The organism is Streptomyces rubrogriseus (assembly GCF_027947575.1).
In the GTDB taxonomy this organism is placed as follows: domain Bacteria; phylum Actinomycetota; class Actinomycetes; order Streptomycetales; family Streptomycetaceae; genus Streptomyces; species Streptomyces rubrogriseus.
Genome location: NZ_CP116256.1, coordinates 6,603,287 through 6,660,510 on the forward strand (window position 1 = coordinate 6,603,287; position 57,224 = coordinate 6,660,510).

Annotated in this window: 48 protein-coding genes (2 of these 48 running past the window's edge); 19 read left to right on the plus strand and 29 right to left on the minus strand. The window is 72.5% G+C overall.

Features of this window, described 5'->3' with window-relative positions; translation table 11 throughout:
* Positions 1-705, minus strand: the 5' portion of a protein-coding gene (locus Sru02f_RS29585) for an acyl-CoA dehydrogenase family protein (protein ID WP_109035944.1). Its footprint begins 1,308 nt before the window's first position; 705 of the gene's 2,013 nt are visible here — the first part of the coding sequence; it begins with the start codon at positions 703-705; its stop codon lies beyond the left edge, outside the window.
* Positions 706-997: 292 nt separating this feature from the next.
* Between Sru02f_RS29585 and Sru02f_RS29590 the strand changes: the two genes are divergently transcribed.
* On the plus strand, positions 998-2,011 hold the full coding sequence (locus Sru02f_RS29590) for a LacI family DNA-binding transcriptional regulator (protein ID WP_109035946.1): 1,014 nt from the start codon (positions 998-1,000) through the stop codon (positions 2,009-2,011).
* A gap of 71 nt (positions 2,012-2,082) precedes the next feature.
* Here the strand turns inward: Sru02f_RS29590 and Sru02f_RS29595 are convergent, their stop codons facing one another.
* From Sru02f_RS29595 to Sru02f_RS29620, 6 genes are read right to left on the minus strand one after another with little or no spacing between them, the layout of a single operon-like run.
* On the minus strand, positions 2,083-2,817 hold the full coding sequence (locus Sru02f_RS29595) for a glycoside hydrolase family 12 protein (RefSeq protein ID WP_109035948.1): 735 nt from the start codon (positions 2,815-2,817) through the stop codon (positions 2,083-2,085).
* A gap of 38 nt (positions 2,818-2,855) precedes the next feature.
* Positions 2,856-5,081 (minus strand): glycosyl hydrolase family 95 catalytic domain-containing protein, encoded by a 2,226-nt coding sequence (locus tag Sru02f_RS29600; RefSeq protein WP_109035950.1) that lies wholly within the window; start codon positions 5,079-5,081, stop codon positions 2,856-2,858.
* Positions 5,078-7,048, minus strand: coding sequence for a beta-galactosidase (locus Sru02f_RS29605; RefSeq protein ID WP_109035952.1), 1,971 nt, complete (start codon positions 7,046-7,048; stop codon positions 5,078-5,080). Before Sru02f_RS29605 ends, Sru02f_RS29600 begins: the two co-directional genes overlap by 4 nt.
* Positions 7,048-8,019: a carbohydrate ABC transporter permease gene (locus tag Sru02f_RS29610; RefSeq protein WP_109035954.1), complete on the minus strand. Its 972-nt coding sequence runs from the start codon at positions 8,017-8,019 to the stop codon at positions 7,048-7,050. The genes Sru02f_RS29605 and Sru02f_RS29610 overlap by 1 nt, the downstream gene beginning before the upstream one ends.
* The gene (locus Sru02f_RS29615) at positions 8,016-9,053 is read right to left on the minus strand and encodes an ABC transporter permease (RefSeq protein ID WP_109035956.1); all 1,038 of its coding nucleotides are present in this window, start codon (positions 9,051-9,053) and stop codon (positions 8,016-8,018) included. The genes Sru02f_RS29610 and Sru02f_RS29615 overlap by 4 nt, the downstream gene beginning before the upstream one ends.
* 27 nt (positions 9,054-9,080) lie before the next feature.
* Positions 9,081-10,766 (minus strand): extracellular solute-binding protein, encoded by a 1,686-nt coding sequence (locus tag Sru02f_RS29620; RefSeq protein ID WP_109035958.1) that lies wholly within the window; start codon positions 10,764-10,766, stop codon positions 9,081-9,083.
* Between the two features lie 249 nt (positions 10,767-11,015).
* On the opposite strand from Sru02f_RS29620, the gene Sru02f_RS29625 reads away from it, so the two are divergent.
* The gene (locus Sru02f_RS29625; RefSeq protein ID WP_109035960.1) at positions 11,016-13,871 is read left to right on the plus strand and encodes a glycoside hydrolase family 3 C-terminal domain-containing protein; all 2,856 of its coding nucleotides are present in this window, start codon (positions 11,016-11,018) and stop codon (positions 13,869-13,871) included.
* Positions 13,872-13,916: 45 nt separating this feature from the next.
* Here Sru02f_RS29625 and Sru02f_RS29630 read toward each other — a convergent pair whose 3' ends face one another.
* Entirely contained in the window at positions 13,917-14,627 is a 711-nt protein-coding gene (locus Sru02f_RS29630; RefSeq protein WP_109036326.1) for a response regulator transcription factor, read from the minus strand.
* Complete coding sequence (locus Sru02f_RS29635) at positions 14,624-15,832, minus strand: sensor histidine kinase (protein WP_109035962.1); 1,209 nt, start codon at positions 15,830-15,832, stop codon at positions 14,624-14,626. Before Sru02f_RS29635 ends, Sru02f_RS29630 begins: the two co-directional genes overlap by 4 nt.
* A 445-nt stretch (positions 15,833-16,277) precedes the next feature.
* Here Sru02f_RS29635 and Sru02f_RS29640 point away from each other — a divergent pair, with 445 nt between their 5' ends.
* Genes Sru02f_RS29640 through Sru02f_RS29655 form a run of 4 tightly spaced genes read left to right on the plus strand, consistent with a single transcriptional unit; the run spans position 16,278 to position 18,881 of the window.
* Entirely contained in the window at positions 16,278-16,754 is a 477-nt protein-coding gene (locus Sru02f_RS29640) for a hypothetical protein (protein WP_373103604.1), read from the plus strand.
* A 21-nt stretch (positions 16,755-16,775) separates the two neighbouring features.
* The gene (locus Sru02f_RS29645) at positions 16,776-17,192 is read left to right on the plus strand and encodes a hypothetical protein (RefSeq protein WP_373103607.1); all 417 of its coding nucleotides are present in this window, start codon (positions 16,776-16,778) and stop codon (positions 17,190-17,192) included.
* A gap of 32 nt (positions 17,193-17,224) precedes the next feature.
* A complete protein-coding gene (locus Sru02f_RS29650) occupies positions 17,225-18,454 on the plus strand; it encodes a glycosyltransferase family 4 protein (protein WP_109035966.1) in 1,230 nt (409 codons plus the stop codon).
* A 13-nt stretch (positions 18,455-18,467) separates the two neighbouring features.
* Complete coding sequence (locus tag Sru02f_RS29655) at positions 18,468-18,881, plus strand: cytidine/deoxycytidylate deaminase family protein (RefSeq protein ID WP_109035968.1); 414 nt, start codon at positions 18,468-18,470, stop codon at positions 18,879-18,881.
* A gap of 9 nt (positions 18,882-18,890) precedes the next feature.
* On the opposite strand, the gene Sru02f_RS29660 is transcribed toward Sru02f_RS29655, so the two are convergent.
* The 3 genes from Sru02f_RS29660 to Sru02f_RS29670 form a co-directional block, all read right to left on the minus strand.
* Positions 18,891-20,336: an aldehyde dehydrogenase family protein gene (locus Sru02f_RS29660; protein WP_109035970.1), complete on the minus strand. Its 1,446-nt coding sequence runs from the start codon at positions 20,334-20,336 to the stop codon at positions 18,891-18,893.
* Positions 20,337-20,479: 143 nt separating this feature from the next.
* Complete coding sequence (locus tag Sru02f_RS29665; protein WP_109035973.1) at positions 20,480-22,129, minus strand: PucR family transcriptional regulator; 1,650 nt, start codon at positions 22,127-22,129, stop codon at positions 20,480-20,482.
* Between the two features lie 162 nt (positions 22,130-22,291).
* Positions 22,292-24,721 (minus strand): type IV secretory system conjugative DNA transfer family protein, encoded by a 2,430-nt coding sequence (locus Sru02f_RS29670; RefSeq protein WP_109035975.1) that lies wholly within the window; start codon positions 24,719-24,721, stop codon positions 22,292-22,294.
* Between the two features lie 253 nt (positions 24,722-24,974).
* On the opposite strand from Sru02f_RS29670, the gene gabT reads away from it, so the two are divergent.
* Entirely contained in the window at positions 24,975-26,309 is a 1,335-nt protein-coding gene (gabT, locus tag Sru02f_RS29675) for a 4-aminobutyrate--2-oxoglutarate transaminase (protein ID WP_109035977.1), read from the plus strand.
* Between the two features lie 398 nt (positions 26,310-26,707).
* Here the strand turns inward: gabT and Sru02f_RS29680 are convergent, their stop codons facing one another.
* A complete protein-coding gene (locus Sru02f_RS29680; RefSeq protein ID WP_244941943.1) occupies positions 26,708-27,559 on the minus strand; it encodes a tetratricopeptide repeat protein in 852 nt (283 codons plus the stop codon).
* Between the two features lie 44 nt (positions 27,560-27,603).
* Between Sru02f_RS29680 and Sru02f_RS29685 the strand changes: the two genes are divergently transcribed.
* Positions 27,604-28,308 carry a phosphatase PAP2 family protein gene (locus tag Sru02f_RS29685; RefSeq protein ID WP_164272047.1) on the plus strand — a complete coding sequence of 235 codons (705 nt, stop codon included), beginning with the start codon at positions 27,604-27,606 and terminating at the stop codon, positions 28,306-28,308.
* On the opposite strand, the gene Sru02f_RS29690 is transcribed toward Sru02f_RS29685, so the two are convergent.
* The 8 genes from Sru02f_RS29690 to Sru02f_RS29725 all read right to left on the minus strand — a co-directional run bounded on the left by Sru02f_RS29690 (position 28,247) and on the right by Sru02f_RS29725 (position 38,012).
* A complete protein-coding gene (locus Sru02f_RS29690) occupies positions 28,247-30,064 on the minus strand; it encodes a chitinase (protein ID WP_174855224.1) in 1,818 nt (605 codons plus the stop codon). The genes Sru02f_RS29685 and Sru02f_RS29690 overlap by 62 nt on opposite strands.
* A gap of 134 nt (positions 30,065-30,198) precedes the next feature.
* Complete coding sequence (locus Sru02f_RS29695) at positions 30,199-30,657, minus strand: hypothetical protein (protein WP_109035987.1); 459 nt, start codon at positions 30,655-30,657, stop codon at positions 30,199-30,201.
* 123 nt (positions 30,658-30,780) lie between these two features.
* Positions 30,781-32,208, minus strand: coding sequence for an NAD(P)/FAD-dependent oxidoreductase (locus Sru02f_RS29700; protein WP_109035989.1), 1,428 nt, complete (start codon positions 32,206-32,208; stop codon positions 30,781-30,783).
* A 35-nt stretch (positions 32,209-32,243) separates the two neighbouring features.
* Positions 32,244-33,044 carry an ABC transporter permease gene (locus Sru02f_RS29705; protein WP_109035991.1) on the minus strand — a complete coding sequence of 267 codons (801 nt, stop codon included), beginning with the start codon at positions 33,042-33,044 and terminating at the stop codon, positions 32,244-32,246.
* Entirely contained in the window at positions 33,045-33,974 is a 930-nt protein-coding gene (locus Sru02f_RS29710) for an ABC transporter permease (RefSeq protein ID WP_109035993.1), read from the minus strand.
* On the minus strand, positions 33,974-35,158 hold the full coding sequence (locus tag Sru02f_RS29715; RefSeq protein WP_109036328.1) for an ABC transporter ATP-binding protein: 1,185 nt from the start codon (positions 35,156-35,158) through the stop codon (positions 33,974-33,976). Before Sru02f_RS29715 ends, Sru02f_RS29710 begins: the two co-directional genes overlap by 1 nt.
* A 5-nt stretch (positions 35,159-35,163) precedes the next feature.
* Positions 35,164-36,411, minus strand: a complete 1,248-nt coding sequence (locus Sru02f_RS29720) for a polyamine ABC transporter substrate-binding protein (protein WP_109035995.1) — start codon at positions 36,409-36,411, stop codon at positions 35,164-35,166.
* 65 nt (positions 36,412-36,476) lie between these two features.
* A complete protein-coding gene (locus tag Sru02f_RS29725) occupies positions 36,477-38,012 on the minus strand; it encodes a gamma-aminobutyraldehyde dehydrogenase (RefSeq protein ID WP_109035997.1) in 1,536 nt (511 codons plus the stop codon).
* Positions 38,013-38,184: 172 nt separating this feature from the next.
* On the opposite strand from Sru02f_RS29725, the gene Sru02f_RS29730 reads away from it, so the two are divergent.
* On the plus strand, positions 38,185-38,832 hold the full coding sequence (locus Sru02f_RS29730) for an NADAR family protein (protein ID WP_167469820.1): 648 nt from the start codon (positions 38,185-38,187) through the stop codon (positions 38,830-38,832).
* Between the two features lie 66 nt (positions 38,833-38,898).
* On the opposite strand, the gene Sru02f_RS29735 is transcribed toward Sru02f_RS29730, so the two are convergent.
* The gene (locus Sru02f_RS29735; RefSeq protein ID WP_109036001.1) at positions 38,899-39,348 is read right to left on the minus strand and encodes a DUF4190 domain-containing protein; all 450 of its coding nucleotides are present in this window, start codon (positions 39,346-39,348) and stop codon (positions 38,899-38,901) included.
* A 58-nt stretch (positions 39,349-39,406) separates the two neighbouring features.
* The gene (locus tag Sru02f_RS29740) at positions 39,407-40,087 is read right to left on the minus strand and encodes a DUF4190 domain-containing protein (protein ID WP_109036003.1); all 681 of its coding nucleotides are present in this window, start codon (positions 40,085-40,087) and stop codon (positions 39,407-39,409) included.
* Positions 40,088-40,143: 56 nt separating this feature from the next.
* On the opposite strand from Sru02f_RS29740, the gene Sru02f_RS29745 reads away from it, so the two are divergent.
* The 3 genes from Sru02f_RS29745 (at position 40,144) to Sru02f_RS29755 (ending at position 43,365) form a co-directional block, all read left to right on the plus strand.
* On the plus strand, positions 40,144-41,307 hold the full coding sequence (locus Sru02f_RS29745) for an adenosine deaminase (RefSeq protein ID WP_109036005.1): 1,164 nt from the start codon (positions 40,144-40,146) through the stop codon (positions 41,305-41,307).
* 30 nt (positions 41,308-41,337) lie between these two features.
* Positions 41,338-42,051, plus strand: a complete 714-nt coding sequence (locus Sru02f_RS29750) for a glycerophosphodiester phosphodiesterase (protein ID WP_109036008.1) — start codon at positions 41,338-41,340, stop codon at positions 42,049-42,051.
* 153 nt (positions 42,052-42,204) lie between these two features.
* On the plus strand, positions 42,205-43,365 hold the full coding sequence (locus Sru02f_RS29755; protein ID WP_109036010.1) for a serine hydrolase domain-containing protein: 1,161 nt from the start codon (positions 42,205-42,207) through the stop codon (positions 43,363-43,365).
* Positions 43,366-43,381: 16 nt separating this feature from the next.
* On the opposite strand, the gene Sru02f_RS29760 is transcribed toward Sru02f_RS29755, so the two are convergent.
* From Sru02f_RS29760 to Sru02f_RS29770, 3 genes are all read right to left on the minus strand, one after another.
* Entirely contained in the window at positions 43,382-43,921 is a 540-nt protein-coding gene (locus Sru02f_RS29760; protein ID WP_109036012.1) for an HXXEE domain-containing protein, read from the minus strand.
* A gap of 12 nt (positions 43,922-43,933) precedes the next feature.
* Positions 43,934-45,124: an extracellular solute-binding protein gene (locus Sru02f_RS29765; RefSeq protein ID WP_109036014.1), complete on the minus strand. Its 1,191-nt coding sequence runs from the start codon at positions 45,122-45,124 to the stop codon at positions 43,934-43,936.
* 173 nt (positions 45,125-45,297) lie between these two features.
* Entirely contained in the window at positions 45,298-46,737 is a 1,440-nt protein-coding gene (locus Sru02f_RS29770) for a gamma-aminobutyraldehyde dehydrogenase (RefSeq protein WP_109036016.1), read from the minus strand.
* Positions 46,738-46,902: 165 nt separating this feature from the next.
* Here Sru02f_RS29770 and Sru02f_RS29775 point away from each other — a divergent pair, with 165 nt between their 5' ends.
* The 7 genes from Sru02f_RS29775 to Sru02f_RS29805 all read left to right on the plus strand — a co-directional run bounded on the left by Sru02f_RS29775 (position 46,903) and on the right by Sru02f_RS29805 (position 53,765).
* The gene (locus Sru02f_RS29775; RefSeq protein ID WP_007444925.1) at positions 46,903-47,418 is read left to right on the plus strand and encodes an Lrp/AsnC family transcriptional regulator; all 516 of its coding nucleotides are present in this window, start codon (positions 46,903-46,905) and stop codon (positions 47,416-47,418) included.
* A 2-nt stretch (positions 47,419-47,420) separates the two neighbouring features.
* A complete protein-coding gene (locus Sru02f_RS29780; protein WP_109036018.1) occupies positions 47,421-48,794 on the plus strand; it encodes an aspartate aminotransferase family protein in 1,374 nt (457 codons plus the stop codon).
* A 205-nt stretch (positions 48,795-48,999) separates the two neighbouring features.
* Positions 49,000-49,776, plus strand: a complete 777-nt coding sequence (locus Sru02f_RS29785; RefSeq protein ID WP_109036020.1) for an ABC transporter ATP-binding protein — start codon at positions 49,000-49,002, stop codon at positions 49,774-49,776.
* Positions 49,758-51,179: a hypothetical protein gene (locus Sru02f_RS29790; RefSeq protein WP_109036022.1), complete on the plus strand. Its 1,422-nt coding sequence runs from the start codon at positions 49,758-49,760 to the stop codon at positions 51,177-51,179. The genes Sru02f_RS29785 and Sru02f_RS29790 overlap by 19 nt, the downstream gene beginning before the upstream one ends.
* A gap of 106 nt (positions 51,180-51,285) precedes the next feature.
* Positions 51,286-51,693, plus strand: a complete 408-nt coding sequence (locus tag Sru02f_RS29795; RefSeq protein ID WP_109036024.1) for a VOC family protein — start codon at positions 51,286-51,288, stop codon at positions 51,691-51,693.
* Positions 51,694-51,719: 26 nt separating this feature from the next.
* Entirely contained in the window at positions 51,720-52,904 is a 1,185-nt protein-coding gene (locus Sru02f_RS29800) for an LOG family protein (protein WP_109036026.1), read from the plus strand.
* A gap of 156 nt (positions 52,905-53,060) precedes the next feature.
* Positions 53,061-53,765 (plus strand): LAETG motif-containing sortase-dependent surface protein, encoded by a 705-nt coding sequence (locus tag Sru02f_RS29805; protein ID WP_109036028.1) that lies wholly within the window; start codon positions 53,061-53,063, stop codon positions 53,763-53,765.
* A 61-nt stretch (positions 53,766-53,826) separates the two neighbouring features.
* On the opposite strand, the gene Sru02f_RS29810 is transcribed toward Sru02f_RS29805, so the two are convergent.
* The 3 genes in view from Sru02f_RS29810 to Sru02f_RS29820 are tightly spaced (at most 24 nt apart) and all read right to left on the minus strand, a layout consistent with a single transcriptional unit that may run on beyond the window.
* A complete protein-coding gene (locus Sru02f_RS29810) occupies positions 53,827-54,627 on the minus strand; it encodes a maleylpyruvate isomerase N-terminal domain-containing protein (RefSeq protein ID WP_109036030.1) in 801 nt (266 codons plus the stop codon).
* A 24-nt stretch (positions 54,628-54,651) separates the two neighbouring features.
* The gene (locus Sru02f_RS29815; RefSeq protein WP_109036032.1) at positions 54,652-55,698 is read right to left on the minus strand and encodes an ABC transporter ATP-binding protein; all 1,047 of its coding nucleotides are present in this window, start codon (positions 55,696-55,698) and stop codon (positions 54,652-54,654) included.
* A gap of 2 nt (positions 55,699-55,700) precedes the next feature.
* Positions 55,701-57,224, minus strand: partial view of an ABC transporter permease gene (locus tag Sru02f_RS29820; RefSeq protein WP_373103610.1) — the 3' portion only. Its footprint extends 183 nt past the window's final position; 1,524 of the gene's 1,707 nt are visible here — the last part of the coding sequence; its start codon lies beyond the right edge, outside the window; its stop codon occupies positions 55,701-55,703.

Genomic DNA, 57,224 nt, shown 5'->3' on the forward strand with positions numbered 1-57,224 from the left:
CTGCGGCTTCGGGACGCGGGCCATGACGACGAGCAGGTCGGCGACCACGCCGTTGGTGGTCCACAGTTTCACGCCGTCCAGGACGTAGTCGTCGCCGTCCCGGACGGCCGTGGTGGCCAGGCGGGCCGGGTCGGAGCCGACGTCCGGCTCGGTGAGCAGGAAGGCCGAGATGTCGGTGCGGGCGCAGCGGGGCAGGAAGGTGTCCTTCTGCTCCTGGGTGCCGAACATCTTCAGCGGCTGCGGCACGCCGATCGACTGGTGGGCGGAGAGCAGCGCGCCGATCGCGGGGTTCGCGGATCCGACCAGGGCGAGGGCCTTGTTGTAGTAGACCTGGGTCAGGCCGAGGCCGCCGTACTTGGTGTCGATCTTCATGCCGAAGGCGCCCAGCTCCTTCAGCCCGGTGATCACGTCGTCGGGGATCCGCGCGTCGCGCTCGATCACCGCCCCGTCGATCTTCGTCTCGCAGAAGTCGCGCAGCTTGGCGAGGAACTCCTCGCCGCGCTGTACGTCCTGGTCGGCCGGGAGCGGGTGGGGGTGGAGGAGGTCGAGACGGAAGCGGCCGAGGAACAGCTCCTTGGCGAAGCTGGGCTTGCGCCAGTCCTGTTCCCGGGCCGCCTCCGCGACCTGGCGGGCCTCACGTTCGGTGACGGTGGGTCGGGAGGAGGGAGAAGCAGAGGAAGAGGAGGGGGTGGGTGGTGCGGACATGAGGCTCACCTCGCCACGATTCGTCCTGCACGAACTTGCGGACGTACGTTACTAGTCGGTGCTACCCGATCGTATGTACCCGATCCGGGGCGACCCAGCCACCCTTCGTGCGGCCGTTCGGCCGATACTGCGGGGGGAGACCGGGAGACGGGAACGCGGAGGACGAGCGAGTCGAAGCGCTTCGACGGACTATGGACACCCACCCACACTGCGGCTACTGTCGAACCACCCTCGCCCCACTCCTACTGGTCCCGCGCGCTGTCGAAGCGCTTCACAAAACTTGGAGAGCCGGATGGTCACCCTCGCCGAGGTCGCCCAGCACGCCGGAGTCTCGGCGAGCACGGTGAGCTATGTCCTCAGCGGCAAGCGGTCCATCTCCACCACCACCCGGCAGCGGGTCGAGGAGAGCATCCGGAAGCTCGGCTACCACCCGAACGCCGGTGCCCGCGCACTGGCCAGCAGCAGGTCGAACATCATCGCCCTCATGATCCCGCTGCGCACCGACATGTACGTACCGGTGATGATGGAGATCGCCATCGCGGTCGCGGCCGGTGCGCGCACCCACGGGTACGACATCCTGCTGCTCACCGGCGAGGAGGGCCCCGACGCGGTGCGCCGGGTCACCGGCAGCGGGCTCGCCGACGCGATGATCCTCATGGACGTCGAGCTCGACGACGAGCGGCTCCCCCTGCTGCGAGGCACCGACCAGCCGTCCGTCCTGATCGGACTCCCCGCCGACACGGAGGGCCTCACCTGCGTCGACTTGGACTTCCGGGCGACCGGCGCGCTGTGCGTGGAGCACCTGGCGCAGCTGGGGCACCGCGACATCGCCGTCATAGGCGAGGCCGCCGCCGTCTACGAACGGCACACCGGATTCGCCGAGCGCACCCTCGACGGGCTGCGCACCCGCGCCCGCGAGCTGGGTCTGCGGCTGCTGCACCGGCCCTGCGAGGGCGGGTACGACGCGATGGCCGCGACGTTGGCCCGCGTCTTCGACGAACGCCCGGACACCACGGGGTTCGTCGTCCAGAACGAGGCGGCCGTCGAGCCGCTGCTCGCCCTGCTGCGCCAGCAGGGGCGGGCCGTGCCGGAGGACGTGTCGGTGGTCGCGGTCTGCCCCGAGCAGGTCGCCACCCAGGCCTCGGTGCGGCTCACCTCGGTCGCGGTGCCCGCGCAGGAGATGGGGCGGCGGGCCGTGGAACAGCTGGTCGCCAAGCTCGACGGCCGGGGCAGCGACGAGGTCGTGCTGCTCGCGCCGGAGCTGACCGTCCGGGCCAGCTCCGGACCGGCACCCGTCGGGCCCTAGGGGTGTGAATTGCCGAGCGCGGGGGCCGGTCCCGGGACCGGCCCCCGCGCCGTGGCGCGCGGGTGCCGTGGTCAGCCGCCGCTGACCGTCAGGTTGTTGGTGCGGAAGTCGAGGCCGCCGGCGGACGAGGTGATCTCGTAGCCGAACTGCACGTCGCCGATGGTCTCGTTGCCCATCCAGCCCTTGGTGTCCTTGATCCATTTCAGGATCGGGAGGATGTTCACGGTGCCGGAGTTCGAGTCCGAGGTGCGCAGGAACGAGAAGACCTCGTTGGCACCGTTGTTCCCCTTGTAGACGTCCCAGGTGTGGCCGCCGAGGCTGACGGACCCCTGCGAGGTGCCGAGGGGGCCGACGGCGCCGTTGTGGTTGACCCAGAGCATGATCTCGTAGTCGTAGTCCGTGTCCCAGATGTCGTACGAGGTGTTGTACGCGCCGGACGACGGAACCGTGACGTTGTAGCTGCTGGTGAGCGCGGAGAGGGAGGTGATCGGCTTGTTGATCACCTTCTTGGCGTTCGGGTAGGACTTGATGCCACCGGTGTTCGGGTGGTCGGCCCAGACGCCCCAGTTGGTACCGGAGTTGGCCCAGACGCACTGGCTGCCTGCGCCGGATCCCCAGATGTTGTTGTAGAGGGTGTAGCCGTTCAGGCTCGTGTTGCCCCACTGGTCGCAGGAGTTCCAGACGGCGGCCTGGGCGGGGGCGGCGGCGAGTCCGACGGTGGCGCCGAGCGCGAGGGCCGGGGCGAGGAGGGCGGTCAGGGTGCGCGTGCGGGCGCGGGTACGGGTGGGGCGCGTGCGTGGTGCCATGGCGTTTCCTTCCATGGGTGAGGGGACGTGCGCTGGTGCTACCGCGCCGGGACGCTGATGACGCGGTCCTCCCCGGCGGTGAGGTCGAGCGGTTCGGCGCCGGAGGGGGTCCGGAGTTCGATGCGGCGGGTGCGGGCGGGGCGCAGGACGGCCGTCGCGCCGCCGTCGGGCCTCCAGGTGAGGTCGAGTACGGCACCGAACCGGGTGCGTACGCCCCTGAGTTCGCCCTGCGGGCAGGAGGCGGGGAGCGCCGGGAGCAGGACCAGCCGGCCGGGGGTGGACTGCACGAGCATCTCGACGAGCACGGCGGGCAGGGCGTGCGCGGCGTCCGCGTTGTAGACGTCGCGGCGGGGGTAGTGCGCGCTCATCAGGGACGCGTGGAAGTAGTCGCCGCCGAGCACCTGCCCCAGCGCGTGCCCGACCCCGGCTCCGTCCCGGAGGCGGGCCGCGACCAGGGCGTGGTGGAGGTGGCCGTGGGCGGAGTCGTTCTCGGCGCCGCGCAGGGTCAGTGCGCGGTGGGCCGCCCGGGCGAGGCCGGGGGTGTCGTACGGGTTGATCTCGTCCAGCGGCCAGACGCCGTAGAGGTGGCTGAGGTGGCGGTGGTCGTAGGTGTCCGCCAGGCCGGGCCACGCCCACTCCGCGAGGGCGCCGTCGGCGTTGACCCGGTGCGCCGGGAGGCGGTCGGCGAGGGCGCGCCAGCGGTCGGCGTGCTCGGGGTGGCGGTCGGCGGCGGTCAGCAGGGCGTGCCGGGCGGCGGAGAGGTCCATGGCCGCGTTCAGGGCGCCCCAACTCGCGCCCGCGGGACGGTTCTCGGGCGAGTAGGAGGGGACGACGACCAGGTGGCCGTGCTCGTCGGCGCGGTGGAGGAAGTCCTCGTAGAAGAGCGCGACTTCGGCCAGGGCGGCGGTGGTGCGCGGATCGTGGACACCTCGGGTCTCGTCGTGGTCGACGAGGGGCTTGAGCAGCCAGTCGGCGCCCGCGGTCCACAGGTGCAGCGGGTACTCGCGGCTGAAGTGGTACGTGTGGCCGCACTCGCCGTCGGTGTGCGAGGGCGCGACCACACCCCGGGCGCCGAAGATCTCGCGGGCGTTGTCCCGCCAGTCGGGCAGTTGCCGGTGGACCAGCGCGGCGTGGGCCTCGGTGACCTCGGGGAGGGCGGCGGCCGCGGCGGAGGCGGTCTGGAGGTTGAGGTTGGCGTTGGTGGTGAAGGCGCCGGACCAGGCGGTGTTCCAGTCGCCGGTCCACAGGCCGGTGAGGCGGGGCGGGAGCAGGCCGCTCGCCGACAGCAGGTGGTAGCGGCCGGCGGCGAAGAGCCGCTCCAGCAGGGCGGGGCCGCCGGGCCGGGCGAGCAGTGCCGAGCCGGGCAGGGCGCGTTCGGCGGGGTCGGCGGCGAGGTCGAGGGTGACTCGGTCGTACGCGGTGCGGTGCCTGGTCAGGTGCCGGGCGAGGAGGTCGTCGTACGGTGCCGCGTACGGGGCGCCGTCCAGCAGGTCGCGCAGGGCGCGGCTCTCGACGACCGTGTCCAGCTCGCCGGTGTGGCGGCGCACCCGGGTGAGGAGCAGCACCTCGGTGGCGCCCTCGACGAGGACGCCCGGCGGGGCCAGCTTCACGGTGCCGCCGGTGACGGCGGCGAGGGTGACGCCGGTGTAGGCGAGGTCGCTGCCGGGGTAGCGGGCGCGCAGGGTGAGCAGGGCGCCCTCGGGGGCGAGGACGGCGCCGTGGCCGATGCGGAGTCCGGCGGGGGCGCCGGGCAGGCGGGGGTCGAGGGAGAGGTAGAGGGCGAGGTGCGGGGCGGTGACGCGCTGGACGATCACGTCGTCGGCGCGGGAGACGAAGACGCGGCTGGTCCAGTCGCCGCGGGTGGCCGTGGTCTCGCCGGTGGTGAAGTCGACGGCGCGGTGGTAGGGGGCGCGGGTGCCGTGGGTGTCGTCCTCCGGTGGCCGGTTCAGGCGCAGTTGGAAGGCCGGGTGGAAGGGGCGCACCCACTGCAGCGGACGGCCGTCGGTGAAGTCCTCGGCGGCGGTGGCGTCCCCGGCCAGCAGCCGGTCCTGGAGGGCGCCGAGTCCGGCGGCGAGCGCGGGCGGGCGGCGGTGTCCGTCGTCCCCGTCGGGGCGGACGAGGGTGTGGTGGGTGACGATCACCCGGTCGGCGTCCGGATCGCCGGACACGAGGACGCCGTGGTGGCCGTTGCCGCTCAGGAAGGCGTCCTCCCAGCGGGCGGCGGGTTCCGGCTCCCAGGTGCCGTGGACGGGCGTGGCGCTCATGGCTTCAGCACCGCCGCGCCGTAGCGGCCGAGGGTGATCCGGTCGGTTGCCGTCGTCCGCGTCAGCAGGTCGTGGTGGGTGCCCGGGAGGTCGACGGTGACCGGTTCGCGGCCGTGGTTGAGCAGGAACAGCAGGTCACCGCGCCGGACCGCCTCGACGCCGTCCGGCAGCCCGTCGAGCACCGGCCGGACGCCCGCGTCGGCGGCGGCGCGAGCCAGCAGCGCGCGCAGCCGGTCCGGCTCGGGGAGCGTGGAGAGGTACCAGGCGCGGCCCTTGCGCAGGACGGCCGGCAGTCCGTCGAGTTCCCCGCCCCGGTAGGCGATCGTCTCGTCCGCGGTGCCGTCGGGCTCGAGTTCCTCGGACCACAGGGTGCCGCGCAGGCCGCCCTCGCACTCGGCTTCCTCGCCCGGCCGGAGCGGCCACCACTCGTGCAGGGTGCGGATGCCGAACAGCTCGCGCAGCCGGACGTCCATGGCACCGGGCCGTATCCGGTCGTCCTGGTCGGCGACACCGGTCAGGAAGCCGCAGACGAGGGTGGCGCCGCCACGCACGTGGGCGACGAGGTTGTCGACGGCCGCGTCGGTGAGGAGGTAGAGCTGCGGGACGACCACGAGCCGGTAGCCGGTCAGGTCGTGGTCGGGGCGGGCGAAGTCGGTGGTGAGACCGGCCTGCCAGAGCGCGCGGTGCCAGGCCCTCAGGACGTCCGGGTAGTCGAACTCGCGGGAGGGCCGGGCCTCCTGGTCGCCCGCCCACCAGGAGTGCCAGTCGTGCAGGACGGCCACCTCGGCGGCGACCGCGCCGCCGGTGACGTGCGGGGCGATCCGGGCCAGGTCCGCGCCGAGCCGCTCGACCTCCTGGTAGGTACGCCCCCGCTCCCCCGCGTGGGAGACCATCCCGGAGTGGAACTTCTCGGCGCCCTGCCGCGACTGGCGCCACTGGAAGTAGCAGACGGCGTCCGCGCCGCGGGCCACCGCCTGGAGCGACCAGAGGCGGTTGAGGCCGCGCGGCTTGGGGTGGTTCACGCCCCGCCAGTTGACGGCGCCGGCCGCCTGCTCCATGAGCATCCACGGGCCGCGGGCCTGGGAGCGGGTCATGTCCTGGACCAGGGCACCCTCCTGGGCGCCGAACGGGTCGCGCGGGTCGGGATAGAGGTCGACGGAGACGACGTCCTCCTCCTCGGCCCAGCGCCAGGCGTCCTGGCCGGACCACAGCGGCATGAAGTTGGTGGTGACCGGGATGTGCGGGGTGTGGCGGCGGACGATGTCGCGCTCGGCGGTGTAACACTCCAGGAGCATGTCGGAGGTGAAGCGCCGGAAGTCCAGCACCTGGCTGGGGTTCCTCAGGTAGTGGGCGCGGCGGGGCGGGGCGACCTCGGCCCAGTCGCCGTAGCCCTGGCTCCAGAAGGCGGTGCCCCAGGCGGTGTTGAGGGCGTCGAGGGTGCGGTAGCGGTCCTGGAGCCAGCGGCGGAAGCGGGTGGCGGCCTCGTCGCCGTGGTCGTAGGTGCAGTACTCGTTGTTGATGTGCCACAGGGTGAGCGCGGGATGGCCCCCGTACCGCGCGGCCAGTGCCTCGGTGATGGCGGCGGCGTGTCGGCGGTAGACGGTGCTGGAGTGCGAGAAGTGCTGCCGGCCGCCCCACCACTCGGTGCGGCCGTCGGCGTCGCGGGGCAGGGTGTCGGGGTGCAGGTGCCCCAGCCAGGGCGGGGGCGAAGCGGTGGGGGTGGCGAGGACGACGCCGATACCGGCCTCGTGCAGCAGGTCCATGAGCCGGTCCAGCCAGCCGAAGTCGTGGACGCCCGGGCGTGGTTCGAGCTTCGACCAGGAGAAGACGCCGAGCGTGACGGAGTTGACGCCGGCTGCCTTCATCAGGCGTACGTCCTCGGGCCAGGTCTCCTCGGGCCACTGCTCGGGGTTGTAGTCGCCGCCGAAGAGGATGCGCCGGCGGGTGGCGTCGGACAGGTCCGGCATCAGCCCTTCACCGCCCCGGTGAGCATGCCCTTCCTGAAGTGGCGCTGGACGAAGGGCGACAGGACGGCCACCGGCAGCAGGGCCATGACCATCACGGCCATCTGCACGGCCAGTCCGGACAGTTCACCGGTCTTGATCGCCTGGCCGAGGCCGACCGGTGCCTCCTGCTTCTGCACCAGCTGGATCATGACGTTCTGCAGGGGCAGCATGTCCTGGTCGTTCAGGTAGAGGGAGGCGTTGAACCAGGCGCTCCAGTAGCCGACGGCGTAGAAGAGGGTGATCACCGCGACGACCGCGCGGGACAGCGGCAGGACGATCCGCCACAGGATGCGCAGGTCCCCGGCGCCGTCGATGCGGGCGCTGTCGATCAGTTCCTGGGAGATGCCCATGAAGAAGCCGCGCAGCACCAGGATGTTGAAGACGCTGATCGCGCTGGGCAGGATCAGCGCGAGGTAGCTGTCGGTCAGGCCCAGGGACTGCACCAGCAGATAGGTGGGGATGAGACCGGCGCTGAAGAACATCGTGGCGAGCAGCACCATGAGGATCCAGCGGTGTCCCAGCGAGCCGCTGCGGGAGAGCCCGTAGGCGCACAGCACGGACACCGCCATGGAGAACAGGGTGCCGACGAGTGTGACGCCGATGCTGACGAGGGCGGCGCGGGTGACCTGGCCGCCGCTGAGCAGCTCCTGGTAGGCGACGAAGGTGATGTCCTTGGGGATCATCACCAGGCCGCCCGCCTCGTCGATGGACCTGCGGCTGGAGAGGCTGGTGACGACGACGATCCACAGCGGGAAGAGGATGCCCAGGCAGGCCAGGAGCAGCACGAGTCCCTTGCCGGCGAGTCCGGCCCGGCTGGGCCTCTCCTCCCACACGGGGCGGGGCGGGGCCGCCCACGGGCGGGGCCGGCGGGCGGGTGTGCCGCTCGCGGCGGTCGTGTCCCGTACGGCTGTCGCTTCGGGTACGGCGGTCACTTCTTGTACACCCCCTGCTCGCCCATGAGGTGGGCCACCTTGTTGGCCACCAGCACCAGGCCGAGGCTGATGACGCCCTTGACGAGCCCCGCGGCGGCCGCGTAGCCGAAGTCCTGGTTGCGCACGCCGTTCCACCACACGAAGGTGTCGAGGACCTCGGCCGCGCCCGGTCCCACGGCGTCGCGTTGCAGCAGGATCTGTTCGAAGCCCACCGTCAGGGCGTCCCCGACGCGCAGCACCAGCAGCAGGGCGATCACCGGACGCAGCGCGGGCAGCGTGACGTGCCACATGCGGCGCCAGCGGTTCGCGCCGTCCATCGCGGCGGCCTCGTACAGGTCGGGACTGACCGAGGCGAGGGCGGCGAGGAAGACGATGATCCCCCAGCCTGCGTCCTTCCACACGCTCTGCGCGGTGACCAGGAACTTGAAGGTGTCCGGGTCGGTCATGACGCTCAGCCCGTCGTACCCGTGGTCGCGCAGCAGCTGGGACAGCAGCCCGGCGCCGCCGAGCAGCTGCTGGAAGACGGCGATGACCAGCACCCAGGAGAAGAAGTGCGGCAGGTAGAGGATGGCCTGCGAGATCGCCCGCACCCGGGGCCTGACCACGCTGTTGATGAGCAGCGCGAGGGCGATGGGGATCGGGAAGTACAGCACGAGCTGGAGCGCGAAGAGCACGAGCGTGTTGCGCACCGAGTTCCAGAAGGCGGAGTCCTCGAAGATCCGCTGGAAGTTCTCCAGGCCCACCCAGGGGCTGTGCAGGATGGAGACGACCCCGTTGTCGCTGAGGTAGGGGTCGTACTCCTGGAAGGCGACGACGTTGCCGAGGATCGGCACGTAGTTGAAGAGCAGTACCAGCAGCACGGCCGGCAGTGTCATCAGCAGCAGTACGCGGTCGCGGCGGAACCGCAGCCGCAGGCTCGGCTTCCCCGGCTGCCGCTTCCCGCCGTCGGGGCCGGTGGCGTCGCCGGACGCCACCGGGGTCTTCTTCGTCGCATCGGCCTCGGCCCTGGTCCGAGGCACCGTGCTGTGGGACACGGTGGTTCTCCTTGCCTCGGTACCCGGTCAGCCGGCCGCCGGACCGTTCTCGTCGAGGATCTTCTGGTACCAGTCGCGCAGCTTGTCCCCGCCCTTGTTCTTCCAGTCGGAGACGGCCTGCTGCATGTCGCCGATCTTCTTGCGGCCGCGGACGATGTCGTCCTCCAGCTGCTCGAAGTCGTTGGAGAGGTTGGTGTAGCGGGCGGGCTCGACGATCTGCATGCCGTAGAACGTGGGCTTCCTGGTGACGGCGCCCGTCCGCTGCTGCCACTCGACCTGCCCCTTGGCGACCTCGGGGAAGTCCGGGTGGGCGATGGTCGCCGCGGGGCTCGCCACCATCACGTAGGCGTTCATCACGTCGATGTTGCCCTGGTCGGTCTTGGTGGGCACGCCGTCCTTGACGGTGTAGTGGGTGCCCTCGACGCCGTAGTTGGTGGCCATGTACTCCTTGGTCCCGTACGGCGCCGCGGTGACGTTGGCGAGGGCCAGCACGTCGCGGATCACGGACTTGGACGCCTTCTTGTTGACGAAGGCGAAGATGCTGGCCGGGTTCTGCGCCCACAGGGTGGGCGCGCCGCCGTCGTGCCCGAAGAAGTCCATGCCCCAGATCCTGAACTCGGGGTTCTGGGTGGCCTGTTCCGCGGTGCGGCTCCACCACTGGGAGATGTCCTGGTTGTAGACGAGGAACTCGCCGGCGGCGAACTTGGGCCCGGGGTCGGCGGCGTTGGACTTGCCGAGCTTGGCGTCGGGGTGCACGACCCCGGCGGCGAACAGCTTGCGCGTCCACTCCAGCGCCTCGAGGTACTCGTCCGTCTCGGCGCGGTAGACCAGCTTGCCGTCGACCTGGTTCCAGCCGAGCGACTTCTCGTTGCCGGAGAGCACACCGAAGGCGTTGAAGGCGGTCCACTTCATGTCCAGGCAGGCCCAGCGCTTGGCCCTGGCGTTGGTGGCGTCCTTGGCCAGCGCCATGAACTCGTCGCAGGAACGGGGGACTTCGTAGCCCTCCTTCTCGAAGACGTCCTGCCGGTACAGCGGCACGATGCCGGACACGTACGAGGACGGCATCGGCAGGCCGAGCAGCTTGCCGCCGAAGATGGACCGCTGCCAGGCGTCGGTGGGGATCGCGGCGAGGTTCGGGTACTCCTTGACCGCGTCGCCGGACAGGTAGGGGCCGAGGTCGGCGAACTTGCCGATGATGGCGCTGGGTATCTTGCCGGTCATGTTCCAGCCGGGCACGACCACGACGTCGGGCACCTCGCTGGAGGCGAGGACCGCGCCGAGCTTCTGGTCGTAGGTGTTGCCGTCCTGGTTCTGCCAGACCACGTCGACGCCGACGAGGTCGTTCATCGCCTTGTAGTAGGCGTTGTCCTCCTTGGGCGGGGACCCCCAGAACGGCGACATGACGGTGACCCGGCCGCCCTTGCCGAGCTTCTTGGGCACCGAGGTCTTCAGGTCCGCGAGGTCGAGCTTGCTCGTGAAGCCGACCGCGGAGCCGTTCTTGCTCGGGATGTCGGGCGTGACCACGCTCGCCGCCACGTAGGCCGGCAGCAGCTTCTCGGCGTCCTTGCCCGACGTGGTGCCGTCGCGCGAGCCTCCCTCGGAACCGCCGCAGGCGGAGAGCAGCGGCACCCCTCCCGCCACGGCCGCGGTGGCGACCGCCGTGGAGGCGAGGAAACTTCTCCGGCTGGGACCGGAGGCGGCGTTCGGCGTCATGTGCGTCAACCCTTCGTGCCTTCGTGGCACACCAAAACACCCGACGGTGGCCGTCGGCTGCGGTGTCGTGAGGGAACTGAACTCGGCTTGTGTCGAAGCGCTTCGATGTTGCAGCGAGGTTAAGTTAACCCCCCGGGGCACACAAGGGTCGTTCCCAAGATTGGTGCGCGTCTTGACACCCACCCGGCGCTGCACGGAGCATCGAAGCGCTTCGACGTCCTGCCCGCTCCATCCCAAGGGGACCCTCACGTGTCCGCACCCACGCCGCCGTTCCGTGATCCGCAACTGCCGTTCGCGAAGCGCGTCGACGACCTGATGTCGCGGCTCACGCTCGACGAGAAGACCGCCTTCCTGCACCAGTTCGCGCCCGCGGTCGAGCGGCTCGGCATCGCCGCCTTCCGCACCGGCCAGGAGGCGCTGCACGGCGTGGCCTGGATGGGCCCGGCGACCGTGTTCCCGCAGGCCGTGGGCCTGGGCGCCACCTGGAACGAGGAGCTGGTGCGGCGGGTCGGCGAGGCGGTGTCCAAGGAGGCCAGGGCGATGCGCGCGCGGGACGACCGCGTCGGTCTCAACGTCTGGTCCCCGACCGTGAACCTGCTGCGCCACCCGCTGTGGGGCCGCAACGAGGAGGGCTACTCCGAGGACCCGAGGCTCACCTCCGCCGTCGCCACCGCCTACACCCGGGGCCTGCGCGGCGACCACCCGGCGTACTGGCGCACCGCGCCCGTCCTCAAGCACTGGCTGGCCCACAACAACGAGACCGACCGGGACACCTCCTCGTCCTCCGTCCGTCCGCGGGTCCTCCACGAGTACGACCTGCGGGCCTTCCGCGCCACGGTCGAGGCGGGCGCCGTGGCCGGGGTGATGCCGGCCTACAACCTGGTCAACGGCCGCCCCAACCACCTCTCCCCGTACCTCGGCCGGCACCTGCGCACCTGGGCGCGGGAGGATCTCCTGGTCTGCTCGGACGCCGGCGCGCCCTCCAACCTGGTCGACTCGGAGCACTACTTCGACACCCACGAGGAGGCGACCGCCGCCGCGCTGCGGGCCGGGGTGGACAGCTTCACCGACCACGGGACGGACTCCTCGAAGATCGTCGCCCGCGTCCGGGGCGCCCTGGACGCGGGCCTGCTGACGGAGGCGGAGGTGGACGCGGCCGTGCGCCGTCAGCTGTCGGTCCGCTTCCGGCTGGGCGAGTTCGACCCGGAGCACGACCCGTACGCGGGCGCGGCGGACGCCGCCGCGGACTTCGACACGCCGGAGCACCGGGCGCTCGCGCGGGAGGCGGCGGAGCAGGCGGTGGTCCTGCTCAGGAACGACGGGGTGCTGCCGCTGGCCCCCGAGACCCGGGTCGCCGTCGTCGGACTGCTCGCCGACGAGTGCAAGCTCGACTGGTACAGCGGCACGCTGATCCACCGCTCCACCCCGCTGGAGGGCCTGTACGAGCGGTTCGGCGCCGATCGCGTGAGCTTCGCGGAGGGCGTGGACCGGGTCCGGCTGCGCACGGCCGACGGCAGGTTCCTGCACGTCCTCCCGGCCGACGACGCCCCCGCCGGGGCACCCGGCGCGGAGGGCGCCCTGGACCCGGCCCTGCTCGCCGGCCGCACCGACCTGCTGCCCCTGACCACCGACGCCGTCGGCACCGAACTGGCGCTGATCGACTGGGGCGAGGGCGTGCTCACGCTGCGCGCGCCCGACGGCCGGTACCTGTCCGTCGCCGAGGACGGCTTCGTGCGCGCCTCCGCGGACCAGCCCGGGGGCTGGATCGTGCAGGAGACCTTCCGGCTGGAGCCCCATGACGACGGTCACCTCCTGAGGCACGTGGGAACGGGTCGTCCCGTCCAGGTCGCCGCCGACGGCGTGAAGGTTGCCGCGCCGGACGCCGGGGACACGGAGGCCGAGGTCTTCGAACTGGTCGTCGTCGAGCGCGGCGAGGACGCGGTGACGCGGGTGGCGGCGGGGGCGGACGTGGTCGTCGTGGTGGCGGGCAACGACCCGCACATCAACGGCCGGGAGACCGAGGACCGTACGACGCTGCGGCTGCCCGCGCAGCAGGAACGGCTGCTGCGCGCGGCCCGCGCCGCCAACCCGGCGACCGTGCTGGCGCTGGTGTCCGCCTATCCGTACGCGGTCGGCGTCGACACGCTCCCGGCGGTGCTGTGGACCGCGCACGGCGGGCAGGCGGCCGGCACCGCGCTGGCCCGGGTCCTCGCCGGGGACGTCTCCCCCGCGGGCCGGCTCCCGCAGACCTGGTACGCCGACGACGCCGACCTGCCCGACCTGCTCGACTACGACGTGATCGGCGGCCGCCAGACCTACCTGTACTTCGAGGGGACACCGCTGTTCCCCTTCGGGCACGGCCTGTCCTACGCGTCGTTCGGGTACGGGGACCTGTCGGCTCAGGTGCGGGACGGGGCGGTGACCGTGTCCTTCACGGTCACCAACACCGGGGAGGTCTCCGCCGACGAGGTGGCCCAGCTCTACGTCCGTGCCGAGGCCCCGTCGGTCCCGCGCCCGCGCCGCGAACTGCTGGCCCACCGCCGGCTCACCCTGGCCCCGGGGGCGTCGGACCGGGTCTCCTTCGAGGTCCCGCTGTCCGCCCTCGCGTTCTGGGACGTCGCGCACGACCGGTGGCGGCTGGAGCCGGGCCCGTACGCGCTGCTGGTGGGTGCCTCCAGCGAGGACGTGCGCCTGTCGACGACCGTCACGATCGACGGCGAGCCCGCCGTGCCGCGCCCGGTCGGCGCACGGGGCGTGGCGGCGGTCGACTTCGACGAGCAGAGCGGCACGGAGATCGTCGACCGGACGAGGGCGGCGGGCGACGCGCTGACGGCGGTCGCCGGGCGTACGGGCGAACTGCTCTACCGGGACTGCGACTTCGGTGCCGGGGTGAGCGCGCTGACCGTGTCGGTCGCGGGTGCGGGAGCGGTCGAGGTCGCCCTCGACGGGGGCCCGTGGACGGTGACGCTGTCACCCAACGCCCCGACCGCGGGGCCGTACGACTACGTGGAGCTGGAGAGCGCCTTCGCCGCCGAGGGCGTCCACGATCTCCGCATCAGGCTGCGCGGCTCGTTGCGGCTCGCGCACGTCGGCTTCTCCGGTTGAGGGTCCGGAGGAGTCCGGCACGGGGACGGGGCCCGGCACCGGTGGCTACCGGTACCGGGCCCCCGACTCACCGCCCGCCCGGACCAGGCCCAGTTCGTAGGCGACGATCACCGCCTGGGCCCGGTCGCGCAGCCCAAGCTTGGCGAACAGCCGGTTGATGTGGGTCTTCACGGTGTGGTCGGTGATGGTGAGGCGTCCCGCGATCTCCGCGTTGGACAGGCCCGTCGCTATCAGTGTCAGCACCTCCGTCTCCCGGGCCGTGAGGTCACCGGCCGCGGGCACGGGCAGCCGCGAGCCGCGGGTCTGCACGAACTCGGCGATCAGCCGCTTGGTGATCTCGGGCGACAGCAGGGCGTTCCCGCCCGCCACCACCCGTACCGCGTGCAGCAGTTCGGGGAAGGTGGCGTCCTTGAGCAGGAAACCGGCCGCCCCGGCCGCGAGCGCGTCGTACACGTACTCGTCGAGGCCGAAGGTCGTCAGCACCAGGACCTTCGTGGCACCGTCGGAGGCGGCCAGGATCTCGCGGGCCGCCTCGATGCCGTTCTTGTGCGGCATCCGGATGTCCAGCAGCGCGAGGTCGGGCCGGGTCTCACGGGCCGCCAGCACCGCCTGCACCCCGTCCTCCGCCTCGGCGACGACCTCGATGTCCTCCTGGGTGCCCAGCAGGTTCACGAAACCGGTACGCACGACCGCCTGGTCGTCGGCTACCAGCGCCCTGATCACCCGCGGCTCCCTCGCTCGTTCCCCGGAACTCATCCGCTCCCCCACGGCAGCTCCGCCTCCACCAGGAAGCCGCCGTCCGGACCGGCCCCGGCCGTGAGCCGGCCCCCGACCAGGGCGGCCCGCTCCCGCATCCCGGTCAGACCGTGTCCGGTTCCGGCGCCCGCGGCGGGGCCGGAGCCGTAGTCGCCGCCCGGCCCGTCGTCGCGGACACGGAGGGTGAGCAGCCGGTCGGCGCCGTAGTCGACCTCGACCACCGTCCGGGCGCCGGGGGCGTGCTTGCGGGCGTTGGTCAGCGCCTCCTGCGCGATGCGGTAGGCGGACAGCTCCCACGCCGCGGGCAGCGCCACCCGCTCCCCGGTGATCCGCAGTTCGGCCGTGCCGCCCACCGCCCGGTGCTGGTCGACCAGTTCGGCCAGGTGGTCGAGGGTCGGCTGCGGGGCGGCGAGGGCGGTGTCGCCCTGGGGCGCGCGCAGGACGCCGAGCAGGCGGCGCAGTTCGGCCATCGAGGAGCGGGCGGTGCCGGCGATCTGCTGGAAGCCGTCGCGGGCCTCGGGCGTGAGGCCGGGCGTGGTGTACGTGGCACTCTCGGCCTGCACGGCGATCATCGACACCGAGTGGGAGACGATGTCGTGCAGTTCACGGGCGATCGCGGCGCGTTCCGCCTCGGCCGCATGCCGTCGCTCCATGGCGATCAACTGCGCCTGGGCCAGGCTCCGTTCGTTGCGCGTCTCCTCCCGGGAGCGGACCGCGTCGCCCATCATCACCGCTCCGAAGACGACCACGGTCAGCAGGAAGGACTCGGCGAACAGGCTGAGCGACCCCTTCTCCCACAGTGCGGGCACCGGCAGGTCCATCCGCGACCAGGTGTTGATGTGCACCAGGTTCACGCACAGGGCGCCGAGCGCGCCGCCCGCGACGGCGAGGGCGGGGTGCACCACCCGGTTGCGGCCCAGCGAGTAGCAGCCGGTCAGCCCGCTCACCATGATCGAAACGTAGAGGTTGACGTCCCCGGCGAAGCCGATCAGCCCTGCCGCGACGGTGAGCACCGCGACGGGCGGGAAGGAGCGCCGCCACATCAGCGAGGCGGCGGACACCAGCACCCCGACGGAGGTGGTCACACCGCCCGGGACGACGATCAACTCGGCGACCGCGCCCACCGTGACGGCGCCGCCGGTGATCCAGGGGTAGGCGGGTGCCGCGATCCACTCGCGCAGCCGCTCTTGGGGCGACGTACTCATCCCCCCATGATCCCGACCGGGGCGCGGGCGCGCGTCACCGCTCGGGTGGAGTCTTCGGCCGGAGGTCGTACCACGGGTTGAGTCCCGGGTGCGGAGCCTCGGTTGACGCCCTTCGACCTGCGGATTCCTAGCGTCGACGGGCATGAGGAAGTCCTGTGGGGAGCGGATCGCGAGGTACGCCCGACGGCCCGTCGAACGGTACGTGTGGGCCGGGTACGCGGTGGCGGCGGCGGGCTTCGCGACCGCGTCGGACCTGACGACGCATCAGGTGTGGGGCTGGTCGGCCGGGGCGGGGTACGCGCTCGCGGCGCTCCTGGCGGCCAGGGGGTGTCGTTCGGATCGGGCCGGCCGCGGCCTCCGTCGCCTTTTGGCGCCCCGCGACCCCGGCAGGAGCCGAACGACACCCCCTCGGTCCGCTCCGAGCCGGGCCGCACGGGCGGTCGCCGTGGCGGGGGCCGCCGTACTGCCGCTCGTCGGCCTGGTACTGGCGGGGGCGGGGCAGTCGGAGGTGGCCGTGGTCGAGCGGTCGGGACACCTGCTGGCCGTCACCGGGAGCCCGTACGTCACGGCTCCCGCGACCGTCGCCGACTTCAATCCCTACCTGCCGGGGACGGCCGTCTTCGGCGTACTGCCGGGCGATCCCCGCTGGTGGCTGGGCGGCGCGTTCGTCGCGGCCCTGGCCGTCGCCCGCCCGCGCCGCGTCGCGCCGCTCCTCGCCTGCCCCCTGGTCGCGCTGCCGTTCGCGGTGGGCGGCGTAGACCTGCCGGTGGCCGGTCTGATGTGTCTCGGCCTCGCCCTGGCCGGGCGGGGCCGACCGGGCGCGGCCGGCCTGGTGCTCGGGGCCGCCGCCGCGCTCAAGTGGACCGCCTGGCCCGCCCTGCCGGTCGCGCTCGCCCTGGTCGCGGCACGGCAGGGCGGCTAGCCGGCCCTGCGGTGCGCGGGCGTGGGCCTGGGCACCGCGACGGCGGCGGTCCTGCCCTTCGCGCTCGCCGATCCCACCGGGTTCCTCCGGAACGTCGTCGCCTTCCCGCTCGGTCTCGCCGCCACCGCCTCGCCCGCCGGCAGTCCGCTGCCGGGACACCTGCTCGCGGCTCACGTCCCCGGCGGCAGGGTGATCGCGCTCGCGCTCCTGACGGTCGGGGCGCTGCTGATCGGCGCCTCGCTCGCGGTACGCCCTCCGCAGACGGTGCGGGCGGCGGCCCGGCGGCTCGCGTTAGGCCTGGGCCTGGCGACGTCCCTGATGCCGGCGACGCGCTTCGGCTACCTGGTCTACCCGCTGCTCCTGGCCGCCCTGGTGCACGAGCCGACGCACCGCGGCCACCAGGTCACGGACCGTTCCGTCGAAAGGATCCCCGCATGACGAGCGACGCCCCCATGAGAAGCGAGGCCCCCATGACGAGCGACGCCCGCACCCGGGCCCGCACGCTGATCGTCACCAACGACTTCCCGCCCCGGCAGGGCGGCATCGAGACCTTCGTCCGGGAGCTGGCCGACCGCTTCCCGCCCGACGAGGTGGTCGTCCTGACCTCCGCGCCCCCAGCCACCGCGGGACCCGGTGGGACCTTCCCGTACCCGGTGGTCCGCCACCCGGCCCGCACCTTGCTGCCCACGCCCCGCGCGGCCACGCACGCCGGGGAGGTGGCCCGTCGGTACGGGTGCGACCGGGTGTGGTTCGGCGCGGCGGCGCCCCTCGCCCTGATGACGGGGCGGCTGCGCCGTACGGCGGGTGTCCGCACCGTCGTCGCCACCACCCACGGCCACGAGGTGTGGTGGGCCCGCACCCCGGGGGCCCGGGGGCTGCTGCGGCGCATCGGCAGCCAGGTGGACACGCTGACCTGGCTGGGCGAGAGCACCCGGGGCCCGATCGAGGCGGCCCTCGCCCCCGGGACCCGGACGGCCCGTCTGGTCCCCGGCGTCGACACCCGGGCCTTCCACCCCGGTGTCGACGGCACCCCGGTCAGGACGAGGTACGGGCTGGGCCGCCGCCCCGTGATCCTGTGCGCGGCCCGGCTGGTCCCGCGCAAGGGCCAGGACACCCTGATCAGGGCGCTGCCCTGGGTGCTCAGGGCGGTCCCGGACGCCGTACTGCTCCTGGTCGGCGACGGCCCCCGCGCGCCCGCACTGCGGCAACTGGCCCTGCGCGAGGGCGTCCTGGACTCGGTCGTCCTGGCCGGCGGCCACCCTCACCCGGCGCTCCCCGCGTTCTACGCCGCCGCCGACGTCTTCGCGATGCCGTGCCGTACCCGTAGGGGCGGTCTGGAAGTGGAGGGCCTGGGCATCGTGTACCTGGAGGCCGCCGCGTCCGGACTGCCGGTCGTCGCGGGCGACTCGGGCGGCGCCCCGGACGCGGTGCGCGAGGGGGAGACGGGGCACGTCGTCGACGGCCGTTCGGTCGCGGCGACGGCGGACCGGCTGATCAGGCTCCTGCGCGGCCCCCGGCTCGCCCGTGCCATGGGCGACGCGGGCCGCCGCTGGGTGCGTACGGCGTGGTCCTGGGACGACGCGTACGCGAGGCTGCGGGACCTGCTGTCGGGCGGGGCGGCGGACTGTCGCACAGTAGGACCCTGCACCCCGACCGCACACCGGCCGACGGCCCTGGGCCCGACGCCGTCCGACACCTGACAAGGCGAAGACCATGCCCTCGCAGACGCACCCCGTCGACCACGAACTCATCGAGGCCGCGGCGCACGTGGCCCGCACCCGGTGCCGGGGCGACAACCACACCATGGCGGCCGCGGCCCGCGCCCGGGACGGCCGGATCGTCACGGCCGTCAACGCCTACCACTTCACCGGCGGCCCCTGCGCCGAGCTGGTCGTCGTCGGCGCGGCGGCGGCCCAGGGCGCGTACGAACTTCAGACGATCGTCGCCGTCGGCGACCGCGAGCGGGGGATCGTCCCGCCGTGCGGCCGCTGCCGCCAGGTGCTGCTCGACTACTTTCCCGGGCTCGAGGTGATCGTCGGTGACGGCGACCGCGTCCGCGCGGTCCCCGTCACCGACCTGCTGCCCGAGACGTACGTCTGGGCGGACCACCAGCTCGACGCCGGCTGAGACCGGACGTCAGAGCGCGAGTCCGGTGAGGACCAGCACCCGCTCGTAGGTGTAGTCGTCCATCGCGAACCTCACGCCCTCGCGGCCGACGCCGGACTGCTTGGCCCCGCCGTACGGCATCTGGTCGGCGCGGTAGGAGGGGACGTCGCCGATGACGACGCCGCCGACCTCCAGGGCCCGGTGGGCGCGGAAGGCGGCCTGCAGGTCGTGGGTGAACACGCCTGCCTGGAGGCCGTACTTGGAGTCGTTGACGGCGGCGAAGGCCTCGGCCTCGCCGGTCACCCGCTGCACGCTGAGGACGGGGCCGAAGACCTCCTCGCGGGCGAGGGTGGTGTCGGCGGGCAGCTCGGTGAGGACGGTCGGCGCGTAGGAGGCGCCGTCGCGCTTGCCGCCGGTGAGGAGCTTCGCGCCCGCGTCGACGGCCTCCCGCACCCATGTCTCCACTCGCTCGGCGGCGGCCTCGCTGACCAGCGGGCCGACGTCCGTCGCGTCGTCGTTCGGGTCGCCGGTGACCTGGGCCTCGACGGCGGCGACGATGCGGGGCAGCAGGCGGTCGTAGACGGCGGCGTCGGCGATCACGCGCTGCACGGAGATGCAGGACTGGCCGCCCTGGTAGTTGGAGAAGGTCGCGATGCGCGCCGCGGCCCGGTCCAGGTCCTCGTCGCTCGCCCAGTCGCCGAGGACGACGGCCGCGCCGTTGCCGCCCAGCTCCAGCGTGCAGTGCTTGCGCGGCACCGAGTCCATGATCGCGTAGCCGACGGTCTCGGAGCCGGTGAAGGAGATGACCGGGAGGCGCTCGTCCTGGACGAGGGCGGGCATGCGGTCGTTCGGGACCGGGAGGATGCTCCACGAGCCGGCGGGCAGGTCGGTCTCGGCGAGGAGTTCGCCGAGGATCAGGCCCGACAGGGGGGTGGCGGGGGCCGGCTTGAGGATGAGGGGCGCGCCGGCGGCGATCGCGGGGGCGATCTTGTGGGCGCACAGGTTGAGCGGGAAGTTGAAGGGCGCGATGCCGAGGACCACGCCCTTGGGGAAGCGGCGGGTGAGTGCGAGGCGCCCCTGGCCGCCGGCGTCGGTGTCCAGGCGCTGGGCCTCGCCGCCGTTGAAACGGCGGGCCTCCTCGGCGGCGAAGCGGAACACGGAGACGGCCCGGCCGACCTCGCCGCGGGCCCACTTGACGGGCTTGCCGTTCTCGGCGGAGATCAGGCGGGCGATCTCCTCGGTGCGCTCCACCAGACGGCGGCTGACGTGGTCGAGGGCGGCGGCCCGTACGTGGGCGGGGGTGGCGGCGAACTCGTCCCGTACGGCGTACGCGGCGGCCACGGCCTCCTCGACCTGGGCGTCGGTGGGCAGGCTCACCGTGCCGACGGTGGTGCCGTCCCAGGGGGACGTGACGTCGAAGTCGGACTCGCCGGTGGCCTGGCGGCCGGCGAGCCAGAAGGCGTGGGTGGAAGTCATTGTCGAGTCCCGGCCCTTCCGCGTTGGGGGTGGTGGTGTGTGCGCCGTGCGGGGTCCACGGTAGGGCGGGGCGGGGTGGCGGGCGCTTGTCCAGGGTGTAGTGGTGGGTGGAGGGTGTTCGACGTGGTGGCCAGGTGGGGGCGTTACTCCGGTGCCGTCGTCTTCAGGGCCAGCCACAGCTCCATGCGGACGTCCGGGTCGTCCAGGGAGCGGCCGAGGATCTCCTCCACCCGGCGCATCCGGTAGCGCAGGGTGTGGCGGTGGACGCCGAGGTCGGCGGCGGCCGCGTCCCACTGCCCGTGGCGGGAGAGCCAGGCGCGCAGGGAGGCGACCAGGTCGCCCCGGCCGGTGGCGTCGTGGTCGCGCAGCGCCCGCAGCAGGCCGTCGGCGAAGGCGCGCACCGCGTCGTCGGCGAGGAGCGGCAGGACCGAGCCGGCCGCCACGTGCTCGTGCTCCACGCAAACGCGGCCGCGCCGGCGGGCCACCGAGAGGGCCTGCTGGGCCTGCTTGTAGGCGGTGGCCGCGGCGATGGGCCCGGACGGGGCCGAGAGTCCGACGACCAGGCTCTCCTCGTCGCCGCCCGCCCGGGGCTCGGCGGCCGGGCGGGCGGCCTCCAGCGCGGACGCGTGCTCGACGCAGGCGGCGACGGCCGCGCCCCCGTCGGTGGCCAGCACCACCAGGCGTTCCCCGTCGGGGACGATCAGCACCGCCTCGCCGGCGCGGGCCGCCGCGGACTCCGCCGCCTCGGCGAGCACGCCGAGCGGGTCGCCGCCGGGGTCGCCGCCCGTCCCAGCCGCGGTGTGCGCGGCCGTGGAGGTCCTGTTCCTGGCCGCCCCGGACTCGGCGACGATCATCCGGAACGGCGCGTCCAGCAGCCCGCCGTACAGGTCCCCGGCGACCGTGCGCGCGTGGTCGGGTTCGCCGGCGAGCAGCATGCGCAGCACGGCCGCGTCGATGCGCAGCCCGGCCTCGTGCAGGGAGCGGGAGCGTTCCGTGGTGAGGGTCAGCAGGGCGATGGCGGAGTGGACCGCGTACCGCTCGGCGGTGCCGAGGGCGGCGGCGGTGCCGACGGCGAGCGCGGAGCGCGGCCTGCGGGAGGTGCCCAGGGAGTGCAGCTCGACCCGGTCGGCGTTCTCGGAGTGCTCGGTGTTCCCCGCACCGCCGACCACCGACGAGGCCGGCGCGGGGCGCTCGCGCAGCCGCTGCACGTCCGCGGTGAGCCGGGCGGCCCTGCGTCCCGCCCACTCCGGTGCGGTGGCGACGACGGCGCCCGAGGCGTCGTACAGCGCGGCCCAGCCGTCGACCTGCGCGGCGAGCGCGGCCAGCAGCCCCTCCGGGCCGTCGGTGAGGGTCCGGCGGGTCAGCTCCCGCTGCGCGGCGAAGCCGGCCGTGACCGCGCGGTACTGGTCGGCGGCGATGGCGGCGGAGACGGCCTTGCTGATGGCGAGGAAGGGGGTGCGGCGCGGCACCTCGAGCAGCGGCAGCCCCTCCTGCCGGGCGGCGTCCACCAGCGCCTCGGGGACGTCGTCGTAGTTGACCCCGACGGCGAAGCCGAGGCCCACCACTCCCGCGCCCGCCAGCCGCTTCACGTACCGGTGCATCGCCTCGGGGTCCTCGGCGTCCAGCTTGAGGGCGGTGATCAGCAGCAGCTCCCCGCCCTCCATGTAGGGCACGGGGTCGGCGAGTTCGCTGACGTGGGCCCAGCGCACCGGCACGTCGAGGCGGTCCTCGCCGGCGCGCACGGTCAGCTTGAGCGCCGAGTGGTGGACGAGCGAGGCGAGCGTGGGGGGCATGTGGCCTGGGCCTTCGGGGTCTGCGTCGGGATGCGGGGCGGCCGCGCGGTGTCCGCGGGCCGGTGTGGAGCCTCTGTGATCTTTTGGCCGCCGCGTATGAACGACCTGTGTCGATTCTGCCTCACTGTACGGTCCCGGGTGCCCGCCCGTGCCCCGTACGGCTCACCCGCGCAGATCCACCAGCAGCGGCGGCGCGTGCTCCCCCTCGACGCTGGTCAGCGACAGCACCGCGTGCCCGGCCGGCACGGCGTGCGCCAGCTCGGAGGCCGACCAGCGTTCCCGCTCGACCTGGCGGACGGTCACCGCGTCCGTCGTCACCGCCTTGCCCGTCACGAGTTTGCGCACGGCGTGGATGAAGCGCGTCATCGGCTGGTCGGCGAAGACCGTGTGCTTGGCGACCTCGGTGGTCTCCACCCATTCGGTTCCCCACGCCTGTGCGAACCGGCCGCCGTCCCAAGTGGAGACGCCGCTGAAGGCCATGCGGCAGCCCACGGCACCGTACAGCGGTCCGTGCAGCGCCTCGGGGACGTCGCCGACGGTCCGCAGGGCGAGCAGGACGCCCGCGTTCCGCGAGCGCAGGCGCTGGATGCGGCGCACGGACTCCGGGGTGACCGCGCCCGTCGCGTCGTCCAGGACCAGGCAGGCGAAGTGCTCGCGCCGGCCCTGCCCGACGACGGCGTGGAACTGCGCGAGGACCAGCCGGGTGATCACCCGGGAGGCCTCGTCGTGTCCTCGCTCGGGGACGTCGATCCGGACCCGCAGGGGATGGTGGGCGATCGCGCGCAGGGAGAACGGCCGGGCGGTTCCGCGGCCGCCGAAGAAGTCGGCGAACGCCGGCCGGTTCAGCAGGGCCAGCCGGTCGGCCAGGGCCCGGCCCGCGTCGCCCGGCGCACCGGTCTGCCGGACGCGTGCGTCGAGTTCGCGGCGCATGACGTCGTTCCCGCTCGCCGCGAGCGCCTCTCCCAGCCGGGTCAGCACCGTCTCCTCGCCCGCCAGCAGCGCGTGCAGTTCCGGCAGCGAGGGGAACCGTCCGTGCACCGCCCGGAACGGGCCCAGCAGTTGCGCCAACGCGGTGACGGCGCCCTGTGCTCCGACCGTGTCGAGGTCGCCCACCAGGGCTTCGGCGAGGATCGCGGCGGCGTCGTCCGGGTCGTCGGACTCGGCGTACGGGTCGAGGTCGTGCACGGAGGCGGGGTCACCGATCCGGACGACCACGTCGAAGGCGTCGTCCGCGCACACCGGGGCCCCGGGGGCGGACACCGCCACGACGGCGCAGGCCCCGGTGAGCGCCTGCAGTGCGAGTGCCTCGGTCACCGGCTCGACGAGGGCGCGGGTCTTGCCGGACCCGGGGGGTCCGACCGCCAGCAGCGAGGTGCCGAGCACCTCCGGGCCGAGGGCCGCCCCGGCGTCCTGGTACGGCAGCGGGGCCTGCTGGGCGGCCGTCCAGCGGCCGATCCGCACCTGTCCGGCCAGCAGGTCGTGGCGGGCGGTCCGGCGCCGAAGGTCCCGGGCTCCGGACGGGTGGGTCCAGGCCGTGCCGCCCCGGCGCAGCACGGTGTCACGGAACGCGTCGAGCGTGGCGCCACGGCGAGCGGCGGAGAAGGCGTTCTCGATGCGGGCGCAGTCGACGTCGTTCACCGTGCCGCGGGCGACCTCGCCGGTGAGCAGGTCGGCGGCCTCGTACTGGCCGACGTCGCGCAGGGCGGGCCACTGGGAGCGGGGGCGGACGACCGGAACGCCGGAGGTGGGGGCGGCGGCCCGGCGCGCGGCGAGCAGTGTCCGCGCGTACGGCAGCCAGCCGCCGAGGCGGGCGAACGGCCACACCACGAGCAGGGTGACGAGCGCGTACAGCGTGTCCGTGTAGAGGCGTGACGCCATCAGACCGTATCCGTCGGAGACCAGCACGGTGAGTGAGAGCAGCGGATCGACCAGCGGCACGGGGGACCATCCGACGACCGGGAAGGCGTCGGGGAAGACGAAGCTGAGGACGACGAGGGCGAGCAGGGCCGAGATCAGGGCGCGGGCGGGTTGGGGCCTGCGGGTCACGTAGTGGCTGACGATGGCGTGCCAGCTGCCGAGCACGGCCACCAGGAGAACGAGCACGGCGAAGGCGAGACCCTCGTAGATCACCAGGGCCTCCGCGCCCGGGGCGGCCACCTCCCGCCCCTCGAACACCTTGGGCGACGCGAGGGTGCCGCCCCACCACCAGTCGTCCGGCGTGAACAGGCGCAGGAGGGCGTACTGGTACGAGGTGACACCGCGCTGCCACAGCGACCACACGAGCATCGCCAGGGCGAGGGGGACCAGCATGCCGACGACCGTCACCGGGGCGACCCGCTCCGGGGCCTCCTTGGGCGGCCGGTAGCCGAACCGCCAGATTCCGGGGCGGGCGGTCGGCCGCGCCTCGTCGAGCCAGGCGGCGACGGCGGACGAGGGCCGGGGAGCCTGCTCGGGCACGGGGGGCGCGTCCGGCGCCCTCGCCGGTCGTGGCGGCACCGCCGGCGCCTCCACGGGTACCTCGGGAGGTCCCGCCGGACGCGGCACCGGATTCGCATGCGTGCCCCGCGCGTCCCGGGTCCCGTCGCCGTCCATCGCCCTTGCCCCCTGACCTGCCGCTCCGTCCACCATCAGCGAGCCAATCTAACGCCCTCCCAAGGGGAGTTCACCGCTTACGCGGCCGGGCCCGCATCGACGTGTCCATATGTCGCCGTTCCCGGCACCTGTCCATGTCGGACAAGCGGCCGTTCGGACAACGCCCACATGGAGCATGCCCACCCCACGGCGCCGGTCCTAGCCTGCGAGAAAAGAAGTCAAGCGTTCGCCCGCACGACCCCAGGAGCCCCCCATGACCGCACTTCCGCAGGAGCGCCGCGTCGTCACCGCCATCCCCGGCCCGAAGTCGCAGGAGCTGCAGGCCCGCCGTACGGCCGTGGTCGCGCAGGGTGTGGGCTCCACACTGCCCGTCTTCGTCGCGCGTGCCGGCGGCGGTGTCATCGAGGACGTGGACGGCAACCGCCTGATCGACTTCGGTTCCGGCATCGCGGTGACCTCCGTCGGCGCCTCCGCCGAGGCCGTCGTGCGCAAGGCGTCCGCGCAGCTCGCCGACTTCACCCACACCTGTTTCATGGTCACGCCGTACGAGGGCTACGTCGCCGTCGCCGAGGCGCTGGCCGAGCTGACGCCGGGCGACCACGCCAAGAAGTCGGCGCTGTTCAACAGCGGCGCCGAGGCCGTCGAGAACGCCGTCAAGATCGCGCGGGCGTACACCAAGCGGCAGGCCGTGGTCGTCTTCGACCACGGGTACCACGGCCGGACCAACCTGACGATGGCGCTGACCGCGAAGAACATGCCGTACAAGGACGGCTTCGGTCCGTTCGCGCCCGAGGTGTACCGCGTGCCGGTCGCCTACGGCTACCGCTGGCCCACGGGTGCGGAGAACGCCGGTCCGGAGGCCGCCGCGCAGGCGATCGACCAGATCACCAAGCAGGTCGGCGCCCAGAACGTGGCCGCGATCGTCATCGAGCCGGTGCTCGGTGAGGGCGGCTTCATCGAGCCGGCCAAGGGCTTCCTGCCCGCGATCAGCCGGTTCGCCAAGGACAACGGCATCGTCTTCGTCGCGGACGAGATCCAGTCCGGCTTCTGCCGCACCGGCCAGTGGTTCGCCTGCGAGGACGAGGGCATCGTCCCGGACCTGATCACGACGGCGAAGGGCATCGCGGGCGGTCTGCCGCTGTCCGCCGTCACCGGCCGCGCCGAGATCATGGACGCCGCGCACTCCGGCGGCCTCGGCGGCACCTACGGCGGCAACCCGGTGGCGTGCGCGGGCGCGCTCGGTGCCATCGAGACGATGAAGGAGCTGGACCTCAACGCCCGGGCGAAGGACATCGAGGCGGTCATGAAGTCCCGCCTGGCCGCCATGGCGGAGAAGTTCGACGTCATCGGCGACGTCCGGGGCCGCGGCGCGATGATCGCGATCGAGCTGGTCAAGGACCGCGACACCAAGGAGCCGAACCCGGAGGCGACGGCCGCGCTCGCCAAGGCCTGCCACCAGGAGGGGCTGCTGGTCCTGACCTGTGGCACCTACGGCAACGTGCTGCGCTTCCTGCCCCCGCTGGTGATCGGGGAGGACCTGCTGAACGAGGGTCTCGACATCATCGAGCAGGCCTTCACCCGCGTCTGAGCACGAGTGCCGAACGCGCATCCGAGCGCCGTTTCGCACGCCTGGCGGAGCGAGCGGCAGAGCGTGTGAAGAAGGTGTGCGGGGTGGATGTCAGGACGCCGATGGACCTGTCCTGAGCGCACCCCCTGCCGTAGGTTCTACGCAGATGAGAGATACACCCGCCCACAGGGGACTGTGGGCGGATCATCAGGACGAGGCTTCCCCGGCTTCGACCTGGTCGTGCCTCGCGCACACAACCGGAGCCCACGGGTTCCGGCTTCCTCACCGATCGGACGGTCGCCCGCCCCAAACCCCCCGGGGCGCGCGGCGTTCCGGTCAGGACGGCCGCCTCGGCACTCGGGACGGCGGTTCACCGAAGGGCCGGCACACTCCCCCCCCTTGTGCCGGCCCTTCGGTGTTCACTCCCCCGGCTCCCCCGGTTCTCCCGGCTCCTCCGGGGATTCCTCGCCCGGTTCCTGCCCGGTGACGCGGGCCAGCAGGGCGCGGGCCTCGCCGGTGCGCGGATGGGCCGGGTGCAGCCGCCGCTCGCAGTCGGCCAGCGACCGTCGTACGGCGTCCTCCGCCTCGGCGCGGCGTCCCAGTCCGTAGAGTGCCTCGGCGGCGACCAGATCCGGGTACCCGGCGGCGTAGCGGGGCGGCCGGGTCGGGCTCCGGCGGATCTCCGCCAGCGCGTCCTCGTAGCGGCCCTGCCCGTTCAGGCTGTGCGCCAGCGTGGTGTGCAGGAGACCGGCGGCGGGTCCGTTCGCCCGGGACAGGTTGCCGCGGGCCACGGCCTCCGCCTCCTCGTGGCGGGCCAGCCCGCACAGGACGACGGCCAGGTGCCCCAGGGTGTTGACCTCCAGCGCCGCCACCGGGGCGCGGTGGGCGATCTGGTTCAGCTCGCGCAGGACGCCGTTCGCCTCGGTCTCCGCCTCCGCGTACCGCCGCAGGCCGGACAGGGCGACCACGCGGTTGCTGCGGGCGATCAGTCGCAGCATCTGCGAGTTGAGGCCGACTGGCTCCAGTTCCGCGATCAGCGTGTCCAGTTCGTCCAGCGCCTCGGCCATCCGGCCGTGCATGACGGCCGCTCCCGTGGCCAGCACCCTCGCCTCCCAGTGCGGCGGGCGCCTGCGCCAGGGGCGCCGCGGGAGCGCGGCCAGCGTCCGGGCCTCGGCCTCGACCTCCTCGTACCGGCCCTCACTCGTCATCGCCTTCAGCCGTGCGAAGGTCTCTCCCCACTGGCTGTCCCGTGCCGTTCGTATGGTTGCCACGGGCGGTGAGACTACGCGAGGCCGGGCCTGCGAAGCTGGGCGTCATGCCGGTCTCCGCCCCGCCACGCGCCCTGTCCGCCCTCGTCGGGCTTCCCGTGCTCCTCTTCGCGCTGATCACCTGGCAGGTCCTCGCCGACGGCCCGCTGGTCGGGGTGGACGAGCGGCTGAGCGGGGCGCTCGTCCACCCGGACCGGTTCTCCGAGCTGCTGTCCGACCTCGGCAACGTGCAGGTGGCGGTGCCGGTCCTGGTGGTGGCGCTGGCGTACGCGGCGTGGCGCGGGCGGGTCGCGGGTGTGGACCTCTGGTGGCTGCCGCCGCTGGCCGGGGCCCTGGCGATGGTGCTGGTGCCGGCGCTGGTCGCCCCGTTGAAGGAGTGGACCGACCGCCCCGGCACCCCGGCGGTGCCGCCCGCGGTCGGCTACTACCCCTCGGGCCACACCGCCACGGCGGTCGTCGCGTACGGCGCGGCGACGGTGCTGCTGCTCGGGCGGCTGCGCGCGCCGGCCGTACGCCGGACGCTGGTGGTGCTGTGCGTCCTGCTGGTGCTCGGCACCTCCTACGGGCTGGTGCGGCGGGGCTACCACTGGCCCCTGGACGTGCTGGCGAGCTGGTGCCTGGGAGTGGTGCTGCTGGCCGGGGTCCGGCTGGTGGACCGCCGGACCCCGCCCGGCCGGACCCCGCGGGAGGTCAGCCGAAGTACGCGTCGAAGTTCTTCTGGAACTCCCAGTTCGAGTAACGGTCCCAGTTGATCGACCACGTCATCAGGCCGCGCAGGTCCGGCCAGGTGCCGTGGGTGGCGTAGGAGCCGCAGTCGGTCTTCTTGGTCAGGCAGTTCAGCGCCTTGTTGACCTCGGCCGACGAGACGTGGCCGTTGCCGGCCTGGGTGGAGGCCGGCATGCCGATCGCGACCTGGTCCGGGCGCAGCGGCGGGAAGACGTTGTTGGCGTCGCCCGCGACCGGGAAGCCGGTGAGCAGCATGTCGGTCATGGCGATGTGGAAGTCGGCGCCGCCCATGGAGTGGTACTGGTTGTCGAGGCCCATGATCGAGCCGGAGTTGTAGTCCTGGACGTGCAGCAGGGTCAGGTCGTCGCGCAGGGCGTGGATCACCGGCAGGTAGGCCCCGGCCCGCGGGTCCTGGCCGCCCCACTTGCCGGTGCCGTAGTACTGGTAGCCGAGCTGGACGAAGAAGGTCTCCGGGGCCATGGTCAGCACGAAGCCGTCGCCGTACTTGGCCTTGAGGGTCTTCACGGCCGAGACGAGGTTGACGATGACGGGTGTCTTCGGGTTCTTGAAGTCCGTGTCGTCGGCGTTCAGGGAGAGCGAGTGGCCCTCGAAGTCGATGTCGAGGCCGTCCAGGCCGTACTCGTCGATGATCGCGGAGACGGAGGAGACGAACTTGTCGCGGGCGGCGGTGCTGGTGAGCTGCACCTGGCCGTTCTGGCCGCCGATGGAGATCAGCACCTTCTTGCCGGCCGCCTGTTTGGCCTTGATCGCCGCCTTGAACTCGGCGTCGCTCTCCACGTTCGGGCACTCGGCGACCGGGCAGCGCTCGAAGCGGATGTCGCCGGAGGTGACCGAGGTGGGCTCGCCGAAGGCCAGGTCGATGACGTCCCAGCTGTCGGGCACGTCGGCCATGCGGGTGTAGCCGGAGCCGTTGGCGAAGCTGGCGTGGAGGTAGCCGACCAGGGCGTGGGCCGGGAGGTCGGAGGAGCCGCCGCCGTCGTCCGGGCGCTGGGCGGTGGTCGCGGTGACCGTGGCCGAACGCGCCGACTCGCCCGCGTCGTTGACCGCGGTGACCTGGAAGGAGTACGCCGTCGACGGAGTCAGGCCGGTCAGGGTGGTGGAGGTGCCGGTGACCGTGCTGACCCTGGCGCCATCGCGGTAGACGGCGTAGCCCGTCGCGCCCGGCACCGGTGACCAGGACAGGGCGACGGCGGTGGAGGTCACCGCGCCGGTCTTCAGGCCGCCGGGGACCGCCGGGGGCTGCTGCGTCTCGCCGCCGGGGCCGGTGAGGGAGATGTCGTCGGCGTGGTAGGCACCGGTGCCGTACCAGCCGTGGGTGTAGATGGTGACCTTGGTGGTGGAGGGGCCGGTGCGGAAGGTGGTCGTCAGCTGCTGCCAGTCGGGGGCGGACTGGGCCCAGGTGGAGACGTCGGTGGTGCCGGTGCCGCTCGCGCCGAGGTAGACGTAGGTGCCCCGGACGTATCCGGAGAGCGTGTACTGGGAGTCCGGTTTGACGGACACCGTCTGCGAGCAGCGGGCGTTGTCGGCGCCGGCCGGAGTGGCCTTCAGGGCCGACGTGCCGCCGTGCACGGGCGAGGTCACGGTCGTGCCCGCGGTACAGGTCCAGCCGTCGAGCGCGGACTCGAAGCCGCCGTTGCGGGCGAGGTCCGCGTCGGCCGCACGGGCGGCCGACGTGAGCGCGGTCAGGCCGGACGCGGCGAGGGCCGCGGCCGTGAGCAGGGTGACGAGGGGGCGACGGGCGAGAGGTCTGGCGCGTTGCACAACTGCGCGTTCCACAAGTACCTCCGGGCATGGGGGAGATGGGGAGGGCGGAGCGCGCCCAATTTGGTCCAGACCAATTCCGTTGTCAACCCTTTGCGCACCTCACCTGTGCCTCATCTGTGCGTCATCTGCCGCTACCCCTCGTTCCCCTCCCCCGCCAGAGCCGCCGCCGCCTCGTGCATCGCCAGCTCCAGGAGCGAGGGATCGGTGAGGGTCCCGGTTCCGTCCGGCGGGATCAGCCAGCGGGTGCCGCCGGACGTCAGCCCGCCGGGGTGGGGCACCACGATCCAGGTGCCGAGCCCGGCGGTCCGGATTCCGGTGCCCAGCCAGCGGGCCGCCGTGCCGGCCGGCACGAAGAAGCCAGTGCGCCCGTCGCCGAAGTCGGCGAGCACCGGTCCTGGCTGGTCCAGGACGCGGGAGAGCACGTCCAGGGTCGGATAGCCGAGCCTGCTCGGCAGGATGAGCACGTCCCAGGCCTTGCCTGCGGGCAGCAGCGCGACGCCCGAGGGGTCGCGCTCCCAGTCCCGGCGACAGGACTCGGGATCCGGTGCGACGGATGCCAGCCACGCGACCGCCGTCTTCGCACCAGGCATGTGAGACCTCCCTTTCACTCGTCGACGCGGGGTGCGTCACGAGGGAGAGGGAGGTCTCCCGGCCGCATTACGCGGGTTGCGGTACCTCGTTGGGGTGAACCGGGTCACATGGGCGGCGGTCGGCTAACTGTCGAAGCCCAGCCCGAGCCTGTCCATCGTCCGCAGCCACAGGTTGCGCCGACCGCCGTGCGCGTCCGCGCGGGCCAGCGACCACTTGGTGAGCGCGATGCCGGTCCAGGCGAACGGCTCGGGCGGGAAGGGCAGCGGCTTCGTGCGCACCATCTCCAGCTCCGTGCGCTCGGTGCGCTCCCCCGACAGCAGGTCGAGCATCACCTCGGCCCCGAACCGGGTCGCGCCCACGCCCAGGCCGGTGTACCCGGCCGCGTACGCCACCCTGCCCCGGTGCGCGGTGCCGAAGAACGCCGAGAAGCGCGAGCAGGTGTCGATGGCGCCGCCCCAGGCGTGCGTGAAGCGGACGCCCTCCAGCTGCGGGAAGCAGGTGAAGAAGTGTTCGGCGAGCCTGGCGTAGGTCTCCGGGCGGTGGTCGTACTCGGCGCGCACCCGGCCGCCGTAGGGGTAGACGGCGTCGTAGCCGCCCCACAGGATCCGGTTGTCGCGGGAGAGGCGGAAGTAGTGGAACTGGTTGGCGCTGTCCCCGAGCCCCTGCCGGTTCTTCCAGCCGACGGAGGCGAGCTGCCCGTCGCTGAGCGGCTCGGTCATCAGGGCGTAGTCGTAGACGGGGACGGTGTACGAGCGCACCCGCCGGACCAGGTTCGGGAAGACGTTGGTGCCGAGCGCGACCGTGCGGGCGCGGACCCCGCCGTAGGGGGTGCGTACGGCCATGCCGGCGCCGTGCGGCTTGAGGGTGAGCCCGGGAGTGCGCTCGTAGACGCGTACACCGAGCGCGAGGCAGGCCCGCTTGAGTCCCCAGGCCAGCTTGGCGGGGTCGACCATCGCGACGCCCCGCCGGTCCCACAGCCCCGCCCGGAAGGTGGGTGAGTCGACCTGCTCGCGTACGGCCTCGGCGTCCAGGTACTCGACGCCCTCGGCCAGGCCTTTGGCACGGATCTCCGCGTACCACTCCTCCAGCTCCCGGGCCTGGTAGGGCTCGGTGGCGACGTCGATCTCGCCGGTGCGCTCGAAGTCGCAGTCGAGGCCGTGGCGGGCGACCGCGGCCTCGATCGCGTCGAGGTTGCGGGCGCCCAGCTCCTCCAGCCGGTGGATGTCGTCCGGCCAGCGGGTGAGGCCGTTGGACAGCCCGTGGGTGAGGGAGGCCGCGCAGAAGCCGCCGTTGCGGCCGGAGGCGGCCCAGCCCACCTCGCGGCCCTCGATCAGCACCACGTCCCGTTCCGGGTCGCGCTCCTTGGCGATCAGCGCGGTCCACAGCCCGCTGTATCCACCGCCCACGACCAGCAGGTCGCAGGTCTCGGTGCCGGTGAGGGCGGCCTCGGGGCGGGGACGGCCGGGGTCGTCCAGCCAGTACGGGACCGGCTGGGCGTCGGAAAGGGATTTCGTCCAGTCGTTGCTGCGGCTCATGGCGCCAGCGGCCATGATTTCAACTCCCTACGAGGACAGACCGATGTGCTTCATGCCTTGCGGCGATGTCGGCGGTTGCCGATGACCATGGAGACCAGGACGAACAGTACGGCGATCACGAACATGGCCGTACCGACGACATTGATCTGAACGGGCGTTCCGCGCTGGGCCGATCCCCACACGAACATGGGGAAGGTGACGGTCGAACCCGCGTTGAAATTGGTGATGATGAAATCGTCGAAGGACAGCGCGAAGGCGAGCAGCGCGCCGGCCGCGATGCCGGGTGCGGCGATGGGCAGCGTGACCCGCACGAAGGTCTGGAAGGGACCGGCGTACAGGTCCTGCGCCGCCTGTTCCAGCCTCGGGTCCATCGACATCACGCGCGCCTTGACGGCCGTCACGACGAAGCTGAGGCAGAACATGATGTGGGCGATCAGGATCGTCCAGAAGCCCAGCTGAGCACCCATGTTGAGGAACAGGGTGAGCAGCGAGGCGGCCATCACGACCTCGGGCATCGCCATCGGCAGGAAGATCAGCGAGTTGATCGCGCCCCGAGCGCGGAAGCGGTAGCGGACCAGCGCGAAGGCGATGGCGGTGCCGAGCGCGGTGGCGCCCAGCGTCGACCAGAGGGCGATCTGGAGGCTGAGCGAGAGGGAACCGCACAGCCCGGCGACCCCGCACGGGTCCTTCCAGGCGTCTGTGGAGAACCGCTGCCATTCGTAGTTGAAGCGCCCGTTCGGTTTGTTGAACGAGAACACCGTGACGACGACATTGGGCAGCAGGAGATAGGCGAGCGTCAGCAGCCCGGCGATGACGACCACATGGCGCTTGAACCAGTTGACGAAGGCCATCTAAACCAGATCCTCCGTCCCGGACTTGCGGATGTAGAAGGTGACCATGGCGAGGATCGCCGCCATCAGAATGAACGAGAGCGCCGCCGCCGTCGGATAGTCCAGCACCCGCAGGAACTGCGACTGGATCACGTTTCCGATCATTCCGGTGTCGGCCGAGCCCAGCAGCGAGGCGTTGACGTAGTCGCCGGTGGCCGGGATGAAGGTCAGCAGCGTGCCGGAGACGACGCCCGGCATCGACAGCGGGAAGGTGACCTTGCGGAAGACGGTGGAGGGCTTGGCGTACAGGTCGCCCGCCGCCTCGTGCAGCCGGCCGTCGATCCGCTCCAGGGAGGTGTAGAGCGGCAGGATCATGAAGGGCAGGAAGTTGTACGTCAGACCGCAGACCACCGCGAGCGGCGTGGCCAGCACGCGGTCGCCGGAGGTCCAGCCGAGCCAGCTGGTCACGTCGAGGACGTGCAGCGTGTTCAGGGCGCCGACCACCGGGCCGCCGTCGGCGAGGATCGTCTTCCAGGCCAGGGTGCGGATCAGGAAGCTGGTGAAGAACGGCGCGATCACCAGGATCATGATCAGGTTCCGCCAGCGGCCCGCGCGGAAGGCGATGAGGTACGCGAGCGGGTAGCCGAGCAGCAGGCACAGCACGGTCGCGGAGGCGGCGTAGGCGACCGAGCGCAGGAACTGCGGCCAGTACTCGGACAGCGCGTCCCAGTAGGTCACGAAGTGCCAGGTGACCTTGTAGCCCTCCTCCAGCGAGCCCGTCTGCACGGAGGTGGAGGCCTGGTAGACCATCGGCGCCGCGAAGAACACGACCAGCCAGAGGATGCCGGGCAGCAGCAGCCAGTACGGCGTCCAGCGGCCGCGCCTGCGCGGAGGCTTCTGCTCCGGCGCGGGCGGGGAGAGGGGCGGTGGAGCCTCGGTGAGGGTGGACATCAGGCGGCCTCGCCCTCGGCGACGCCCGCGTCGCCCATCGTCCCTGCAAGCACGGACTGGTCTGCGTCGAGCCCGAAGGTGTGCGCCGGGCTCCAGTGCAGGACGACCTCGGCGCCGGGCGTGAGGCGGGGGTCGCGGTCGATGTTCTGGACGTAGACCTCGAACTCGGGGCAGGCTGCGCAGTCCACGACGTACTGGGTGGAGACGCCGATGAAACTGGTGTTGGCGATCCTGCCGGTGATCCGGTTGCGGCCCTCGGGGATGGCGCCCGCGTCGTCCGCGTGGGTGAGGCTGATCTTCTCGGGGCGGACCCCGACCAGGACCTTGCCGCCCGTTTTCGCCGGGGCGGAGCACCGGGCGCCGGGCAGGACGAGCTTGTCGCCGGCCGCCTTCACGACGACGTCGTCGCCGCTGCGGCTGTCGACCTCGGCCTCGATGAGGTTGGAGGTGCCGAGGAAGTTGGCGACGAACGTGGTCCGCGGGTTCTCGTACAGGTCGGCGGGGGCGCCCAGTTGCTCCACGCGGCCCGCGTTCATCACGGCGACCTGGTCGGCCATCGTCATGGCCTCCTCCTGGTCGTGGGTGACGTGCACGAAGGTGATGCCGACCTCGGTCTGGATGCGCTTGAGCTCCAGCTGCATCTGGCGGCGCAGCTTGAGGTCGAGGGCGCCGAGGGGTTCGTCGAGGAGCAGCACCTTGGGGTGGTTGATCAGGGCGCGGGCGACGGCTACCCGCTGCTGCTGGCCGCCGGAGAGCTGGTGCGGCTTCTTGCGCGCCTGCTCGCCGAGCTGCACCAGGTCGAGCATCTCGCCGACCTGCTTCTTCACGCTCTTGATGCCGCGCCGGCGCAGGCCGAAGGCGACGTTCTCGTAGATGTCCAGGTGCGGGAAGAGGGCGTAGGACTGGAAGACCGTGTTGACCGGCCGTTTGTAGGGCGGCAGGGCGGTCACGTCCTGGTCGCCGAGGTGGACGGTGCCGCCGCTCGGCTCCTCCAGTCCGGCGATCATGCGCAGGGTGGTGGTCTTGCCGCAGCCTGAGGCGCCGAGCAGGGCGAAGAAGGAGCCCTGGGGCACGGTCAGGTCCAGCGGGTGCACGGCGGTGAAGGAGCCGTAGGTCTTGCTGATGCCGGCGAGGCGGACGTCGCCGCCGCCGTCCGTCTGGTTCTTCGTCGTGTTGGTCGTCATCGTCGTCACGCCCCGGTGAGCTTCGCGAACTTGCCTTCGTATGCCGTCTCTTCCTTCGAACTCAGGGAGCGGAAGGAGTGCGACTTGGCCTGCATGGCCTGGTCGGGAATGATCAGCGGGTTGTTCGCCGCGTCCTCGTCGATCTTCGCCAGGTCGTCCTTCACACCGTCGACGGGGCAGACGAAGTTGATGTAGGCGGCGAGTTCCGCGGCCGGGCCCGGCTCGTAGTAGTAGTCGATGAGCCGTTCGGCGTTGGTCTTGTGCCGTGCCTTGTTGGGGATCAGCATGTTGTCGCTGGACGTGACGTAGCCGCTGTCCGGGATGACGAAGTCGATGTCGGGGTTGTCGGCCTTGAGCTGGACGACGTCACCGGCCCAGGCCAGACAGGCCGCGAAGTCGCCCTTGCTGAGGTCGGACGTGTAGTCGTTGCCGGTGAAGCGGCGTATCTGACCCCGGTCGACGCCCTTCTGGAGCCGGGCGATCCCCGCGTCGTAGTCGTCGTCGGAGAAGCGGGCCGGGTCCTTGCCCATGTCCAGCAGCGTCATCCCCATGGTGTCGCGCATCTCGGTGAGGAAGCCGACCCGGCCCTTGAGCTTCGGGTTGTCGAGCAGGTCGGAGACCGTCCCGACCTCGATGTCGTCCAGCGCCTTCTTGTTGTAGGCGATGACGGTCGAGATGCCCTGCCAGGGGTAGGAGTAGGCGCGGCCCGGGTCCCAGTCGGGGTTGCGGAACTGGGGCGACAGGTTGGTGAAGGCGTGCGGCAGGTTGGCCGGGTCCAGTTTCTGCACCCAGCCGAGGCGGATCAGGCGGGCGGCCAGCCAGTCGGTGAGGACGATGATGTCGCGGCCGGTCTCCTGACCAGCGGCGAGCTGCGGCTGGATCTTGCCGAAGAACTCGCTGTTGTCGTTGATGTCCTCGGTGTACGTGACCTTGACGCCGGTCCGTTTGGTGAACGCCTCCAGCGTGGGGTGCCGGCGGCCGCTCTCGTCGACGTCCATGTACTCGGTCCAGTTGGAGAAGCGGACCTGCTTCTCCTCCTTGGAGTGGTCCTCGGCGGAGACGCCGCCCTCGGTCTTGCCGGCCGCCGGGATGCCGCAGCCGCTCAGCAGGCCGAGGCCGCCGACGGCGAGCGCGCCGCCCGTGGAGGCGCGCAGCAGCGAACGGCGGGTGAGCGCGGCCCTGCCGCTCCTGAGACTGCGCCGCATGGCGGCCGCTTGGGCCGGGGACAGGCGGTCTGGCTCGTACTGCTCCATGCGCGTGGTTGCCCTTTCGGGTGGGGTCGGCCGTGGTCGGCGGCCTGGCGTGATGGCTGTCGGTCCTACCGGTCCCCGAAGACGGTGCGGTGCCAGTCCTTGGCCGCCACCGCGGTGTTGTCGAACATGACGTGCTTGACCTGCGTGTACTCCTCGAAGGAGTAGGCGGACATGTCCTTGCCGAAGCCGGACGCCTTGTACCCGCCGTGCGGCATCTCGCTGATGATGGGGATGTGGTCGTTGATCCACACGCAGCCCGCCTTGATCTCGCGGGTGGCGCGGTTCGCGCGGTACACGTCCCGGCTCCAGGCGGAGGCCGCGAGCCCGTACGGCGTGTCGTTGGCCAGCCGGAGGCCCTCGTCGTCGGTGTCGAAGGGCAGCACGATCAGGACCGGGCCGAAGATCTCCGACTGGACGACCTCGCTGTCCTGCGCGGCGTCCGCGACGAGGGTGGGCCGGTAGTAGGCGCCGTCCTTCAGATCGCCCTGCGGGGCCTCGCCGCCGGTCACCACGCGCGCGTAGGAACGGGCCCGGTCGACGAAGGCGGCGACGCGGTCCCGCTGGACGTGGCTGACCAGCGGGCCGAGGTCGGTGCCGGGGGCGAAGGGGTCGCCGACGCGGACGGTCTCCATGAGGGCGGCGGTCTTCTCGACGAACGCCTCGTACAGGGGCCGCTGCACGTACGCGCGCGTGGCGGCCGTGCAGTCCTGGCCGGTGTTGATGAGCGAGCCCGCGACCGCGCCGTGCACGGCGGCCTCGAGATCGGCGTCGTCGAAGACGAGGAAGGGGGCCTTGCCGCCCAGCTCCAGGTGGAGGCGCTTGACGGTGGCGGTGGCGACCTCGGCGACCCGCTTGCCGACGGCGGTGGAGCCGGTGAAGGAGGTCATGGCGACGTCGGGATGGGCGACGAGGTGCTCGCCGGCCTCACCTCCGGTGCCGCTGACGATGTTGATCACGCCGTCCGGGATACCGGCCTCGGTCGCTGCCTGGGCGAACATCAGGGAGGTGAGCGGGGTGATCTCGGCGGGCTTGAGCACGATGGTGTTGCCCGCGGCGATCGCCGGGAGGATCTTCCAGGCCGCCATCTGGAGCGGGTAGTTCCACGGCGCGATCGACCCGACCACGCCGATCGGCTCGCGGCGGACGTACGAGGTGTGGTCGCCGGAGTACTCCCCCGCCGACTGGCCCTGGAGGTGCCGGGCCGCTCCGGCGAAGAAGGCGGCGTTGTCCACCGTGCCCGGCACGTCGAACTCGCGGGTCAGCTTCAGCGGCTTGCCGCACTGCAGGGATTCCGCGCGGGCGAAGTCCTCGGCGCGCTCGGCGAGGACGGCGGCGAACCGGTGCAGGGCGTCGGAGCGCTCGCCGGGGGTGGCACCGGCCCAGCCGGGGAACGCCGCCCGTGCGGCGGCGACGGCCGCGTCGACGTCGTCGGGTCCGGCCAGCTCGTAGGTGAGGACGTCCGCGCCGGTCGCCGGGTCGACGACGGTGTGCGTCCGTCCGGAAGTGCCCTTCGTGAGGCGGCCCGCGATGTACTGGGCCCCGTCCGCGAAGCGGTCCTGGGCCGGGAATCGGTCCGGGGTGGCGTTGCCCGGGTTGTGCATGTCGGCTCTCCTCGGTCTCCCCGTGGCGGGGGCCGGCGTGGCTCAGGCTCGATGTGAGTGCCGATCCTGACAGAGCACTAGGCCTCCAACAAGTGATTCCGTTGTTGCCATTTGGTTACGCGACGGAATCTGTCGACCAGGTGTCGAGTCACCACGGAAAAGGCCGGACGGAGTGTCAGTGGCGCGTGCCACACTGCCGTGCATGGAGAAGATCACGGGGGCGGAGCAGATCCCGGAGGCGCGGAGGAGCGGGACGGTGGCGGACGGCATCGACAGCCGGGAGGCGCTGGTCGCACGGGTCCGGGCGGGCGAGCGGATCAAGTACCTGTGCTTCTGGGGGCACCGGCCGCTGCCGGACGGCAGGCTCGGGCCGAGCTGCCTGAGCCAGTGGTGGCCGTCGCCGTTCACGGTGGCCGGGGTGGAGTACGCGACGGCCGAGCACTGGATGATGGCCGGCAAGGCCCGGCTCTTCGGGGACACGGAGGCCGAGCGGCGGGTGCTGGCGGCCGCTCATCCCGCCGGGGCGAAGAAGGCGGGCCGGCTCGTGCGCGGTTTCGACGAGGCGGTGTGGGAGCGGGAGCGCTTCCGGATCGTGGTGGAGGGCAGCGTCCACAAGTTCGCCTCGGACCCGGCGCTGCGGGTGTTCCTGCTGGCCACGGGCGAGAGAGTGCTCGTGGAGGCGAGTCCCGTGGACCGGGTGTGGGGCATCGGCCTTACCGCGGACGACGAGGCGGCGGTGGACCCGGAGCACTGGCGGGGGCCGAATCTGCTGGGCTTCGCGCTGATGGCGGCCAGGGAGCGGCTGCGCGCGGGCGAGTGAGGGGCGGCGGCGAGGGGCGGCGATTGAGGGGGCGGCCCGGGGCCGCCCCCCTTCACGTCGCCTGGCTCAGGCGACGCTCATCAGGCTCGCGAAGGCGAGGAAGCCGAGCAGCGGCAGGATCACGGTGGCCGTGATGCCGAGCACCAGACCGGCGGTCGCGGAGCCCTTGTTCGTGGCCTCGCCCCGGCCGGCCTTGCCCCGGCCGACCGCGCCGAAGATGATCCCGAGGATGCCCAGGATCACGCCGAAGAACCAGAGGAAGAAGGTCAGGCTGCACACCACGCCGATGATGCCCAGCACCAGTCCCGTGGTGCCCATGCCGTTGCTCGGCTGCATCGGCATGCCGTAGCCGGGCCCTTGCGGGTAGCCCACCGGCGGGGCGGCCTGGTACGCGGCCCCCTGGTTGGGATAGCCGTACCCGGGCGCGGACTGCGGGTACGCGTAGCCCCCCGCGGGCGGCTGCCCCGGCTGCGGCGGCGGCCCGAAGTCCCCGGGTCCGGGATTGGAGTACGACATGAACTGCTCTCCCCTCGTTGGAGCTTGACATCGTAGAGGCGACCTCGCGGGGAGGAACTCAGCTTTCCGCCGTCACGGCGACGGGCACGGGGCGCGCGGAGCCGTAGTAGGGGTCGTAGTCGTCCGAGTCCTCGTTGATCGCGGCGGTGATCCCGATGGCGATCAGGACGATCACGGCGACACCGAGCACGATGCCGATGATGCCCATGACGAACCCGGCCTGCGCCTGCCCGTGGTTGTTGGCCAGGCCGCTCTCCGCCTTCCGGCGGCCCTTGATGCCGAAGACCACGGCGAGGATGCCCAGCACCAGCGAGACCACGCCGTACAGGCAGAACAGCGCGCAGGCGAGGATGCCGAGCACCATCGACGCGGTGCCGAGCCCGTTCTGCGGAGGCGTCTGCATGCCGGGCCAGCCGTAGCCCTGCCCGTAGCCGGGGTAGCCGTACCCGCCCGGGACGCCGGCGCCACCGGGTGCGAGCGGCGGAGGCGGCACCGCGGACTCGGGGCCGGTGAACCCGGCGCCGGGCATCGACGTGACCGTGGCCTGGTCGTGCACGCCCGGCGGCGGCTGCCAGGGGGGCGGCGCGTCCGAGGCGGGCGGCTGGGACTGCCGGGGCGGCTGCTGCGGCTGCCCGGCATCGGCAGCGGGGCCCTTGTCCAGGGACGGCCCGCTCTCCGGGGGCGCCCAGGGGTCGTGCCCACCGGAGGACTCCCCCTCCGGCCGTATCGCGTCCGTCATTTCCTGTCCCCCCGGGTCGTTCGTGCCCGCCATGCTACGGTCCCGGGCCGCCGGGCGTGAGACCGGCCTACGATGATCCCCGAACGACCGATCAGCCGATCACCCGTGCCCCGCCACCGCCCCGCGCGGCCCGCGGGCGCCGCCTTGGGGAGGAACCCTTGACCGAGCACCTCGTCGACCCCGACGTCCCGCGCGACCTGCACGCCTTCATCGCCGGACTGCCGAAGGCCGAACTGCACGTCCACCACGTCGGCTCCGCCTCCCCGCGCATCGTCTCCGAACTGGCCGCGCGCCACGCCGACTCCAAGGTCCCCACCGACCCGGAGGCCCTGGTCGACTACTTCACGTTCACGGACTTCGCGCACTTCATCGACGTGTACCTGTCCGTGGTCGACCTGATCCGCACCCCGGAGGACGTCCGGCTGCTGACCTACGAGGTGGCCCGGGACATGGCCCGGCAGCAGGTGCGGTACGCCGAGCTGACCATCACGCCGTTCTCCTCCACCCGGCGCGGCATCGACGAGGGCGCCTTCATGGACGCGATCGAGGATGCCCGCAAGGCGGCCGAGGCCGAGTTCGGGACCGTACTGCGCTGGTGCTTCGACATCCCGGGAGAGGCCGGTCTGGAGTCCGCCGAGGAGACGACGCGGCTGGCCACCGACGACCGGCTGCGGCCGGAGGGCCTGGTCTCCTTCGGGCTCGGCGGACCCGAGATCGGGGTGGCCCGCCCGCAGTTCAAGCCGTACTTCGACCGGGCGATCGCCGCGGGCCTGCACTCGGTGCCGCACGCCGGCGAGACGACCGGCCCGCAGACCGTGTGGGACGCCCTCACCGACCTGCGCGCCGAACGCATCGGGCACGGCACCAGCTCCGCCCGGGACCCGAAGCTCCTCGCCCACCTCGCCGAGCGGCGCATCCCGCTGGAGGTGTGCCCGACCTCCAACATCGCCACCCGCGCGGTGCGCACCCTGGACGAGCACCCGATCAAGGAGTTCACCCGCGCCGGCGTCCTGGTGACGATCAACTCCGACGACCCGCCGATGTTCGGCACCGACCTCAACAACGAGTACGCCGTCGCCGCCCGCCTCCTCGGCCTCGACGAGCGCGGCCTCGCCGACCTCGCGAAGAACGGGGTCGAGGCATCCTTCCTCGACGCGCCGGGCAAGGCCCGGATCGCCGACGAGATCGACACGTACACCGCCGCCTGGCTCGCCTCCTGAGAACCTCGCCCACCGAGAGTTGCCGCCACCATGGACACCCCGCGCGCCCTGACCGCCGTCGCCCACCGCGGCGACCCCTACCGGCACCGCGAGAACACGCTCGGCTCGCTGCGCTCCGCCCTGGAGCGCGGCGCGGACGCGGTCGAGACCGACGTACGCCTCACCCGGGACGGGGTGCCGGTGCTGCTGCACGACGAGACGCTGAAGCGGCTGTGGCAGCAGGACCGGCCGCTGCGCTCCCTGTCCGCCGAGGAGGTGCGCGGGCTGACGGCGGGCGGCGTGCCGACGCTCGCCGAGGCGCTGGCCGCGACCGACGGCAGCCGGCTGATGCTGGACCTGCCGGGCGGTCCGGGCGAGCGGGCCGTGCGGCGCATCGTGGACGTGGTCCGCGAGTGCGGCGCGCGGGACCGCGTGTACTACACGGCGGGCGCCGCCACCATGCTCGCCGTACGGGCCGCCGACCCCGCCGCCGAGATCGCCATGACCTGGACCACGGCGGCCCCGCCCCGGGCCGGACTGCTCGCGGCGGTGCGGCCGCGGTGGCTCAACTACCGCTTCGGACTGGTGGACCGGGCCCTGGCCGAGCGCGTCCACCGCGACGGCTTCCTGCTCTCCGTCTGGACCCCCGACACCCGCCGCACCATGCGCCGCCTGCGCGCCCTGGGCGTCGACTCGATCACCACCAACCGCATCGACGTGCTGTGCGCCCTGCGCGACGGCAACGGAGCCGTTGCGGTCCCGTAAGGGACGACCCTCACGACTCCCGGTCTTCGTAGGGACGTTCCCCCGAGCCAGGCCAGGGGCGGGCACCCTACTCGGCGACGATCCGCCACGGGGCGCGGCGCACAAGGATGATCACGGTCCTTCCGCCGCAACCGCCTTCACCTGGAGCAGTCGATGCGTGCCCGTAGCCATGCAGTTCTCGCCGCCTCGGTCGTCCTCGCCCTGGCCGCCGGCCCGCTGGCGGCCCCCGCCTTCGCCGCGCCGCCCGCCCCGGCTTCCCGCTCTGCCGATCAGCGGGGGCCGGCCGAGGAGGCGTTGCGCGCCGCCATCGCGGGACTGCCGAACCAGTACGCCACCGCCGCCCTCGTGCGGGTCGGCACCCCCGGCGGCGACTGGCACGGCAGCGCGGGGGTGCGCGACCTGGCCAGTGGTCGGCCGGCACACCCCGATGCCCGCTTCCGAGCCGGTTCGATCACGAAGGTCGTCACCGCGGCCACCGTCCTGCGCCTCGCCGCGCAGGACGAGATCGACCTGGACGCGCCCGTCCAGGGCTACCTCCCCGACCTGTTCACGCCGGACTTCGAGCAGCCGATCAGCGTGCGCCACCTGCTGAACCACACCAGCGGCATCAAGCCGGGCGACGGACTCGGCGACGACTTCGCGGAGCTGTACGCGCACCGGTACGAGACCCTGACCCCGCAGCAGGTCGCGGCGTCGGCGATGGCCAAGGGACCGGAGGACTTCGTCCCGGGGACGCGACAGCAGTACCTGAACATCAACTACACGATCCTCGGCCTGCTGATCGAGAAGGTCACGGGACGCTCGTACGCCTCCGAGGCCAGGCGTCTCGTCCTGCGCCCGGCCGGCATGCACCACACGTACTTCCCGGGCACCGATCCCCGCATCCGGGGCCCGCACAACCGGGGCTACCAGGCGGTGGAGCGCCCGGACGGCACGACGGGGCCGGTCGACGTGACCGAGTGGAACCAGGCGGACCGCTGGGCGGCGGGCGACATGATCTCCACCACCGCCGACCTGGAGAGACTGCTCACCAAGCTGTTCCGGGGCAAGATCGTGCCGCAGCCCGAGCTGGAGGAGATGTTCACGACTCCGGCGGGCGTCCCGGGCGCGGACCGCAGCGCCGGACTGGAGCGCCGGGAGATCGGCGGCCAGGTCTTCTGGGGCAAGTCGGGCTCCCGCTACGGCTACAGCGCCGTCGTCGCCGGCACCCGCGATCTGAGCCGTACGCTGGTCTACTCGGTCAACTCCACGGACGCCAAGAGCGCGGGGCCGAAGCCGGTCGCCGACGCGATCGCCGCGGCCGCGCTGCGGTAGCCGTCCCCGTGCGCCGTCAGGCCTTCGTCAGCCGTCGCGCCACCGTGTGCGCCGCGACCGTCGCCGCACCCGCGAAGCCCAGCCCCAAGGCGAGGTCGCGCGGGCGGGTGGCGCGCAGCACACCGGCGCGGCGCAGGCGACTGCGGGCCCAGAGGGTGAAGGGGATGACGATCAGCGGCGAGGTAGCCGCCCCGGGTGTGTAGCCGCGCACCAGCCCCGCCTGCGCGAGGTGGACCAGGCCGTGCAGGCCGAACGCGTTGAGCGCGGTCTGGTACGTGGCCGAGCGGCCCCCGGTCAGCCGTCCGGCGACGGACGCGGAGGCCACGACCGCGGCCATCGCGCCGACCGCCACCGCGAACTCCCGCCCGTCGACCGACCCGGCCCGCCGCCACACGGCCTCCGGCACGCCCGGGTACCGCTCGCGCAGGGCGGGGAGGTTGCGCCGCCACCAGCCGGGCACGGTCGCCAGCTCTTCGAGGTCGTGCAGGGCCCAGGCGGCCAGCAGTCCCAGCGTGACCGCACCTTCGATCGCCTCATCACCCGATGAATTCATCACATGATCAGTCTGCTACACGCCCGCGATCCCGTTCCACCGCTTCGCGAACTCCGCCCGCTCCCCCGCCGAGATGTCCCGCGCGATCGCGAGCCGTTCGCGCATCGCGGCGTCCGGGAAGATCAGCGGGTCCTCGGCCAGGGCCGCGGTCTCCTCGTCGTCGGAGGAGGCGAGCACGTCCCGGGCGGCGGGCACCGGGCAGACGTAGTTGACCCAGGCGGCCAGCTCGGCGGCGACCTCGGGCCGGTAGTAGTGGTCGATCAGCCGCTCGGCGTTGGCCTTGTGGCGAGCCAGGTTGGGGATCATCAGGGACTCCGCCCACAGTTCGGCGCCCTCCTCCGGGACGACGAACTCGATGTCGGGGTCGTCCGCCTGGAGCTGGATCACGTCGCCCGAGTAGGCCTGGCAGGCGAGGACGTCGCCGCTGGAGAGGTCCTTGATGTAGTCGTTGCCGGTGAAGCGGCGGATCTGCCCCTTGGCGACCTGCTTCTCCACCTGGTCGCAGATCAGGTGGAAGTCGTCCGTCCGCCAGTCGGTGATGTCCACGCCGTTGCCCTGCATCAGCAGCGCGAAGGCCTCGTCCATGCCCGACAGCAGGGTGACCCGGCCCCTGAGGTCGGCCGCCCACAGGTCGGACACGTGCCGGATCTCCCGGCCGAGCCGGCGCCGGTTGTAGGCGATGCCGGTGATGCCCGACTGCCAGGGCACGGTGAACCTCCGGCCGGGGTCGAAGGCGGGCGAACGCAGCAGCGGGTCCAGGTACTTGGTGACGTTCGGCTGGTGGGAGCGGTCCATCTCCTGCACCCAGCCCAGCCGTACGAACCGCCCGCACATCCAGTCGCTGATGACGATCAGGTCGCGGTCGGTGGGCTGGTGGTTCATCAGGGACGGGCTGATCTTGCCGAAGAACTCGTCGTTGTCGTTGATCTCCTCGACGTAGCCGACGGAGAGGCCGGTCTCCTTCTCGAAGGCCTCCAGTGTGGGCCGCCGGCTCGGGTGCTTGTCGTCGGTGTCGATGTAGAGCGGCCAGTTGGCCCAGGTCAGCCGCCGTTCGGTGGCGGACCGGTCGGTCGCGGCGCGGTCGCCCGGGGCCACGTACGCCGCGGGGACACCGCAGCCGGCCAGGGCGCCGAGCGCGGCGGAACCGCCCAGGCCGCGCAGCAGCGTACGGCGGGACGGCGAGGGCGTCTTCGGGAGCAGGGGCATGGCAGGAGGATCCCGTCCCGCCACCGACCGGGACAATCGACGCTGCGTCGAGCGGGCCCGGCCAGGCCCGACACCCTGTCGAGCGCGGGCAGTTCACGTCCCCGGTACCCACGCGCCGCGGCCCCGGACGGAGACCGGGGAGGTCCGTCCGGGGCCGCGCAGACCGCGTGGGGTCACATGTCCAGCGACGTCATCACGTGCTTGATCCGCGTGTAGTCCTCGAAGCCGTAGCCCGACAGGTCCTTGCCGTAGCCGGACTTCTTGAAGCCGCCGTGCGGCATCTCGGCGACCAGCGGGATGTGGGTGTTGATCCACACGCAGCCGAAGTCCAGCCTCTTGGACATCCGCATCGCGCGGCCGTGGTCCTTGGTCCACACCGAGGAGGCCAGCGCGTACTCGACGCCGTTGGCCCACTCGACGGCCTGGTCCTCGTCGCGGAAGGACTGGACGGTGATGACCGGGCCGAAGACCTCCTGCTGGATGATCTCGTCGTCCTGCTTGAGGCCGGAGACGACGGTCGGGGCGTAGAAGTAGCCCTTGTCGCCCACCCGGTGGCCGCCCGCCTCGACCTTGGCGTGCGCGGGCAGCCGCTCGATGAACCCGGAGACCTGCTTGAGCTGGTTCGGGTTGTTCAGCGGGCCGTAGAGCACGTCCTCGTCGTCCGGCTGCCCGGTCTTGATCTCGGACGCGGCCTTGGCGAGCGCGCTGACGAACTCGTCGTGGACCGACTCGTGGACCAGCACGCGGGTGGCCGCCGTGCAGTCCTGCCCGGCGTTGAAGTAGCCCGCCTCCGAGATGCCCTCGACCGCCTTGGGGATGTCGGTGTCCTCGAAGACGACGACCGGCGCCTTGCCGCCCAGCTCCAGGTGGACCCGCTTGAGGTCCTTCGACGCCGACTCGGCGACCGACATGCCGGCCCGCACGGAGCCGGTGATGGAGGCCATCGCCGGGGTCTCGTGCTCGACCATCAGGCGGCCGGTGTCGCGGTCGCCGCAGACGACGTTGAAGACGCCCTTGGGCACGATCGAGCCGATGATGTCGGCCATCAGGGCCGTGGAGGCGGGGGTGGTGTCGGAGGGCTTGAGGACGACGGTGTTGCCCGCGGCGAGGGCCGGGGCGAACTTCCACACGGCCATCATCATCGGGTAGTTCCACGGCGCGACCTGCGCGCAGACGCCGATGGGCTCGCGGCGCACGAAGGAGGTCAGCCCCTCCATGTACTCGCCGGCGCCGCGTCCTTCGAGCATCCGCGCCGCGCCCGCGAAGAAGCGGATCTGGTCGACCATCGGCGGGATCTCCTCGGAACGGGTGAGCCCGATCGGCTTGCCCGTGTTCTCCACCTCGGCCGCGATCAGCTCCTCGGCCCGCTCCTCGAACGCGTCCGCGATCTTCAGCAGGGCCTTCTGCCGCTCGGCCGGGACCAGGTCCCGCCAGGCCGGGAAGGCGGCCGCGGCGGCCGCCATCGCGGCGTCCACGTCCGCCTGCCCGGACAGGGGGGCGGTCGCGTACGCCTCGCCCGTGGCGGGGTTGACCACTTCCGTGGTCCGTCCGTCGGCGGCGTCCCGGAACTCACCGTCGATGTAATTGCGCAGACGACGCAGCTCGGTGCTCACTGCCGGCCCTCCAAGTTCGGGTGTCCAGTAACTGAGACACCCACCCTAGACGGAGTCCCGACGTTTTCAACACCCCCACCGCCCTCAGGGTTGCGATATCCGCAGATTGAAGCGAGTCAAACAACGAATTTCATCGATCCGGCCTTGCGAAACTGTCGATACGTCGTGCACAGTGAAGCCGTGGCCAGTCGAAGCGCAGACCAGAAGGACTCCCGCGAGTCCCGGAACGGCGGTCCCCAGTTGGACGCCGTCTCCCTCGCCATCATCGAGCAGCTCCAGGAGGACGGCCGCCGGCCGTACGCCGCCATCGGCAAGGCCGTGGGCCTGTCGGAGGCGGCCGTGCGCCAGCGCGTCCAGAAGCTGCTCGACCAGGGCGTGATGCAGATCGTCGCCGTCACGGACCCGCTCACGGTGGGCTTCCGGCGCCAGGCGATGGTCGGTGTCAACGTCGAGGGCGACGTGGAGTCGGTGGCCGAGGCGCTGTCGGCCATGTCCGAGTGCGAGTACGTGGTGATGACCGCCGGCTCGTTCGACCTGATGGTGGAGGTCGTCTGCGAGGACGACGACCACCTGCTGGAGGTCATCAACCGACGCATCCGGGCCGTGCCCGGCGTGCGCTCCACCGAGAGCTTCGTCTACCTCAAGCTCAAGAAGCAGACCTATATGTGGGGAACCCGATAATCGTGAGCACCGACAGCCCCAAGGACCTCAGCAAGACCGCGTACGACCACCTGTGGATGCACTTCACCCGCATGTCGTCGTACGAGAACGCCCCCGTCCCCACCATCGTCCGCGGTGAGGGCACCCACATCTACGACGACAAGGGCAAGCGCTACCTCGACGGTCTCGCCGGTCTGTTCGTGGTCCAGGCCGGACACGGCCGCACGGAGCTGGCCGAGGCCGCCGCCAAGCAGGCGCAGGAGCTGGCCTTCTTCCCGGTCTGGTCCTACGCCCACCCCAAGGCCGTCGAGCTGGCCGAGCGGCTGGCGAACGAGGCTCCCGGCGACCTCAACAAGGTCTTCTTCACCACCGGCGGCGGCGAGGCGGTGGAGACCGCCTGGAAGCTCGCCAAGCAGTACTTCAAGCTGACCGGCAAGCCCACCAAGTACAAGGTGATCTCCCGCGCGGTGGCCTACCACGGCACCCCCCAGGGCGCCCTGTCCATCACCGGCCTGCCCGCCCTGAAGGCCCCCTTCGAGCCGCTGGTCCCCGGCGCGCACAAGGTGCCCAACACCAACATCTACCGCGCCCCGATCCACGGCGACGACCCCGAGGCCTACGGCCGCTGGGCCGCCGACCAGATCGAGCAGCAGATCCTCTTCGAGGGCCCGGAGACGGTCGCAGCGGTCTTCCTGGAGCCGGTGCAGAACGCGGGCGGCTGCTTCCCGCCCCCGCCCGGGTACTTCCAGCGGGTGCGCGAGATCTGCGACCAGTACGACGTGCTGCTCGTCTCGGACGAGGTCATCTGCGCCTTCGGCCGCCTGGGCACCACCTTCGCCTGCGACAAGTTCGGCTACGTCCCGGACATGATCACCTGCGCCAAGGGCATGACCTCGGGCTACTCCCCGATCGGCGCCTGCGTCATCTCCGACCGCCTGGCCGAGCCCTTCTACAAGGGCGACAACACCTTCCTGCACGGCTACACCTTCGGCGGCCACCCGGTCTCCGCCGCGGTCGGCATCGCCAACCTCGACCTCTTCGAGCGCGAGGGCCTCAACCAGCACGTGCTGGACAACGAGGGCGCCTTCCGCGCCACCCTGGAGAAGCTGCACGACCTGCCGATCGTCGGCGACGTCCGCGGCAACGGCTTCTTCTACGGCATCGAGCTGGTCAAGGACAAGGCCACCAAGGAGTCCTTCAACGAGGAGGAGACCGAGCGCGTCCTGTACGGCTTCCTCTCCAAGAAGCTCTTCGAGAACGGCCTGTACTGCCGTGCCGACGACCGCGGCGACCCGGTCATCCAGCTCGCCCCGCCGCTGATCTCCAACCAGGAGACCTTCGACGAGATCGAGCAGATCCTGCGCGCCACGCTGACCGAGGCGTGGACGAAGCTCTGATCGTCCCGATGATCCGCTGAGGTGATCATCACCGGCCCCGGTGCGGTCCGTTCGAGTGAGAACGGCGCCCCGGGGCCGCGTGCTGTCCGGCTTCCTCCACGGCGACTCCTTACGGTGCCCAGTGACCGATCGGCCCCGTCTTCGTTCCCCCGGAAGGGGGACGACACGACCGGGGAAATACGGATCAGAACCGAGGTGTACGCCCATGGAGGCCCCGCCGGACAACGACGTGCTCTGGGCCCGCGCCCTGCACTTCCAGCACCACGACGGCTCCCCCGCGCTGCAGGGAGTGTCGCTCGGCGTGCGCGAGGGCGAGATCCTCGCCGTGAGCGGCCCGCGCGGCAGCGGCAAGACCACCCTGCTGCGGTGCCTGTCCGGACTGGTCAAACCGCAGGACGGCGAGGTGTGGTTCAACAGCGTGCCGGTGCACACCATGGGCCCGCTCGGCCGCGAACGGCTGCGCCGCGACCGCTTCGGCTGGATCGACCCCGCCCCGGCGCTCGTCCCGGAGCTGAACGCCTGGGAGAACGCCGCTCTCCCCCTCATGCTGCGCGGCACCGGCCGGCGCCGGGCCAAGACCGCCGCCCTGGAGTGGCTGGACCGCCTCGACGTCGGCGGCAAGGCGCGCAGGCGCCCGCACGAACTCCAGCAGGCCGAGCGGCAGCGCGTCTGCATCGCCCGCGCCCTCGCCGTCACCCCGGCGGTGCTCTTCGCCGACGAACCGACGGCCCCCCTGCACCGCGCCGACCGCGCCCACGTCCTGCGGACGCTCACCACGGCGGCCCGCTCGCACGGCATCACCGTCCTGCTCGCCACGCACGACGCGCAGACCGCCGCCCTGGCGGACCGCACGGTGGCGCTCCTGGACGGACGGCGGGTACGGACCGTGCACCTGCCGCCGCTCGCCGAGACCACGGTGGCCACGGGTGCCACCGGGACTCCCGGAACGGAAGGCCGGGCGGCGTGCTCGCTCTCCGCCTGACCCGCACCGCCCACCTCGCCGTCCACCTGCGCCGCCTGCTGGTCGCGCTGTCCTCGGCGGGCACGGGCTTCCTGCTGCTGTGCGCCCTCGGCCACGCGCTGAGCCACCCCGACGCGCCCGGCGCCTCCGCGCTCCGGCTGGCCTGGTGCGCGGCGCCGCTGGTCGCGGCGGTGTACCTCGCGGTCGCCGTGGCCCGCACCGATCCCGGCACCCGGCCCCGCTCGGGCCTGTCGGCGATCGGGCTGGGGCCGGGCCGGCTGATGGCCGTCTCGGCGACGACCACGGCCCTGTCCGCCGCGCTCGGTTCGGTGGCGGCCCTGCTCGCCTTCCTGTACCTGCGCGGCAGCCTGACCGGCCGCCCGCCCTCCGACCGCGTCGCGGCCGACGCCCTGGCCGTCGGCCAGTCCCTCCCCGCCCCCGCCGTCCTGACCCTGCTGGTCCTCGTACCGGCCCTCGCCTCGGCGGCCGTGGCGCACACGCTGCGGCCCCGCGACCCCCGGCCCGCCCGGGCCACCGCACCCCGCGGTTACGGCCGCTTCGGCGCGTACGGCTGGGGCAAGGCCCGCGAAACCTTCGGCGCCTACGGCCGCTTCGGCGCCCGCACGGCTGTAGCCGGTGCTGCGGGCAGTCGTGCCGCTGGGGCGGCACGGGTGGGCGCAGGCGGCGCCCTGCAAACGCAGGCGAGTGGTCCCCACCCCCAGGCCCCGACGGACGGCGCCACGCAGACGCTGGAATCCGCTCCCCCGGCGGACGCCACCCCGCAGACACCGGACACCACCCCCGACGCACACCCCGAGCCGACCCCCCGCCCCCAGACCACCACCGCCCTCCCCTGGGGCATCGCCGTACTCACCGCGGGCCTCACCGTCGAGACCTACACCGGCAACGCGGCCGGCGCCCCCGCCCCCGGCACCGCCCCCTCCGCCGGCGTCCTGATCGGCTGGGCGCTCACCGCCCTGGGCCTCGCCCTGGCCGGACCCGGCCTCACCCACCTGTGCGGCCGCCTGCTCCAGGCGGCCCGCCCCGGCGCCCTGCGCCTCCTGGCCGGCCGCGTCCTCATGGAGGAGTCGCAGCGTGTCGGCCGCCCCCTCGGCGTCGTGGCCGCCGTCGCCGCCGCGGCCTACGTGGCCACGACGGTGTACGACGGGGACGGACCGGCCTTCGGCCCGCTCAGTACCCTGGGCGCCCTCCTGGTGGCCGGTTGCACGGTGGCCACCCTGCTCACCGCGGCCGTCGAGGCCAGGGACGCCAGGGCCGACACCACGGACGCCCTGCTGCGACTCGGCGCGCCCCCGGCGACCCTGCGCGCCGCCGCCGCGGTACGCGCCGCCGCCCTGCTCGTCCTGTTCGGTCCGCTGGTCCTGATCGTCGCGGTGCTGGCGGCGCTGCCGCTGGGTCACTGACCGGCGGAAACTTTTTCGAGAAAGTCCGCGCGACGGCGATGAGTTCCGGAGCAGCCTCGCGTCTACCTCTTCGAACGGCACGGCATACGAACCCGGGAGAGGCCCCATGTACCAGCAGATGATCTTCGTGAACCTGGCCACCAACGACCTCGCCGCCGCGAAGAAGTTCTTCGCCGGACTGGGATGGGAGATGAACGCCCAGTTCAGCGACGACAGCACCGCCTCGTTCCCGGTGAGCGACACCATCATCGTGATGGTGCACACGCCCCAGAAGTACCGCGAGTTCACCAAGAAGGAGATCGCGGACTCGACGAAGACCAGCGAGGTGCTGATCGCGCTGAGCGCCGAGAGCCGCGAGAAGGTCGACGAGCTGGTCGAGAAGGCGGTCGCGGCCGGCGGCTCGGTCTCCGGCGAGACCCAGGACCACGGCTTCATGTACGGCCGGGCCTTCGACGACCTCGACGGCCACACCTTCGAGGTCGCGTGGATGGACCCGGCGGCGGTCCAGGGCTGATCCGGACGCGTGCCTAGCATGGGCGGGTGGATCAGACACCCGATCAGACACCCGCCCAGCGCAGGGCCCGATCACCGCACGGGTCGCCGTCCCTGTCCCGGTTCCAGTCCCACCACGCCTCCCACGACCGGGAGATCGAGAGCCTCGACGAGTTCGACCGGATCGTCTCGTCGCCGGGCTCCCTCGCCCATCACCGCGTCCAGGCCGTCGACCTGACGGGCCGTACGGACGCCCTGCTCGCGGCCGACCCCACCGGCGCCGTCTTCCTCGGCTGCCCGATGGAGCCCGGCGCCGCCGCCAAGGTGCGCGCCGCCGGCGCCCTGGTCTTCCCACCGATACCGGGTCTCCCCTTCGACCCCTACCGGGGGCGGGTCTACTCCCCCGACGAGTTGTACGCCGGCCTCGGCGAGGGCTACGAGGCGACACCGGACGCCCTGGCCTACGACTGGTTCCAGCAGACCAGGTCCGACGGCGACGTCTTCGCCTCCATGCTGCGCGCCATCCACGACGACGCCCTGTCGGACGCGCTGGACGAACTCGTCGTCGGCAGCCGGGTGGTGGGCGTCATGGGCGGTCACGCCATGGCCCGCGGCACCGCGGAGTACGCGGGCGCCGCCCGGCTGGGCCGTGAGCTGGCCCGCGCCGGGCTCACGGTGGCCACGGGCGGCGGTCCGGGCGCGATGGAGGCGGCGAACCTCGGCGCGTACGCCGCCCCGTTCGACGACGGGATGCTGGACGAGGCCCTGATGCTGCTCGCCAAGGTGCCGTCGTTCGCGCCGTCGATCGCCGACTGGGCCCGGTCCGCGTTCGAGGTGCGCGAGCGCTGGCCCGGCGGCGGCGCCTCGATCGGCATCCCGACCTGGTTCTACGGCCACGAGCCGCCCAACGCCTTCGCCGCGCACATCGCGAAGTACTTCGCCAACGCCACCCGCGAGGACGGTCTGCTGGCCCGCTCCACGGCGGGCGTGGTGTTCCTGCCGGGTGCGGCCGGCACCTTGCAGGAGATCTTCGACAACGCGACGCCGAACTACTACGAGTCGCGCGGCGAGCCCACGCCGATGGTGCTCGTGGACCGGGAGCACTGGACCGAGACCCTGCCGGCCTGGCCGCTGCTGCGGTCACTCGCGAAGGGGCGGACGATGGAGTCCCGAATCGCCCTTGTTGGCCGGATCGATGAGGCTCCCGAGGCACTGAAACGTGTCGGCGGTTAATAAGACGGCAAAGTCAACGTCCCCGACAGGCATATGCGTTGACACTTCTTACGCCCCGCTTATAGACCAGTGAGGCTCATGGGTGTGCTGATGCCGCGTCATCGAGCGTCGGCACCCTCTTCACCCCCCGCATCCGCGCTCCCGTAAAGGACAAACGTGGCAGTCCTGTCCATAATCAGCCGCACGGCATCGCGCCGCGGCGTCCGCGCCCTCGGCGTCGTCGCCGCCTCCGCGGCCCTGGCGCTCAGCGCCTCAGGCAACGCCCTCGCGTGCAACATCAGCGAGTTCTCCGCCGAAGCCAAGTGCGACGGCGACAACGGTGTCATCACCGTCACCGACGTGGACCCGGCCGGCATCCCGGCCACCGTCACCGTCTCCCTGAAGAGCACCGGCGAGCAGGTCGGTCAGGAGACGGTCAAGGGCTCCAAGGAGGGCACCACCGTCTCCTTCGCCGTGGACTGGAAGCCGAACACGGAGTACCGCGTCCACGTCAAGGCCGACCGGTACGTCGACGAGTTCATCAAGCCGGACGTGACGACTCCGTCGACCCCCTGCAAGACCGAGGACACCCCGACCCCGACCCCGTCGGAGAGCTCCTCGACCCCGTCCGACGAGACGGAGTCCCCGGCTCCCGAGCCGTCCACGTCGGCCCCCGCGCCGTCGCAGTCGGAGAGCACCGCCCCGGCGGCCGTGCCGAACGACAACGCCCCGTCCCCGGCGGCCGGTGACTCCAACCTCGCCGAGACCGGTGCCAACTCCAACACCGGCATGATCGCCGGTATCGCGGCGGCACTGGTCGTCGTCGGTGGTGGCGCCGTCTTCTTCGGCCTGCGCCGTCGCGGAGCGAACAGCAACAGCTGACGCCCGCGCCGACCCGTTCACGGCGGTGGCCCGTCCCGTTCCGGGGCGGGCCACCGTCGTGTCAGCCGAACGTCGCCTTCTCCAGCCAGAGTTCGAGCAGCTTGCGGTCGCCGAGCACCTCGAGCCCCGGAGCGTCCAGCGGCAGCCGGCCGTAGAAGGCCAGCAGCACGTCCGTGAGCGGGCCGCGCAGCGCCACCGTCGCCTTCTCGTGCCCGCGGCGCCAGGCGATGCCGTCCTCGGGCAGCTCGACGAGCCACTCGGCGTTCAGCTCGGCCGGGGCGTCGGTCGCGTGCAGGTGGATGCTGCTGCCGGGGGCCCGCAGCTCGTTCGCCGCGGCGCCGGGCAGGGCCCGCTGCACGAACCGCACGATGTCCAGCCACTCGTCGATCGCGTCGGCCGCCACCTCGGGCGCGACCGCCCGGTGGGGCAGGCCCGCCGCGAGTGCCGCGTCGGCGCCGTGGACGACGAGTTCGTGGGTCATCCGCCGCGCCCAGAACCCCGTCGTGTCGACACCGGCCCACGACCACGCGCGCGCGTCCGGACCGGCCTCCCGCAGCGCGCCGACGACGACCTCGCCGGACTCCGCCAGCCACGCGTCCAGCGCCGCCGCGTCCCCGCTCGCCGCCGGCCCCTCGGCCCCGGGCGCCCGGTCCACCGGCACGTCCTGCTCGGCGCGGGTACCGACGATCAGCCCCGTCCAGCGCAGGGCCCGGCCCACGTGCCGCACCAGATCCTCCAGGGTCCAGTCCGGACAGGTCGGCACGGTGGCGGTCAGCTCCGCACCGGAGGTGACCACGGCCCGGAGCCTGCCCACCTGGTGAACGATTTCGTCGCAGTACCGGTCGTGTGCGAGGAGTGTCATGCCGTCACCCTACGAGCGCGGTGATCATCCGGGAACGCCCGATCGGCCGAGCACGACGACTTCCGCCACGTCGAAATCGACCCCCACCACGGCCCCGACCTCCGGCGCCGCCCGCAGCGCGCAGGCCGCCTCCAGACGGGGCGCGTCCTCGGGCTGGAGGTGCACGGCGACGTGCGTGCCGCGGAAGGTGCGGGCCGTGACCGTGCAGCGCAGGCCCTCGTCGGCGGGGACGACGCGGACGCCGGCCGGCCGCACGAGCACCGTACGGGTGCCCTGCGGGGCCTCCTCGGGGACCGGCACCTTGCCCCACGGGGTGTCCGCGGCCTGTCCGGCGACGGACGCCTCGGCCACGTTCTCGAAGCCGAGGAAGCGGGCCACGAACGCGTCCGCCGGCCGCTGCCACACCTCCAGGGGCGTTCCCGACTGGGCGATCCGCCCGTCCCGCATCACCACGACCCGGTCGGCGAGCGCGAACGCCTCGCCCTGGTCGTGCGTCACCGCGAGCACCGTGGTGCCCAGCCGCCCGAACAGCTCCCGCAGTTCGACCACGAGGCGCTCCCGCAGCGAACGGTCCAGCTGGCCGAGCGGCTCGTCCAGCATCAGCAGCCGCGGCCGGGGCGCGAGCGCGCGGGCCAGCGCCACCCGCTGCTGCTCCCCGCCGGAGAGCGCGGCGACGGACCGGCGGGCGGCGCCCGGCAGCCCGACCAGCTCCAGCAACTCCGCCACCCGGGCCTGCTGCTCGGCCCGGGACGCGCCGCGCATCCGCGGCCCGAAGGCGATGTTCCCGGCCACGTCCCGCTGCGGGAACAGCTGGTGGTCCTGGAACATCAGCCCGACCTCGCGCTTGTGCGCGGGCACCCCGGACTGGTCCCGGCCGTCCAGCGTCACCCGCCCGGCGTCCAGCGGCTGGAGCCCGGCGACCGCCCGCAGCAGCGTCGACTTGCCGCTGCCGCTGGGCCCGAGCACGCACACCACCTCGTGCTCGGCGACCCGCAGGCCGACGTCGTCGAGTACGGCCCGCCCGCCGAAGCGGACGGTCGCGCCTTCCAGGCTCAACAGGCTGGGCGGCATGTCTAGAACTCCCCGCTCCGGTCGGTCCGCAGCCGCTCCAGCACCACCAGGGCCACGGCGCACACCAGCATCAGAATCGTCGAAAGGGCCATCGCCTGGCCGTAGTTCATGTCCCCGGGCCGGCCCAGCAGGCGCGCCACGGCGACCGGCAGCGTCGGGTTGTCGGGCCGTGCGATGAAGACGGTCGCGCCGAACTCACCCAGCGACACCGCGAAGGCGAACCCGGCCGCCACCAGCAGCGCCCGCCGCACCATCGGCAGGTCCACCTCGCGCCAGACCCGCCACGGCGAGGCGCCCAGCACCGCGGCCGCCTCCCGCAGCCGTCCGTCCACCGCCCGCAGCACCGGCAGCATGGTCCGTACGACGAACGGGACGCCCACCAGCGCCTGGGCGAGCGGCACCAGGATCCAGGAGGACCTGAGGTCCAGCGGCGGTTCGTCCAGCGCGATCAGGAACCCGAACCCGACCGTCACGGCCGACACCCCGAGCGGCAGCATCAGCAGCGCGTCGAACCCGCGCACGAAACGGCCCGCGTCGCGCCGGGTGAGCGCGGTCGCGGCCAGCGCGCCGATCAGCACGGCGATGGCGGTGGCGGCGACGGCGTACTGGAGGGAGTTGCCGATCGCCTCGATCGGCGGGACGAGGAAGGCGCCGCCGTCCTCGCGGGTCAGCGCCCGGTAGTAGCCGAAGCCGGGCGCCCCCAGCGACCGCTGGACCAGTACCGCCAGCGGCAGCACCAGCAGGACGGCGATGACGCCCAGGACGCCGGCGAGCAGCGCCCACTGTCCGGCTCCGCGCGGCCGGCGCGCGGTCGTGGCCGCGTCCACGAGCCGCAGAGCCGTCTCCCGCCGCCGCACCGTCCAGGCGTGCACGGCGAGGACGGCGACGACCGCCGCGAACTGGACCAGCGTCAGGACGGCGGCCGTGGACAGGTCGAAGACCTGCGAGGTCTGCCGGTAGATCTCCACCTCCAGGGTGGAGAAGGTGGGCCCGCCGAGGATCTGGACGACGCCGAAGGAGGTGAAGGTGAACAGGAAGACCATCAGCGCGGCGGCGGCCACGGCGGGCGCCAGCGCGGGCAGTGTGACCTGCCGCCAGGCCCGTGTCCGTGAGGCGCCGAGCATCCGGGCGGCCTCCTCCTGCCGCGGGTCGAGCTGCGACCACAGCCCGCCGACGGTGCGGACGACGACGGCGTAGTTGAAGAAGACGTGCGCGAGCAGGATCGCCCACACCGTGGTGTCCAGGCGCAGACCCCACAGCTCGTCGAACAGCCCGCCGCGCCCCACCAGCGCCAGGAACGCCGTGCCGACGACGACCGTCGGCAGCACGAACGGCACGGTCACCACGGCCCGCAGGACCTGTTTGCCGGGGAAGTCGAAGCGGGCGAAGACGTACGCGCCGGGCAGCGCGACGAGCAGCGTGAGCCCGGTGGACGCCAGCGCCTGCCAGGTGGTGAACCACAGCACGTGCCGCACGTCCGACTGTGCGAGCACGTCCCCGATCCGCCCGAGCTGCCAGGCTCCGTC

Coding starts and splice junctions, on each gene's coding strand:
- Sru02f_RS29590 (WP_109035946.1), top strand. CDS start 998: ATGGTCACCCTCGCCGAGGTCGCCCAGCACGCCGGAGTCTCGGCGAGC.
- Sru02f_RS29595 (WP_109035948.1), bottom strand. CDS start 2,817: ATGGCACCACGCACGCGCCCCACCCGTACCCGCGCCCGCACGCGCACC.
- Sru02f_RS29600 (WP_109035950.1), bottom strand. CDS start 5,081: ATGAGCGCCACGCCCGTCCACGGCACCTGGGAGCCGGAACCCGCCGCC.
- Sru02f_RS29605 (WP_109035952.1), bottom strand. CDS start 7,048: ATGCCGGACCTGTCCGACGCCACCCGCCGGCGCATCCTCTTCGGCGGC.
- Sru02f_RS29620 (WP_109035958.1), bottom strand. CDS start 10,766: ATGACGCCGAACGCCGCCTCCGGTCCCAGCCGGAGAAGTTTCCTCGCC.
- Sru02f_RS29630 (WP_109036326.1), bottom strand. CDS start 14,627: ATGAGTTCCGGGGAACGAGCGAGGGAGCCGCGGGTGATCAGGGCGCTG.
- Sru02f_RS29635 (WP_109035962.1), bottom strand. CDS start 15,832: ATGAGTACGTCGCCCCAAGAGCGGCTGCGCGAGTGGATCGCGGCACCC.
- Sru02f_RS29650 (WP_109035966.1), top strand. CDS start 17,225: ATGACGAGCGACGCCCGCACCCGGGCCCGCACGCTGATCGTCACCAAC.
- Sru02f_RS29655 (WP_109035968.1), top strand. CDS start 18,468: ATGCCCTCGCAGACGCACCCCGTCGACCACGAACTCATCGAGGCCGCG.
- Sru02f_RS29660 (WP_109035970.1), bottom strand. CDS start 20,336: ATGACTTCCACCCACGCCTTCTGGCTCGCCGGCCGCCAGGCCACCGGC.
- Sru02f_RS29665 (WP_109035973.1), bottom strand. CDS start 22,129: ATGCCCCCCACGCTCGCCTCGCTCGTCCACCACTCGGCGCTCAAGCTG.
- Sru02f_RS29670 (WP_109035975.1), bottom strand. CDS start 24,721: ATGGACGGCGACGGGACCCGGGACGCGCGGGGCACGCATGCGAATCCG.
- gabT (WP_109035977.1), top strand. CDS start 24,975: ATGACCGCACTTCCGCAGGAGCGCCGCGTCGTCACCGCCATCCCCGGC.
- Sru02f_RS29685 (WP_164272047.1), top strand. CDS start 27,604: ATGCCGGTCTCCGCCCCGCCACGCGCCCTGTCCGCCCTCGTCGGGCTT.
- Sru02f_RS29695 (WP_109035987.1), bottom strand. CDS start 30,657: ATGCCTGGTGCGAAGACGGCGGTCGCGTGGCTGGCATCCGTCGCACCG.
- Sru02f_RS29700 (WP_109035989.1), bottom strand. CDS start 32,208: ATGGCCGCTGGCGCCATGAGCCGCAGCAACGACTGGACGAAATCCCTT.
- Sru02f_RS29705 (WP_109035991.1), bottom strand. CDS start 33,044: ATGGCCTTCGTCAACTGGTTCAAGCGCCATGTGGTCGTCATCGCCGGG.
- Sru02f_RS29710 (WP_109035993.1), bottom strand. CDS start 33,974: ATGTCCACCCTCACCGAGGCTCCACCGCCCCTCTCCCCGCCCGCGCCG.
- Sru02f_RS29715 (WP_109036328.1), bottom strand. CDS start 35,158: ATGACGACCAACACGACGAAGAACCAGACGGACGGCGGCGGCGACGTC.
- Sru02f_RS29720 (WP_109035995.1), bottom strand. CDS start 36,411: ATGGAGCAGTACGAGCCAGACCGCCTGTCCCCGGCCCAAGCGGCCGCC.
- Sru02f_RS29725 (WP_109035997.1), bottom strand. CDS start 38,012: ATGCACAACCCGGGCAACGCCACCCCGGACCGATTCCCGGCCCAGGAC.
- Sru02f_RS29735 (WP_109036001.1), bottom strand. CDS start 39,348: ATGTCGTACTCCAATCCCGGACCCGGGGACTTCGGGCCGCCGCCGCAG.
- Sru02f_RS29740 (WP_109036003.1), bottom strand. CDS start 40,087: ATGACGGACGCGATACGGCCGGAGGGGGAGTCCTCCGGTGGGCACGAC.
- Sru02f_RS29750 (WP_109036008.1), top strand. CDS start 41,338: ATGGACACCCCGCGCGCCCTGACCGCCGTCGCCCACCGCGGCGACCCC.
- Sru02f_RS29755 (WP_109036010.1), top strand. CDS start 42,205: ATGCGTGCCCGTAGCCATGCAGTTCTCGCCGCCTCGGTCGTCCTCGCC.
- Sru02f_RS29765 (WP_109036014.1), bottom strand. CDS start 45,124: ATGCCCCTGCTCCCGAAGACGCCCTCGCCGTCCCGCCGTACGCTGCTG.
- Sru02f_RS29785 (WP_109036020.1), top strand. CDS start 49,000: ATGGAGGCCCCGCCGGACAACGACGTGCTCTGGGCCCGCGCCCTGCAC.
- Sru02f_RS29795 (WP_109036024.1), top strand. CDS start 51,286: ATGTACCAGCAGATGATCTTCGTGAACCTGGCCACCAACGACCTCGCC.
- Sru02f_RS29810 (WP_109036030.1), bottom strand. CDS start 54,627: ATGACACTCCTCGCACACGACCGGTACTGCGACGAAATCGTTCACCAG.
- Sru02f_RS29815 (WP_109036032.1), bottom strand. CDS start 55,698: ATGCCGCCCAGCCTGTTGAGCCTGGAAGGCGCGACCGTCCGCTTCGGC.